The organism is Streptomyces sp. NPDC054883, assembly GCF_053610645.1.
The window spans coordinates 112,117-167,109 of the sequence record NZ_JBSGYT010000008.1 but is presented as its reverse complement, the minus strand read 5'-3'; the positions used below and the strand labels follow the sequence as shown (position 1 = coordinate 167,109).

At 74.2% G+C, this 54,993-nt stretch carries 53 protein-coding genes, 1 tRNA gene and 2 pseudogenes (2 of these 56 cut by a window edge); 22 read left to right on the top strand and 34 right to left on the bottom strand.

What is annotated here, in order from left to right:
- A protein-coding gene (locus ACWGH1_RS09275) for a TetR family transcriptional regulator (RefSeq protein ID WP_453354843.1) crosses the window boundary here: on the bottom strand, positions 1–70 show its 5' portion. It extends 611 nt beyond the left edge of the window; 70 of the gene's 681 nt are visible here — the first part of the coding sequence; the start codon lies at positions 68–70; its stop codon lies beyond the left edge, outside the window.
- A gap of 116 nt (positions 71–186) precedes the next feature.
- Here ACWGH1_RS09275 and ACWGH1_RS09270 point away from each other — a divergent pair, with 116 nt between their 5' ends.
- On the top strand, positions 187–1,125 hold the full coding sequence (locus ACWGH1_RS09270) for an SDR family oxidoreductase (protein ID WP_453408569.1): 939 nt from the start codon (positions 187–189) through the stop codon (positions 1,123–1,125).
- Here the strand turns inward: ACWGH1_RS09270 and ACWGH1_RS09265 are convergent.
- From ACWGH1_RS09265 to ACWGH1_RS09225, 9 genes are all read right to left on the bottom strand, one after another.
- Positions 1,085–2,395: an MFS transporter gene (locus tag ACWGH1_RS09265; protein WP_453354841.1), complete on the bottom strand. Its 1,311-nt coding sequence runs from the start codon at positions 2,393–2,395 to the stop codon at positions 1,085–1,087. The two genes, ACWGH1_RS09270 and ACWGH1_RS09265, sit on opposite strands and share 41 nt — an antisense overlap.
- Positions 2,392–2,805 (bottom strand): PaaI family thioesterase, encoded by a 414-nt coding sequence (locus ACWGH1_RS09260; protein WP_453408568.1) that lies wholly within the window; start codon positions 2,803–2,805, stop codon positions 2,392–2,394. The genes ACWGH1_RS09265 and ACWGH1_RS09260 overlap by 4 nt, the downstream gene beginning before the upstream one ends.
- 77 nt (positions 2,806–2,882) lie before the next feature.
- On the bottom strand, positions 2,883–4,904 hold the full coding sequence (locus ACWGH1_RS09255) for an oxidoreductase (protein ID WP_453357369.1): 2,022 nt from the start codon (positions 4,902–4,904) through the stop codon (positions 2,883–2,885).
- Positions 4,905–5,088: 184 nt separating this feature from the next.
- Complete coding sequence (locus ACWGH1_RS09250; RefSeq protein ID WP_453408567.1) at positions 5,089–8,112, bottom strand: alpha-mannosidase; 3,024 nt, start codon at positions 8,110–8,112, stop codon at positions 5,089–5,091.
- Between the two features lie 43 nt (positions 8,113–8,155).
- Positions 8,156–9,025, bottom strand: a complete 870-nt coding sequence (locus ACWGH1_RS09245) for a carbohydrate ABC transporter permease (protein WP_453355986.1) — start codon at positions 9,023–9,025, stop codon at positions 8,156–8,158.
- Positions 9,022–9,945, bottom strand: coding sequence for a carbohydrate ABC transporter permease (locus tag ACWGH1_RS09240; RefSeq protein WP_453355985.1), 924 nt, complete (start codon positions 9,943–9,945; stop codon positions 9,022–9,024). Before ACWGH1_RS09240 ends, ACWGH1_RS09245 begins: the two co-directional genes overlap by 4 nt.
- A complete protein-coding gene (locus ACWGH1_RS09235) occupies positions 9,942–11,261 on the bottom strand; it encodes an ABC transporter substrate-binding protein (protein ID WP_453408566.1) in 1,320 nt (439 codons plus the stop codon). Before ACWGH1_RS09235 ends, ACWGH1_RS09240 begins: the two co-directional genes overlap by 4 nt.
- A gap of 319 nt (positions 11,262–11,580) precedes the next feature.
- Complete coding sequence (locus ACWGH1_RS09230) at positions 11,581–12,516, bottom strand: serine/threonine dehydratase (protein ID WP_453354924.1); 936 nt, start codon at positions 12,514–12,516, stop codon at positions 11,581–11,583.
- Positions 12,517–12,531: 15 nt separating this feature from the next.
- Positions 12,532–13,197, bottom strand: coding sequence for a TetR/AcrR family transcriptional regulator C-terminal domain-containing protein (locus tag ACWGH1_RS09225; RefSeq protein ID WP_453354923.1), 666 nt, complete (start codon positions 13,195–13,197; stop codon positions 12,532–12,534).
- 191 nt (positions 13,198–13,388) lie between these two features.
- Here ACWGH1_RS09225 and ACWGH1_RS09220 point away from each other — a divergent pair, with 191 nt between their 5' ends.
- The 8 genes and pseudogenes from ACWGH1_RS09220 to ACWGH1_RS09185 all read left to right on the top strand — a co-directional run bounded on the left by ACWGH1_RS09220 (position 13,389) and on the right by ACWGH1_RS09185 (position 22,288).
- Positions 13,389–15,068 (top strand): ricin-type beta-trefoil lectin domain protein, encoded by a 1,680-nt coding sequence (locus ACWGH1_RS09220; protein ID WP_453354922.1) that lies wholly within the window; start codon positions 13,389–13,391, stop codon positions 15,066–15,068.
- 64 nt (positions 15,069–15,132) lie between these two features.
- Positions 15,133–17,430, top strand: a complete 2,298-nt coding sequence (locus tag ACWGH1_RS09215; RefSeq protein WP_453354921.1) for an alpha-N-acetylglucosaminidase — start codon at positions 15,133–15,135, stop codon at positions 17,428–17,430.
- A gap of 205 nt (positions 17,431–17,635) precedes the next feature.
- Positions 17,636–17,917: a hypothetical protein gene (locus tag ACWGH1_RS09210; protein WP_453357336.1), complete on the top strand. Its 282-nt coding sequence runs from the start codon at positions 17,636–17,638 to the stop codon at positions 17,915–17,917.
- A complete protein-coding gene (locus tag ACWGH1_RS09205) occupies positions 17,910–18,122 on the top strand; it encodes a hypothetical protein (protein WP_453357337.1) in 213 nt (70 codons plus the stop codon). The genes ACWGH1_RS09210 and ACWGH1_RS09205 overlap by 8 nt, the downstream gene beginning before the upstream one ends.
- 15 nt (positions 18,123–18,137) lie before the next feature.
- Positions 18,138–18,695, top strand: a complete 558-nt coding sequence (locus ACWGH1_RS09200) for a polyprenyl synthetase family protein (RefSeq protein WP_453357338.1) — start codon at positions 18,138–18,140, stop codon at positions 18,693–18,695.
- Positions 18,695–19,473: pseudogene (locus ACWGH1_RS09195) on the top strand (oxygenase MpaB family protein); the annotation flags it as partial. The gene ACWGH1_RS09200 and the pseudogene ACWGH1_RS09195, both read left to right, overlap by 1 nt.
- 101 nt (positions 19,474–19,574) lie before the next feature.
- Complete coding sequence (locus ACWGH1_RS09190; RefSeq protein ID WP_453408565.1) at positions 19,575–21,227, top strand: molybdopterin-dependent oxidoreductase; 1,653 nt, start codon at positions 19,575–19,577, stop codon at positions 21,225–21,227.
- Complete coding sequence (locus ACWGH1_RS09185) at positions 21,218–22,288, top strand: alpha/beta hydrolase (RefSeq protein ID WP_453352884.1); 1,071 nt, start codon at positions 21,218–21,220, stop codon at positions 22,286–22,288. Before ACWGH1_RS09190 ends, ACWGH1_RS09185 begins: the two co-directional genes overlap by 10 nt.
- Before the next feature lie 33 nt (positions 22,289–22,321).
- Here ACWGH1_RS09185 and ACWGH1_RS09180 read toward each other — a convergent pair whose 3' ends face one another.
- Positions 22,322–23,569: a cytochrome P450 family protein gene (locus tag ACWGH1_RS09180; protein ID WP_453352883.1), complete on the bottom strand. Its 1,248-nt coding sequence runs from the start codon at positions 23,567–23,569 to the stop codon at positions 22,322–22,324.
- A 61-nt stretch (positions 23,570–23,630) separates the two neighbouring features.
- Entirely contained in the window at positions 23,631–24,707 is a 1,077-nt protein-coding gene (locus ACWGH1_RS09175; RefSeq protein WP_453352882.1) for an enoyl-CoA hydratase/isomerase family protein, read from the bottom strand.
- Positions 24,708–24,807: 100 nt separating this feature from the next.
- Here ACWGH1_RS09175 and ACWGH1_RS09170 point away from each other — a divergent pair, with 100 nt between their 5' ends.
- Together ACWGH1_RS09170 and ACWGH1_RS09165 are read left to right on the top strand one after the other, a co-directional pair.
- Entirely contained in the window at positions 24,808–25,251 is a 444-nt protein-coding gene (locus ACWGH1_RS09170) for a MarR family winged helix-turn-helix transcriptional regulator (RefSeq protein WP_453352881.1), read from the top strand.
- A gap of 23 nt (positions 25,252–25,274) precedes the next feature.
- On the top strand, positions 25,275–25,883 hold the full coding sequence (locus tag ACWGH1_RS09165) for a hydrolase (RefSeq protein WP_453352880.1): 609 nt from the start codon (positions 25,275–25,277) through the stop codon (positions 25,881–25,883).
- Here ACWGH1_RS09165 and ACWGH1_RS09160 read toward each other — a convergent pair.
- From ACWGH1_RS09160 to ACWGH1_RS09150, 3 genes are all read right to left on the bottom strand, one after another.
- Complete coding sequence (locus ACWGH1_RS09160; protein ID WP_453352879.1) at positions 25,837–26,268, bottom strand: ATP-binding protein; 432 nt, start codon at positions 26,266–26,268, stop codon at positions 25,837–25,839. The two genes, ACWGH1_RS09165 and ACWGH1_RS09160, sit on opposite strands and share 47 nt — an antisense overlap.
- Positions 26,269–26,329: 61 nt before the next feature.
- Entirely contained in the window at positions 26,330–26,692 is a 363-nt protein-coding gene (locus ACWGH1_RS09155) for an STAS domain-containing protein (RefSeq protein WP_453352878.1), read from the bottom strand.
- Between the two features lie 294 nt (positions 26,693–26,986).
- Positions 26,987–27,060 (bottom strand) — tRNA-Pro (locus ACWGH1_RS09150).
- 135 nt (positions 27,061–27,195) lie between these two features.
- Here ACWGH1_RS09150 and ACWGH1_RS09145 point away from each other — a divergent pair.
- Positions 27,196–27,696, top strand: coding sequence for a DUF309 domain-containing protein (locus ACWGH1_RS09145; RefSeq protein ID WP_453352877.1), 501 nt, complete (start codon positions 27,196–27,198; stop codon positions 27,694–27,696).
- Here the strand turns inward: ACWGH1_RS09145 and ACWGH1_RS09140 are convergent.
- Genes ACWGH1_RS09140 through ACWGH1_RS09125 form a run of 4 tightly spaced genes read right to left on the bottom strand, consistent with a single transcriptional unit; the run spans position 27,667 to position 30,990 of the window.
- Positions 27,667–28,068, bottom strand: coding sequence for a VOC family protein (locus ACWGH1_RS09140; RefSeq protein ID WP_453352876.1), 402 nt, complete (start codon positions 28,066–28,068; stop codon positions 27,667–27,669). The genes ACWGH1_RS09145 and ACWGH1_RS09140 overlap by 30 nt on opposite strands.
- 5 nt (positions 28,069–28,073) lie before the next feature.
- Positions 28,074–28,712, bottom strand: a complete 639-nt coding sequence (locus ACWGH1_RS09135; RefSeq protein WP_453352875.1) for a LutC/YkgG family protein — start codon at positions 28,710–28,712, stop codon at positions 28,074–28,076.
- Positions 28,709–30,193, bottom strand: a complete 1,485-nt coding sequence (locus tag ACWGH1_RS09130; protein ID WP_453352874.1) for a lactate utilization protein B — start codon at positions 30,191–30,193, stop codon at positions 28,709–28,711. The genes ACWGH1_RS09135 and ACWGH1_RS09130 overlap by 4 nt, the downstream gene beginning before the upstream one ends.
- A complete protein-coding gene (locus tag ACWGH1_RS09125) occupies positions 30,190–30,990 on the bottom strand; it encodes a (Fe-S)-binding protein (protein WP_453352873.1) in 801 nt (266 codons plus the stop codon). Before ACWGH1_RS09125 ends, ACWGH1_RS09130 begins: the two co-directional genes overlap by 4 nt.
- A gap of 18 nt (positions 30,991–31,008) precedes the next feature.
- Between ACWGH1_RS09125 and cobF the strand changes: the two genes are divergently transcribed.
- Positions 31,009–31,761 carry a precorrin-6A synthase (deacetylating) gene (gene cobF, locus ACWGH1_RS09120; RefSeq protein ID WP_453352872.1) on the top strand — a complete coding sequence of 251 codons (753 nt, stop codon included), beginning with the start codon at positions 31,009–31,011 and terminating at the stop codon, positions 31,759–31,761.
- Between the two features lie 4 nt (positions 31,762–31,765).
- On the opposite strand, the gene ACWGH1_RS09115 is transcribed toward cobF, so the two are convergent.
- The 5 genes from ACWGH1_RS09115 to ACWGH1_RS09095 all read right to left on the bottom strand — a co-directional run bounded on the left by ACWGH1_RS09115 (position 31,766) and on the right by ACWGH1_RS09095 (position 38,145).
- Positions 31,766–32,947, bottom strand: coding sequence for an aminotransferase class V-fold PLP-dependent enzyme (locus ACWGH1_RS09115; protein ID WP_453352871.1), 1,182 nt, complete (start codon positions 32,945–32,947; stop codon positions 31,766–31,768).
- 100 nt (positions 32,948–33,047) lie between these two features.
- The gene (locus ACWGH1_RS09110; RefSeq protein WP_453408564.1) at positions 33,048–34,643 is read right to left on the bottom strand and encodes an endo-1,3-alpha-glucanase family glycosylhydrolase; all 1,596 of its coding nucleotides are present in this window, start codon (positions 34,641–34,643) and stop codon (positions 33,048–33,050) included.
- Positions 34,644–34,872: 229 nt separating this feature from the next.
- Entirely contained in the window at positions 34,873–35,091 is a 219-nt protein-coding gene (locus ACWGH1_RS09105) for a hypothetical protein (protein ID WP_453408563.1), read from the bottom strand.
- A 277-nt stretch (positions 35,092–35,368) separates the two neighbouring features.
- Complete coding sequence (locus tag ACWGH1_RS09100) at positions 35,369–37,591, bottom strand: NADP-dependent isocitrate dehydrogenase (RefSeq protein ID WP_453356138.1); 2,223 nt, start codon at positions 37,589–37,591, stop codon at positions 35,369–35,371.
- Between the two features lie 197 nt (positions 37,592–37,788).
- Complete coding sequence (locus tag ACWGH1_RS09095; RefSeq protein ID WP_453356137.1) at positions 37,789–38,145, bottom strand: DUF805 domain-containing protein; 357 nt, start codon at positions 38,143–38,145, stop codon at positions 37,789–37,791.
- Positions 38,146–38,398: 253 nt separating this feature from the next.
- On the opposite strand from ACWGH1_RS09095, the gene ACWGH1_RS09090 reads away from it, so the two are divergent.
- The gene (locus ACWGH1_RS09090) at positions 38,399–39,457 is read left to right on the top strand and encodes an NAD-dependent epimerase/dehydratase family protein (RefSeq protein WP_453356136.1); all 1,059 of its coding nucleotides are present in this window, start codon (positions 38,399–38,401) and stop codon (positions 39,455–39,457) included.
- 818 nt (positions 39,458–40,275) lie between these two features.
- On the opposite strand, the gene ACWGH1_RS09085 is transcribed toward ACWGH1_RS09090, so the two are convergent.
- Complete coding sequence (locus ACWGH1_RS09085; protein WP_453356560.1) at positions 40,276–41,385, bottom strand: sensor histidine kinase; 1,110 nt, start codon at positions 41,383–41,385, stop codon at positions 40,276–40,278.
- Positions 41,382–42,125, bottom strand: a complete 744-nt coding sequence (locus ACWGH1_RS09080; RefSeq protein WP_453356559.1) for a response regulator transcription factor — start codon at positions 42,123–42,125, stop codon at positions 41,382–41,384. The genes ACWGH1_RS09085 and ACWGH1_RS09080 overlap by 4 nt, the downstream gene beginning before the upstream one ends.
- Positions 42,126–42,254: 129 nt before the next feature.
- Between ACWGH1_RS09080 and ACWGH1_RS09075 the strand changes: the two genes are divergently transcribed.
- Genes ACWGH1_RS09075 through ACWGH1_RS09065 form a run of 3 tightly spaced genes read left to right on the top strand, consistent with a single transcriptional unit; the run spans position 42,255 to position 44,238 of the window.
- Positions 42,255–42,947: a glycosyltransferase family 2 protein gene (locus ACWGH1_RS09075; protein WP_453356561.1), complete on the top strand. Its 693-nt coding sequence runs from the start codon at positions 42,255–42,257 to the stop codon at positions 42,945–42,947.
- Positions 42,944–43,561 (top strand): TIGR04282 family arsenosugar biosynthesis glycosyltransferase, encoded by a 618-nt coding sequence (locus ACWGH1_RS09070; RefSeq protein ID WP_453356558.1) that lies wholly within the window; start codon positions 42,944–42,946, stop codon positions 43,559–43,561. Before ACWGH1_RS09075 ends, ACWGH1_RS09070 begins: the two co-directional genes overlap by 4 nt.
- Entirely contained in the window at positions 43,558–44,238 is a 681-nt protein-coding gene (locus tag ACWGH1_RS09065) for a class I SAM-dependent methyltransferase (protein ID WP_453408562.1), read from the top strand. Before ACWGH1_RS09070 ends, ACWGH1_RS09065 begins: the two co-directional genes overlap by 4 nt.
- Positions 44,239–44,480: 242 nt before the next feature.
- Here ACWGH1_RS09065 and ACWGH1_RS09060 read toward each other — a convergent pair whose 3' ends face one another.
- The 3 genes from ACWGH1_RS09060 to ACWGH1_RS09050 are packed head-to-tail and all read right to left on the bottom strand — an operon-like array spanning position 44,481 to position 46,623.
- The gene (locus tag ACWGH1_RS09060) at positions 44,481–44,972 is read right to left on the bottom strand and encodes a GNAT family N-acetyltransferase (protein WP_453355335.1); all 492 of its coding nucleotides are present in this window, start codon (positions 44,970–44,972) and stop codon (positions 44,481–44,483) included.
- A 47-nt stretch (positions 44,973–45,019) separates the two neighbouring features.
- Positions 45,020–45,415: a hypothetical protein gene (locus ACWGH1_RS09055; RefSeq protein ID WP_453355336.1), complete on the bottom strand. Its 396-nt coding sequence runs from the start codon at positions 45,413–45,415 to the stop codon at positions 45,020–45,022.
- The gene (locus ACWGH1_RS09050; protein ID WP_453355337.1) at positions 45,412–46,623 is read right to left on the bottom strand and encodes a molybdopterin-dependent oxidoreductase; all 1,212 of its coding nucleotides are present in this window, start codon (positions 46,621–46,623) and stop codon (positions 45,412–45,414) included. The genes ACWGH1_RS09055 and ACWGH1_RS09050 overlap by 4 nt, the downstream gene beginning before the upstream one ends.
- A 112-nt stretch (positions 46,624–46,735) precedes the next feature.
- On the opposite strand from ACWGH1_RS09050, the gene ACWGH1_RS09045 reads away from it, so the two are divergent.
- Positions 46,736–48,145, top strand: a complete 1,410-nt coding sequence (locus ACWGH1_RS09045) for a glycosyltransferase 87 family protein (protein WP_453355338.1) — start codon at positions 46,736–46,738, stop codon at positions 48,143–48,145.
- On the opposite strand, the gene ACWGH1_RS09040 is transcribed toward ACWGH1_RS09045, so the two are convergent.
- Positions 48,118–48,966 carry a chitosanase gene (locus ACWGH1_RS09040; RefSeq protein ID WP_453355339.1) on the bottom strand — a complete coding sequence of 283 codons (849 nt, stop codon included), beginning with the start codon at positions 48,964–48,966 and terminating at the stop codon, positions 48,118–48,120. The genes ACWGH1_RS09045 and ACWGH1_RS09040 overlap by 28 nt on opposite strands.
- Before the next feature lie 223 nt (positions 48,967–49,189).
- Here ACWGH1_RS09040 and ACWGH1_RS09035 point away from each other — a divergent pair, with 223 nt between their 5' ends.
- Both ACWGH1_RS09035 and ACWGH1_RS09030 read left to right on the top strand, forming a co-directional pair.
- Positions 49,190–49,780 carry a sigma-70 family RNA polymerase sigma factor gene (locus ACWGH1_RS09035; RefSeq protein ID WP_453355340.1) on the top strand — a complete coding sequence of 197 codons (591 nt, stop codon included), beginning with the start codon at positions 49,190–49,192 and terminating at the stop codon, positions 49,778–49,780.
- Positions 49,777–50,508, top strand: a complete 732-nt coding sequence (locus ACWGH1_RS09030; RefSeq protein WP_453408561.1) for an anti-sigma factor — start codon at positions 49,777–49,779, stop codon at positions 50,506–50,508. The genes ACWGH1_RS09035 and ACWGH1_RS09030 overlap by 4 nt, the downstream gene beginning before the upstream one ends.
- A gap of 205 nt (positions 50,509–50,713) precedes the next feature.
- Here the strand turns inward: ACWGH1_RS09030 and ACWGH1_RS09025 are convergent.
- The 4 genes and pseudogenes from ACWGH1_RS09025 to ACWGH1_RS09010 all read right to left on the bottom strand — a co-directional run.
- Positions 50,714–50,872, bottom strand: a pseudogene (locus ACWGH1_RS09025) (GNAT family N-acetyltransferase); the annotation flags it as partial.
- 45 nt (positions 50,873–50,917) lie between these two features.
- Positions 50,918–52,000, bottom strand: coding sequence for a magnesium/cobalt transporter CorA (gene corA, locus ACWGH1_RS09020; protein WP_453356554.1), 1,083 nt, complete (start codon positions 51,998–52,000; stop codon positions 50,918–50,920).
- Positions 52,001–52,114: 114 nt separating this feature from the next.
- Positions 52,115–52,507 (bottom strand): TOBE domain-containing protein, encoded by a 393-nt coding sequence (locus ACWGH1_RS09015; RefSeq protein WP_453356553.1) that lies wholly within the window; start codon positions 52,505–52,507, stop codon positions 52,115–52,117.
- Positions 52,508–52,517: 10 nt separating this feature from the next.
- A complete protein-coding gene (locus ACWGH1_RS09010; protein WP_453356556.1) occupies positions 52,518–53,450 on the bottom strand; it encodes a LysR family transcriptional regulator ArgP in 933 nt (310 codons plus the stop codon).
- 69 nt (positions 53,451–53,519) lie between these two features.
- Here ACWGH1_RS09010 and ACWGH1_RS09005 point away from each other — a divergent pair, with 69 nt between their 5' ends.
- The gene (locus ACWGH1_RS09005; protein WP_453356552.1) at positions 53,520–54,143 is read left to right on the top strand and encodes a LysE/ArgO family amino acid transporter; all 624 of its coding nucleotides are present in this window, start codon (positions 53,520–53,522) and stop codon (positions 54,141–54,143) included.
- A gap of 64 nt (positions 54,144–54,207) precedes the next feature.
- On the top strand, positions 54,208–54,993 hold the 5' portion of the coding sequence (locus tag ACWGH1_RS09000; RefSeq protein ID WP_453408560.1) for an NUDIX hydrolase. The gene runs 192 nt beyond the window's last position; only the first 786 of its 978 coding nucleotides appear in the window; its start codon is at positions 54,208–54,210; the stop codon falls past the right edge of the window.

Here is a 54,993-nt window from a genome sequence, read left to right as displayed (position 1 = left end):
TGTCGAGGATCGCCTGGCGGCGGGCGGCGCGCTGCTCCTCGCTGCGGGCGCGCTGGAACTTCGTAGGCAGGGTCACCCGACCAGCGTACAGACCTGCGGTCTGTTGTTATCAGACCAGCGGTCTGCTAGCTTCGGAACGAGCATCAGACCGTCGGTCTGTTATCGCACTTCCCCGAGGAGTACGTCATGTACGCCGTTCCCGACCAGTCCGGAAAGCTCGCCGTCGTCACCGGCTCCAACAGCGGCACGGGCAAGGAGGCCGCGCGCCGGCTCGCCGAGGCGGGCGCGCACGTCGTGCTCGCGGTGCGTACGCCCGCCAAGGGGGAGCAGGCCCGCGCCGAGATCCTGGCCCGGCATCCGCACGCCCGGGTGGAGGTGCGCCGGATCGACCTGGCCGACCTCGCCTCGGTCACCGCCTTCGCCGACGCGTTCCTCGCCGACGGCGTCCCGCTCGACCTGCTGGTCAACAACGCCGGAGTGATGGCTCCCCCGACCCGGATGACCACCGCCGACGGCTTCGAGCTCCAGTTCGGCAGCAACTTCCTCGGCCCGCTGGCGCTGACGGTACGGCTGCTCCCCGCCCTGCTCACGGCGGCCGCCCCGCGCGTCACCACGATGAGCAGCAGCACCGCCAACTTCGGCAGGCTCGACTTCGACGACCTCCAGTGGGAGCGCCGGCGTTACGTCCCGATGCTCACCTACGCCCAGTCCAAGCTGGCCGACCTGATGATGGCCCGCCACCTGGCCGTCCTCGCCGCCGGACAGAAGTGGCCGCTGCGCAGCACCGCCGCCCACCCCGGCTACACGAAGACGAACCTCCAGACCGCCGGCGCCAGCCTCGGCCGGGGCGGGCCCTCCCGGCTGCACGGCCTCGTGAGCAAGCTGGACTTCCTCCCGAAGCAGGAGGTCGGTCCGGGTACGGAACCGCTGCTGTACGCCGCCACGAGCCCGGACGCGACCGCCGGCGGCTACTACGGCCCGAGCGGGCTGTTCGGCCTGGTCGGCCCGACGGCCGAGTCCCGCATCACCCGGCGCGCCCTGGACCCCGCCGCCAACGCCCGGCTCTGGGCGGTGGCGGAGCGCCTCACGGGCGTCGGCCCCGCTGTGGCCGCCGCAGCCGGCTGAGCCGTACGGGCCCGGTCGCGGGCCAGACCCCTGCGGGCGCGGTCGCGGATCCGGCGCGGGGCCCGCTCGCGCGCAGCGGGGTGAGCAGCCCCGCACCCACGATCAGCAGGCAGAACGCCCCGCCGCCCAGGGTGACGGCGGGGACCCCGTGCCGGGCGGCCAGCGCGGTGAGCACGGCCGCCCCCGCCGGGCCCGAGGCGTTGTGCACCGTCCAGAAGGCGGAGGTGACCCGGCCCAGCAGGTGTGCCGGGGTCACCTCCTGGCGCAGGGTCATGGAACAGACGCCGCCGAGGGTCAGCCCGAACATGAACAGGGCGGCCGGCCACGCGATGACCGGCGCACTCCGGCTGACGCCGATTCCGGCGAAGGCCACCGCGATCGCGCCGACCGAGCCCAGCCAGCACACCCCGAACCCGAGCCGCCGGCGCAGCGGTCCGGCGGCGAAGGCGCCCGCGAGCGTGCCCACTCCGCTCGCCGCCATCACGTAGCCGAGGGTGGCGGAGCCCTCGTGCAGGTCGTGCTCGACCCGGTAGATCAGCAGGTCGGTCGCGCCGAGGGTGACGAAGGTCAGCAGGGTGAGCAGGACGGTCAGCGGGCGCAGCAGCGGGTGCGCCCACAGGAACCGGAACCCGGCCGCGAACATCTCGCGCAGCATCGCGGCTCCGCCCGGCCCCGGCCGCTCCCCCGCGTCGCCCGGCCGTGGGCTGAACCGGACCCGGAGCAGGCTGACGGCGGAGACCAGGAACGTCGCGCCGTCCAGCCCCAGGGCCCAGGCCGGGCCCACGCCGGCCGTGACGGCCCCCGCGATCACGGGCCCGAGCAGGGTGCCCTGGGCGAAGGCGCTCATCAGCCGCCCGTTGGCCCGGCCGAGGTCCTCGGGCGGCACCAGGGCCGGTACCGCCGTCACGTAGGCCACGTCGAAGAGGCCCTTCAGCACGCCGGCCGGCGCGGTCAGCAGGTACAGCAGCCAGACGCCGTGGGTGGCCGGCCACAGCAGGGGCACCGCCCCGAGCAGCAGGGCCCGCGCCAGATCACAGACGATCATCAGCCGACGGCGGTCCGCCCGGTCGACCACGTAGCCGGCGAAGGCGCCGGTCACCACCGCGGTGGCCGCGGAGACCACCGTGACGAGCCCCATCTGGAAGACCGACCCGGTGGCGGCCAGCACCAGCAGCGGCAGCGCGACCGCGGAGACGGACCCGCCGAGGACGGACAGCGCCTGCCCGAGCCAGAAGACGTTGAAGTCCCGGTTGCGGGAGAGGGTCCTCACCCGAGCAGTGCGTAGACCGTCGAGGCCTTCGCGGCCGGTTCTGCCGAGCCCTCGGCGGTCATGGTGATGTCGGCGAAGGCCATCCGTTTGCCGAGCTTGGTGATCCGTACGTCGATCAGCACGTCGGCGCCGAGGACGGGCCGCTGGAAGCTCGTGGACTGCTGGACGGTGGTCATCGGCCCGTACCCGCCCCGGGCGGCGCAGACGGCGATGACGCCGGCGGTGTCGGCGGCGGCCATCAGGGCCTGGCCCGACAGCCCGCCGCCGTCCCGGGCCAGCTCCTCGGACCACGGCAGCCGCAGTACGGCGTGCCGCTCCCCGGTCTCCCGGACGGTGAGGCCGAGGGCGAGCACCCAAGGGGCGAAGCTCTCGGCGAGGATCCGGTCGGCGTCTGCCGGTGTGAGGGTCATCAGGGGATTGTGGCGGCCCGCCCGGGGCCGCCACAACACGATTGGTGCGTAAGGGGGTTGGCGCCGGTTTTACCGGGTCACAGGCTCGCGGCGAGCTCCGTGCCCTGACGGATGGCCCGCTTGGCGTCCAGTTCGGCGGCCACGTCGGCGCCGCCGATCAGGTGGGCGGCGACACCGGACGCGCGCAGCGCCTCGTACAGGTCGCGGCGCGGCTCCTGCCCGGTGCAGAGCACGACGGTGTCGGCGGCCACCAGGCGCTGCTCGCCGTCGACGGTGATGTGCAGGCCCTCGTCGTCGATCCGGTCGTACGTCGCCCCGGCCACCGAGACGACGCCGCGGTGCTTGAGTTCGGCGCGGTGGATCCAGCCGGTGGTGGTGCCGAGGCCGGCGCCGACCTTGGTGGTCTTGCGCTGGAGCAGGTGGACCCGGCGCGGCGGCGCGGGCCGCTCGGGGGCGGCGAGGCCGCCCGGGCCGGTGTACGCCGTGTCGACGCCCCAGTGGCGGAAGTAGACGGCCGGGTCCTGTGAGGCGCCCTCGCCGCTGTCGGTGAGGAACTCGGCCACGTCGAAGCCGATGCCTCCGGCGCCGACGACGGCGACGCGCTCGCCGACCGGGGCGCCGTCGCGCAGGACGTCGAGGTAGCTCACCACGTTGGGATGGTCGACGCCCTCGATCTCGGGGGTGCGCGGGGTGACGCCGGTGGCGACGACGACCTCGTCGTAGCCCTGGAGGGTCTCGACGTCGGCGCGGGTGTTCAGGCGCAGGTCGATGCCGTGGGCGGTGAGCCGGTTGCCGTAGTAGCGGATGGTCTCCGCGAACTCCTCCTTGCCGGGGATGCGGCGGGCGATGTCCAGCTGGCCGCCGATGTGCCCGGAGGCCTCGAAGAGAGTGACGGCGTGGCCGCGCTCGGCGGCCGAGACGGCACAGGCCAGTCCGGCCGGGCCGGCCCCGACGACGGCGACGCGCTTCTTCAGCTTGGTCGGGGAGAGGACCAGTTCGGTCTCGTGGCAGGCGCGCGGGTTGACCAGGCAACTGGTGATCTTGCCGCTGAAGGTGTGGTCGAGGCAGGCCTGGTTGCAGCCGATGCAGGTGTTGATGGTCTCGGCGGCACCGGCACGCGCCTTGCTGACGAACTCGGCGTCGGCGAGGAAGGGGCGGGCCAGCGACACCAGGTCGGCGCGCCCGTCGGCCAGCAGTTCCTCGGCGGTCTCCGGCGTGTTGATGCGGTTGCTGGTGACGAGGGGAACGGACACCGCGCCCATGAGGCGCTTGGTGACCCAGCTGTAGGCCCCGCGCGGGACGGAGGTGGCGATCGTGGGGATGCGGGCTTCGTGCCAGCCGATGCCGGTGTTGATGATGGTGGCGCCGGCCGCCTCGATCTCCTTGGCGAGGCGGACGACCTCTTCCAGGGTGGAACCGCCCGGGATCAGGTCGAGCATCGAGAGGCGGTAGATGAGGATGAACTCCTCCCCCACGGCCTCGCGGGTGCGCCGCACGATCTCCAGCGGGAAGCGGACGCGGTTCTCGTACGCCCCGCCCCAGCGGTCGGTGCGCCGGTTGGTGGCGGCGGCGATGAACTCGTTGATCAGGTAGCCCTCGGAGCCCATGATCTCGACGCCGTCGTAGCCGGCCAGCTTGGCTAGGCGGGCGGCGCGGACGAAGTCCTCGACGGTCCGCTCGACCTGTATGTCGGTGAGCTCGTTCGGGACGAACGGGCTGATCGGGGCCTGGAGGGGAGAGGGGGCGACCAGGTCCTTGTGGTAGGCGTAGCGGCCGAAGTGGAGGATCTGCATCGCGATCTTCCCGCCTTCGGCGTGCACCGCCTCGGTGATCACCCGGTGCTCGGCGGCCTCCTCCTCGGTGGTGAGGCGGGAGCCGCCCTCGAAGGGGCGGCCGGCGTCGTTGGGGGCGATGCCGCCGGTGACGATGAGGCCGGCGCCGCCGCGGGCGCGTTCGGCGTAGAAGGCGGCGAGGCGCTCGAAGCCGCCCTCGTGCTCTTCGAGGCCGGTGTGCATGGAGCCCATGATCACGCGGTTCGGCAGGGTGGTGAAGCCGAGGTCCAGGGGGCTCAGCAGGTGCGGGTACCGGCTCTGGGACATGGGGGGCGCCTCCTCGCGCGGGGGTGATGGACCTGTTCTAGCGAGGGACACCAGGTTTTGCAACTAGGTGCATAAGAGGCTGGGGGCCGCCCTCCCGGGAATTCCCGGGAAGGACGGCCCCCCTTGTGGCGCAGTTCACGCCCCCGCGGGCGCCCGTTCGACCGCGGTTCGGCGCACGGACCGGTCAGCCGCGGCGGAGGCGGACCGTGACGATCTGGAACGGGCGCAGGGTCAGCGGGAGGGCCCCGGCGGGGGTGGGCGCGCCGAGGGCGGCGGGCGGCAGCGGCCGCTCCAGCAGGTCGCACTCGGTGGCCACCACGGGGCCGAAGTCCGCCGTCAGGGTGGCCGTGGCCCGGCCGCCCAGGGACTCGTACAGCCGGACGACGACGTCCCCGCTGCGGTCCTCGGCCAGCTTGACCGCCGCCACCACCACCGCGTCGTTGTCCACCGCCACCAGCGGCGCCACCGGGCCCGCCCCGGACACCACCCGCTCCGGCAGGTTCAGGGCGTGCCCCTCGCGCACGGCGTCGCCGATCGTCGCGCCGGGCGCCAGCGAGAAGCCCACCGTGTGGGTGCCCTGGTCGGTCTCCGGGTCGGGGTAGCGCGGGGCGCGCAGGAGCGAGAGCCGGACGGTGGTGGTCTGGCCGCCGTCGGGGCGTACGTCCCGGGTCACGTCGTGGCCGTACGTGGAGTCGTTGAGGACGGCGGCGCCCCAGCCGGGTTCCCCGGCGTGGATCCACCGGTGGGCACAGATCTCGAACTTGGCGGCCTCCCAGGAGGTGTTGGTGTGGGTGGCCCGGTACACGTGTCCGAACTGGATCTCGGCGGCGGAGCGGTCGGCCTTCACGTCGAGCGGGAACGCGGCCTTGAGGATCTTCTCCGTCTCGTACCAGTCCACTTCGGTACGGATGTCGACCGTCTTGGCACCCGCCCGCAGCGCGACCGTCTGCACCGCCCTGGACGAGCCGAAGGAGCGGACGGCCCGGACCTCCGCCGATTCCGGCCCGGCCGCGGTCGTTTCCAGTGCGTCCAGATCCACCAGGTCGGTGACCCTGTGACGGTAGGAGGCGTCGAGGTCCCAGGCGTCCCACATGTTCGGGAAGTCGGGGTGGATCTGCAGGAGGTTCGCGGCGCCCCCCGGCGCGACGGACTCCCGGCCGGCCTCCAGGTCGTAGGCCGACACGATCAGCCCGCGGCCGTCGACCTCCACCCGCAGCCGGCCGTTGGCGAGGATGTACCCGCCGGCCGGCCGCTCGCCGAGGGTGACCGGCCCGGCGGCCGGCTCCGGCACCCCGGCTCCCCCGGCCGGGACACCGCGCCGGTGGTGCGGGGCGCAGTTGAAGACCAGTTCCCGGGTTCCCTTCCCGGCCAGTGCGAGCTGCGCGGCCAGGGTGATCCCGCCCAGCTCCTCCCGTACCCGGCGGTACGTCTCGCGCGCCTCGCGGTGCACCCAGGCGATGGAGGAGCCGGGCAGGATGTCGTGGAACTGGTGGAGCAGCACCGTCTTCCAGATCCGCTCCAGGTCCTCGTACGGATACGCGTACCCCGCGACCCGGACCGCGGCGGTCGCCGCCCACAACTCCGCCTCGCGCAGCAGTGACTCGGCGCGCCGGTTGCCCTGCTTGGTCTTGGCCTGCGAGGTGTAGGTGCCCCGGTGCAGCTCCAGGTACAGCTCTCCGGCCCAGACGGGGGCGTCCCGGTACTCGGCGTGCGCCTTCTCGAAGAAGGCGTCGGGCCGCTCGATCTCCACGCGCGGCGAGCCTTCCAGGTCGCGCAGGCGCCTGGCCCTCGCCAGGTGCTCGCGGGTGGGGCCGCCGCCCCCGTCCCCCCAGCCGAAGGGCACCAGGGAGCGCGAACCGCGGCCCTTCTCCCGGTAGTTGCGGGCGGCGTGGGCCAGTTGCGCGCCGCCCAGGTCGCTGTTGTAGGTGTCGACGGGCGGGAAGTGCGTGAAGACGCGGGTGCCGTCGATGCCCTCCCACCAGAAGGTGTGGTGGGGGAACGCGTTGACCTGGGACCAGGAGATCTTCTGGGTCAGGAACCAGGTGGAGCCGGTGAGTTTGACGATCTGCGGCAGGGCTGCGGTGTAGCCGAAGGAGTCGGGCAGCCAGACGTTGCGGGTCTCGATCCCGAACTCGTCCCGGAAGAACTTCTTGCCGTAGAGGAACTGGCGGACCATGGCCTCGCCGCCCACCATGTTGGTGTCGGACTCCACCCACATGCCACCGACCGGCACGAACTGCCCGTCGGCGACCTTCTTCTTGATCCGCTCGAAGAGCTCGGGCCGGTGCGTCTTGATCCAGTCGAGCTGCTGCGCCTGGGACATGGCGAAGACGAATTCGGGGTGCTCGTCCATCAGGTTCACCACGTTCGACGCCGTCCGCGCCACCTTGCGGACCGTCTCGCGCAGCGGCCACAGCCACGCGGAGTCGATGTGGGCGTGGCCGACCGCGCTGATCCGGTGCGCGGAGGCGTTGGCGGGGGTGGCGAGCACCCCGGCGAGCCGGGCCCGGGCGGCGGCCGCCGTGCCGGGGACGTCATCGAGGTCCAGGGCGTCCAGCGAGGCGTCGACGGCGCGCAGGACCGCGTACCGCCGGGCGTCGTCCCCGTCGAGCTGCGTCATGAGGCCGTGCAGGACGTCGAGGTCCTGTACGAGTTCCCACACCTCGGTCTCGAAGACGGTGAGGTCCATCCGGGCGAGCCGGTAGAGGGGCTGGTCCCCGCTCGTCTGCCGGTCCCCCTCGCAGGTGGGCCGGTGCTCGACGAGCACGGGGTTGGCGGCGGCTTCGACGTACCACTCGATCCGCTCGCCGCCCTCGGCGCGGTCGGCGACGCGCACCCAGTCGTTGTACGGGTTGAGGGCCTTGATCTCGGAGCCGTCCGCGCCGTGGACCAGGCCCTCGCACTGGAAGCCCGGCATCATCCGGTCGAACCCGAGGTCGAGGACGGCTTCGACGCTGCGGCCCGCCCAGTCGTCCGGGACGGTGCCGGTGACCTTGAACCAGGTGGTGCCCCAGGCGGGGCCCCACGGGTCTCCGGTCGCGCAGGGCCGGTAGCGGGCCGCCAGTCCCTCTCCCACCGGGACGGGCTCGCCCGGAGCGTCCCAGCGCTCGACGGTCAGCGGCAGGGAGCGGGAGTGGACGGCGGGTGTGATGCGCTCCTTGAGGACCCGGCGGAGGCGGAGTTCGGCAACGCTGCGGTCGTCGTGCATGACGGCTGCTCCAGGAGGGGAAGGGCGGGTGGCGGGGCGGGGCTCAGAGTTTGACGGCTCCCTCGCCCACGCCCTTGAAGAAGTAACGCTGGAGGGCGAAGAAGAGGAGCATCATCGGGATCAGCGCGGCCATCGCGCCGGCGGCGATGATCCGCTGGTCGTTGACGGTGGTGGCGCCGGCCAGGGTCTTCAGGCCGAGTTGCAGGGTGTAGTGCTCGCTGTCGGTCAGGACCAGCAGGGGCCACAGGAAGTCGTCCCAGGCGCCGATGAAACTGGTGAGGCAGACGACGGCCAGGGCGCCCTTGGCGGACGGCAGGAACACCCGGGAGAAACGGGTCCACTCGCCGGCGCCGTCCAGCAGTGCGGCCTCCTCGATCTCCCGGGGGACGGCGAGGAAGGCCGCCCGCATGACCATGATGTTGAGGACGGAGACGGCGCCGGGCAGCCAGACCCCGATGAGCGTGTCCACCAGCCCCATTCCGCGCACGGTGAGGAACATCGAGATCATGACGGACTCGAAGGGGAACATCAGGGTCGCCACCAGCACGGTGAAGACGCTCTTGCGGCCCTTCCAGCCGGTGCGGGAGAGCGCGTAGCCGCCCATCGAGGCGAAGACCGCGTTCGAGGTGACGGCGAGGGCCGCCACCACCAGCGTATTGCCGGTGTACTGGAGGAGCGGGAACGATTCGGCGACCCGGACGTAGTTGTCGAGGGTGGGCCGGGACGGCAGGACGCCGTCGTACACGTTCTCCGTACGGCCGCGCAACGACGTCAGGAACTGCCAGACGATCGGTCCGAGCACGACGACGAGCAGCAGGCCCAAGGTGGCGTAGCGGCCGGCCAGTCCGGTCAGCCGGCGGCCGCGCCCCGCGCGCCGGCTCCGTTCGCCGCGGGCCGCGGCCCGCGCGCTCAACTCTCGTCCCCCTTCGAGAGTCGGCGGCCCAGCAGGCTGAACACCAGCGTCAGGAGGAACAGCAGGAGGGAGACGGCGCAGGCGTAGCCGGTCTCGCCGGAGAAGCCGAGGCCGACCTGGCGGATCAGGAAGGGCAGGGTACGGGCTCCTCCGCCGGGGCCGCCGCTCTCGCCGCCCAGGATGTAGATCTCGGTGAACACGCGCAGCGCGGAGATCGCCGAGAGGGTGCCCACGAGGAGCATCATCGGTTTCACCTGGGGGACGGTGACGCTGAAGAAGCGTCGGACGGCGCCCGCTCCGTCGAGGGCGGCCGCCTCGTAGAGGGAGACGGAGACGTTCCCGAGGGCCGCCAGGTAGAAGACCATGTAGTAGCCCAGGCCCTTCCACACGGTCACGGTCATCGCGGAGACCAGCAGCATGGTGCTGTCGGTCAGGAACGGGACGGGCTCGGAGACGAGGTGGAGGCCGCGGAGGACCATGTTGACCAGGCCGTCGCTGCGCAGTACCCACTGCCACATCAGGCCGACGACCACCGCGGAGGCGATCACCGGGGTGTAGAAGGCCGACCGGAAGAAACCGATGCCGGGGATCTTCGTGCGCACGAGGACCGCGAGGGCCAGCGGGAGCAGGACCAGGCAGGGCACGACGACCAGCAGGTAGAGCACGCTGTTGCCGGTCGCGAGCCAGAAGTCGGGGTCGAGGAAGGCGCGCCGGTAGTTGGCGAAACCGGTGAAACGGCCACCGCGCAGGATCCGGGCATCGGTGAAGGAGAGGATCACCGTGTTCAGGAACGGCCAGATGCTGAAGAGGAGCACCAGCAGCAGTCCGGGGGCGAGGAAGAGGTACGGGGCCCACCGCGCCTGCCGGCGAGCCGCCCCGGCAGCCGCGGACCCGGCCGCGCCGGGCGCCGCCGCCCTCATTTCGCCGCCGCGTCGGCGAGCAGCCTGTTCGCCTCCTCCTGCGCCTTCCGCACCGCCGTCGCGGCGTCCTGCTCGCCCTTGACGGCCTTCTGCACCTCGCGGACGACCGCGTCACCGACCTGGTTGGTCCACTGCACGGGGGTGTTGGCGTCGAGTTCGGCGGTCTTCAGCTCCTCGGCGCCCACCGCCCGGGCCAGCGTCTCGGCGTCCTTGCCGTCGCCCCGGTCGGAGAAGTAGGGGTCCGTCAGGCCCTTGGCGTTGGACGGGTAGATGGTCGCCTTCTTGGCGAACGCGACCTGGTTGGGGCCGTTGGTGACCCATTTGGCGAATTCCGCCGCGGCGTCCGGATGCGCGGTGTCCTTGCGGATGCCGAGCGACTGGGCGTAGACGCCGATGTGGCCGAACCGTCCGGTGACGGCGCCCGCGACCCGGGTGGTGGCGTAGACCTGGGGGGCGTTCTGCTTGATGTCCTTGACGAAGCCGGGCGAGCCGGGGCCGAAGACGAGTCTGCCCGCGCCGTAGAGCTGGTTGATGTCGTCGGACTTGAGGAGGGATTCCCTGGGCATGGCGCCCTTGGCGTAGAGGGACTTCATCCGCTCGACCCACTCGACGGCCTTGGGGGTGTCGAAGGCGAACCCGTCCTTCGCGCCGTTCAGGATCGGGACGCCCATCTTCTGCCAGTCCCCGGGGAGCCGTCCCTTGGGGTCGGCCATGAAGGCGGCGTACTGGCCGCCGGACCTGTCGGCGATCCGCTCGGCGTAGTCGAAGAACTGCTCCACGCCCACCGGCGGTCTGTCCGGGTCCAGTCCGGCCTTGCGGAAGAGGTCCGTGTTGTACGTGAGGATCTCCGGGGTCACGTACCAGGGGTAGGCGAAGACGCTGTCGCCCTTGCCGGGCAGTTTGAACTGCTCCCAGGCTCCGGGGACGTACTCCCCGGCCACTTCCGGGTCGAGCCGTGCGACGTCCGCCAGCATGCCGCGGTCGCCGAGGAGCTGGAAGGAGTCGGTGGAGAGGTTGACGACGTCGGGCAGGGCGCCGGCCTGGGCGTCGGCGACGAGCTTTTCGTTGTAGCCCTCGCCCGGCACGTCCTCCCACTTCACCTTCACGTCGGGGTATTTCCGCTGGAAGGCGTCGATGACCCCTTGGACGTACGTGGTGAACACCGGTTTCAGCTGGAGGGTGCGGAAGGTGATCTCGCCGGCCACCTTGCCGGTCCTCGCCGCTTCCCGCGCTTCTCCCGGGCCGCCGCCGAGCCCGCACGCGGCGGCCGGCAACAAGGTGCCCGCGGCGAGGGCGGCGAGGACCGTGCGCGTCATGGGGGAACGGGGCATCGTCGCGGCCTCCAGGGGGGATTTCCGGCAGCGCTGCCGGAGAGCGGTGACCACGCTCGCCCGGATCCGGGGGCCCGTCAACGTGGCCGGAGACCCACTGGCCGGACCGTTGCGGGCGCCCCGTCCGCACGGGAACCCCGGGCAGGCGCACATCCTTTCGTCAACACCGTGACCACCTGGACTAATGCGCATTAGCCGACCATCGCCCGCCCGTCATATCAATTCCGTAACGGGCGCCTTTCCGGCAGAGGTTGGCTTCTTGTGTACGTTTCCCGAACGGGGCCCGGAGGCGGGCTAATGCGCTTTACCCGATGCCCGGGGAAAGGTCGCCGGGGTCCGTGTTGGCGCCGCAGAGGATGACGGCGACCCGCTCGCCCGCCGCCCGTGGAATCCGGCCGAGTGCCGCCAGGGCGGTGGCGGCGCCCGCCTCGACCACGAGCCGGTGGTCCTCCCAGAGTCCGCGCCGGGCGGCCGTGATCGCCGCGTCCGGCACCAGCACCGAGTCGACGCCCTCGTGCCGGGCGGCGGCCAGCGCGTCGGCGGAGACCCGGGTCGCCCCGAGCGAGTCGGCGGCGACCGAGTCCACCGGCACGTCCACCGGCCGGCCCGCCTCCAGGGCCGCGTTGAGCGCCCGGCAGTGCTCCGGTTCGGCGGCGACGACCCGTACGCCGTGTTCGCGGGCGGCGGTGGCGACGCCCGCGAAGAGCCCGCCCCCGCCGACCGCCACGACGACCGTGTCCAGGCCGGGCAGCGCGGCCCGGATCTCGTCGAGCAGGGTTCCCGCGCCCGCCGCGATCAGCGGATGGTCGTAGGCGTGGCTGCTGAGGGCGCCGCCGGCGGCCGCGAACTCCCGGCAGGCGGCCAGGGCTTCGGCGTACCGGTCGCCGACGAGGCGTACGTCGGCCCCGTAGCCGCGCAGCCGTTCCACCTTCACCCGGGGCGCGCTGACGGGCAGGAACACGGTGGCGGGCACGGACTGGGCGCGCGCCGCCCAGGCGCAGGCCAGACCGGCGTTGCCGCCGGAGGCGATGGTGACGCCGGCGGGCGGGAGGGGGCCGGCGGCGCGGTGGGCGGCGAGGAAGTTGTGGGCGCCGCGGGCCTTGAAGGAGCCGGTGTGCTGGAGGTGTTCCAGGGCGTACCAGACGCCGTCGGCGGCGGGCACCACGGCGGCGGGCCGGATCACCCCGGCTATCCGGCCGGCGGCGGCGCGTACGGCGGCGTAGTCGAGCTGCTGTTCCATGGACGTCGGTCCCTTTCAGCGGGCGGCGGGGCGGGATCGGGAAGCGACCGGACGGGAGGCCGCGATGAGCTGGCGCAGGGCCCCGTAGTACACCTCGTGGTCGGTCAGGGCGGGCAGCACCTCGCTGATCCCGGCGGAGAGCACCGGGAACTCGGCGGGGTCCAGGGCGGCCAGGGCGGCACGCGAGGCCGCGGTGGCCCCCGCCGGGTCACGGTGGTCGACGAAGGCGGCGCTGCCCAGGGTGAGCAGGTACATCCGGCGGTAGACGGTCATCGCCTCGGCGGCGCTCATCCCGGCGGCGACGCTGTCGGCGATGGCGGGTTCGACGAGCCGCGCGAGCAGTTGGCGGCCCAGCCAGGGCCGCCCCCCGCGCAGCACCAGCAGCCCGGGGTGGGCGACGAGCAGCCGGTAGAGGGCCGAGAAGCGCAGCTCGGCGGCCTCGGCCCAGTCGGCCGTGGCGGGGATGTCGGGCAGCCGGGCGGCCAGGTGCTCGGTGCAGAGGTCCAGCAGCCCGGCGAGGTCGACGCAGCGCCGCTGGACGGTGGCGTGGGAGACGCCGAGCCGGTCGGCGAGGGCGCGGAAGCTCAGGGCGCCGGGCCCTTCCTCGTCCAGGATCGCCAGGGCGGCTTCGGCGATCGCCGCCGGGGTGGCGCGGTCGAGGGCGGCTGATCTGCGGGGCATGGATACACCGTAACAGACGACGTCACATACGACGTCTCAATGCGGCGGCCGCCTCGATCGTGTGACACGGACTGCGCCCATATTGCTGGTCATCGGGATGAAAGCCCCGAAGGCTGTTGACAGTGGGTGATCGCACCGCTGCACTGAGCGCTCGACAGCCCGTCGGTACCTCCCCCACTCAAGGAGATCCCGTGCCGCCTCGCCCGCGTGCGTCGCTCCCCTGTCTGACCGCGGCCGCCCTGCTGGCCCTCGCCCTCGGCGCCGCCCCGGCGGCGGCCGAGCCCACCGCCACCTCCGACGCCCCGCTCGCGCTGACCCCGCCGATGGGCTGGAACAACTGGGCGCACTACATGTGCGACATCGACGAGGCGAAGGTGGTCGCGAACGCCGACGCCCTCGTGGCCACCGGGCTCGCCGCCAAGGGCTACGACACGGTGACGGTCGACGACTGCTGGATGGCGAAGTCCCGGGACGCGGACGGCGATCTGGTCACCGACACCCGGAAGTTCCCGCACGGCATGGCGTGGCTCGGGAACCACCTGCACGCCAAGGGGCTGAAGTTCGGCATCTACCAGGACGCCGGTTCCCTGACCTGCGAGCGCTACCCCGGCAGCGGCGCGCCCGCGGGCGGCGGCCCGGACCACTACGCCCGCGACGCCCGGCTGTTCGCGTCCTGGAACGTGGACTACGTCAAGATGGACGGCTGCAACCTGTACGTGCCGCCCGGCACCACCAAGGAACGGGCCTACCGCGACGCCTACCACGCCGTCGCCCGGGCCCTGCGCGACAGCGGACGCGACATGGTGCTGTCCGCCTCCGCGCCGGCCTACTTCCAGCAGGGCGAATGGGGCGGACCCGAGTGGCACAAGGTGCTCCACTGGGTCGGCGAGACCGGCCAGCTGTGGCGCGAGGGCAAGGACATCAAGGTCTACGACCCGAAGGCGCCGAACACCTCCCGCTGGGGGTCGGTCCTCGGCAATTACGGCTACAACCGCTGGCTCGGCCGGTACGCCGGCCCGGGCAACTGGAACGACCCGGACTTCCTGATCGCGGGCGCGCCCGGGCTGAGCGGGGCGGAGAGCCGCAGCCAGGTCGGCCTGTGGGCCATGATGGCGGCCCCCTTCATCCTCTCCTCGCAGGTGTCCGAGCTGACCCCGGCCGGGCTCGCCGCCCTCGGCAACACCGATCTGATCGCGCTCGACCAGGACCCGATGGGCCGTCAGGGCGCCGTCGTCTCCTCCAACGCCACCTTCGACGTCCTGGCCCGGCCCCTCGCGAACGGCGACCGCGCGGTGGCCGTCCTCAACCGCTCGGGGCGGGCCCGCGACATCGCCGTGCCGCTCGGCGAAGTCGGCCTGCCCGGCTGCACCGCCGACGCCAAGGACCTGTGGAGCGGCAAGAGCGAGCGCACCGGCGCCACGCTGACCGGGAGGGTGGCCGCTCACGACACCGGCGTCTGGCGGCTCACCCCGCGCGGCTGCGCGGGGGCGGTGCCGACCGGGCAGATCGCCGGAGCGGGCGCCCGGTGCGCCGACGGAGCCAACACCACGGGGCCCGGCGCCGTGGTGATGGCCGCCTGCACCGGCGCCCCCGACCAGCGGTGGAGCCTCGGGGACGGCGCGACGCTGAAGCTGGCCGGCGGCTGCCTGTCGGCGGGGGACGTGGGCGTGGTGGAGCTGGCCCGGTGCGCGCCCGGGCAGCCGGGACAGAGCTGGGAGCACGACCGCAGCGGCACCCTGACGGAGACCGTGAGCGGGCTGTGCCTGACCGCCCCCGCCGCGACGGCCGCCCCGGACGCCCCCGCCGGCCGGCTCCGGCTCGCCGCCTGTGGTGACCACCGGGTCGACCAGACCTGGGCCCTGCCGGTCTGACGGCGCGCCCTACCGCCCTTCCCGACCCGTCACAGGACCCGACACAGAGGACGACGCACACCCGATGCCACGCGTTCCGCGCCCCCGCACGCGCCGATCCGTCGCGCTCGCGACGCTTCCCACCGCGCTGCTGACCCTGATCCTCGGTACCGTCCCCGGGGCGGCGGCCCCCGCTGCCGCCTCGCCCACCCGAGCCGATGCCCGGGCCGGTGCCCCGGCCGGTGTACGTGCGCAGCCGCGCCCCGCGCCCCGGCCCCGCACCTTCGACACCGGCCCGGCGCGGGACGCCCTGCGGCGGCTGCTGCCGCGCCACGCCGGGCAGTTCGACCTGGTGCCCGACGCCTCCGCCGGGGACGACACCTTCACCGTCTCCGGCAGCCCGGGCGCGATCACGGTGCGCGGCTCCACCGGGGCGACGCTGCTCACCGGCGTCGGCTGGTACCTCCAGCACATCGCCGGCGCCGACATCGGCTGGCCCGGCGACAGCATCGGCATGCTGCCCGCCACCCTGCCGGGCGTGCCGAGCCCCGTCACCCGTACCGCCCGCGTGCCCCACCGGTACGCGCTGAACGACACCGACGACGGCTACTCGGGCCCGTACCGGTCCTTCGAGGAACACCAGCGGCAGATCGACCTGCTCGCGCTGCACGGCGTCAACGAGGTGTTCGTGCAGACCGGCGCCGAGTACCCGTACTACCGGGCGCTCCAGCGGTTCGGCTACTCGGCTGCGGAGCTGCGGAAGTGGATCCCGGCCCCCGGCCACCAGAGCTGGTGGCTGCTGCAGAACCTCAGCGGCTTCGGCGGCCCGGTCACGGAGCGGCTGATGCGCGAGCGCGCCGACGTGGGCGCCCGGATCGCGGACCAGCTGCGCGGCCTCGGCATGACACCGGTCCTGCCCGGCTACTTCGGCACCGTCCCGCCGGGCTTCGCCGCGCGCCACCAGGGCGCGTCCACCGTGGCGCAGGGCGACTGGGCCGGCTTCGACCGGCCTGACTGGCTCGACCCGGCCTCCCCGGCGTTCGCGGAGCTGGCCGCCGCGTACTACGGCGAACAGCGGGAGGTCTTCGGGGACAGCACGATGTACCGGATGAGCCCCCTGCACGAGGGCGGCCGGACGGGCTCGGTGGACGTCCGCGCCGCCGCGGGCGCCATCCAGCGCGCGCTGTGGGCGGCGCACCCGGGCGCGCTGTGGGCGGTGCTCGGCTGGCAGGACGACCCGACGAAGGAACTGCTGGCCGGGGTGGACACCTCGAAGCTGCTGATCCTGGACGGCCTGTCCGACCGGTACAACCGGCTGGACCGGGAGGCCCGTTGGGGCGGCGCCCCGTACGCGATGGGCACCATCTACAACTTCGGCGGGCACACCACGATCGGCGCCAACACCTCGGTGTGGACCGACCGGTTCGGCACCTGGCGCGACAAGCCGGACAGCGCCCTGCGGGGCACCGCGTACCTGCCGGAGGCCACCGGCACCAACCCGGCGGCCTTCGACCTCTTCACCGACCTGGCCTGGGAGCCGGGGCCGGTCGACCAGCGCAAGTGGTTCGCCGACTTCGCGGCCCGCCGCTACGGGCGTCCCGACAGCCATGCCGCGGCGGCCTGGGAGGAGCTGCGCAAGGGCCCGTACAGCACCTCCTCCGGCTTGTGGTCGGAGTCGCAGGACAGCCTCTTCACCGCCCGGCCGAGCCTGACGGCCACCGGCGCCGCGCACTGGAGCCCCAAGTCCATGCGCTACCCGGCTGATTCGGTACGCCGGGCGCTGGACCACCTGCTGGCGGTGCCCCCGGCGCTCAGGTCCTCCAGCGCCTACCGCTTCGACCTGGTGGACACCGCCCGCCAGGCGCTGGCCAACCACTCGCGGGTGCTGCTGCCGAAGATCCGGGCCGCCTACGAGGCCAAGGACCTGACCCGGCTGCGGCAGCTGACCGCCCAATGGCGCGACGAGGAGCGCAAGCTCGACGCGGTCACCGGCTCCGACCCCCACTTCCTGCTGGGCCGCTGGCTGGCCGCCGCCCGCGCCCGGGGCGCCGACCGGGCCGAGCAGGACCGCTACGAGTACGACGCGCGCTCCATCCTCAGCGTGTGGGGGCAGCGGAGCACCAGCGAGGGCGGCTTCCTGCACGACTACGCGAACCGCGAGTGGAGCGGCCTGGTCTCCGAGTTGTACGCCGCCCGCTGGGACCGCTACTTCGCCTCGCTGGAGGAGGCGCTGGTCAAACGCGCCGCCCCGAAGGAGATCGACTGGCACGCCTTCGAGGAGGCGTGGGCCCGGCGCACGACCCGCCACCCGTCGGCCCCGAACGGCGACCCGCACGCGCTGGCCGCCGCGGTGGCGGCGGCGCTGCCTAAGGCCGGTACCTGAACCGCGGCGGAGCCGGCGGCCGCCGGGACCGGGGGGGTGAACGTCACCCTCCCGTGGGAAATTCGGCACTCGTGCGAGGGAGAGCGCGCGCAGCGCAGCGACGCGCGGTCCGGGTCGTCGGTTCACTGACCCGGACCCGACAGGGGCGGCCGTCGGGGTACTCCCGGCGGCCGCCCCTTCCTACGCCGTCAGGAGTGCATGGGGCATGTCCGAGACCGAACGGGAGCGGCCCTCCGCGACGCTGGAGCTGCTGGCGCTGCTCGCCGCCGGGGCCGCCGACCTGGCCATCGACCGGTTACGCCAGACCGGCGACCGGGCGCAGGAGGCGCTCCAGCGTTCCGATCTGCGCGAGTTGATCACCGAGGGGGTGGTGGAGCTGCGCAAGCGGGGGGAACTGGCCACGCGCCGGACCGCCGCCGGCTCCGAGAACTACCTGGAGACCATGGCCCGGCGGGCCGCCGAGAGGGCCGGCCACCCTCGTGCATGACCACGGCGCCTTCAAGGAGCGCGTGGACGGGGTACTGGTCCGGCTCGCCGACGAGGAGGAGCGGGCGCTCCTCGGCCTGCACGAGGAACTCGCGCCGCCGCTGACCGCGCAGTTGCGGCAGTCGCTGGCGCAGGGCAAGCGGATACGCGCGGCGTTCCTCTACTGGGGGGGCGGGCGGCGGGCCAGCCCGACTGCGACGGGGTGATGGGCCGCGGCGGCGATGGAGCTCGTCCACGCCGCGGCCTGTACGCACGACGACATCGACCGCCCACGCCGCGTTCGCCGAGGCCGGGCACCGGGCGACGCCCTCGCGATCGTGCTGGGCGACCTGCTGATGGGGTACGCCGCGCACGTCTTCACCTCCTGCGGACTGCCGGGCGGCTACCTCGCGCGGACGGTGCCGCTGTGGTCGACGCTGCTGCGCGAGACGATGGCCGGCGAGTTCCTGGAGGTGCTGCGCACCCGGGCGGTGGACGCGTACGAGCCCCAGGTGGCGCAGTCCCTGCTGGTCTGCCGCTACAAGACCGCCAAGTACACGGTGGAACGGCCGCTGCACCTGGGCGTCACGCTCGGCGGCGGCCCGGGGCACCTGCCGGAGGCCTTCTCCGCGTACGGCCTGCCGCTCGGCGAGGCCTTCCAGCTCAGGGACGACGTCCTCGGTACCTTCGGTGACCCGGCCGGCACCGGCAAGTCGAACCTGGACGACCCGCGAGCTGGCCCGCGCCGCGACGGAGCGCTCGCCCTAGCCGGGGGATCCCGGACCGCAACCGACACGTGATGGCCAACACCGGCCAGTTCGTGACGTACCTGATGCGCACCGACTCCTTCGCGGAGGGCAGCCGGTTCCTCCCGCCGCGCAGAAGGTACGGCTGCTGCACGCGGCGGTCCGCCACCACCTGCGCGAAGGCGGCCACTGGGACGTCGAACGCGACGGACCGCCGATCTGCCAGGAGGACATGATCGGCGGCTTCTGCCTGTTCTCGCTGCTGGTACTGGACGCCATGCACCGGCTGGGCGTGCACATGAGCGAGGAGGGCGCGGAGGCCTACTTCTACGCATGGCGGGTCGTGGCCGCCCTGCTCGGCTGCGCCATGCCGGCCGTGCCGCGGACCCTGGGCGAGGCCCGCGCCTATCCGGACCTGTACCTGCTGCGCGGGCTGGGGCCCTCCCCCGAGGGGGTGGTCCTGAACGCCCAGCTGATGCGGCTCTACGAGGACGTGGTCCCCGGCACCCTCTTCGACCCGATGGTCCCGGCCACCATCCGCTACCTCGTCGGCGACACCATCGCCGGATGGCTGGAGGTGCCGAAGAGCCCCTGGGACACGGCGGCGCGGGCGGTTCCCGTCGTGATCGGGCTGCTGGAGACCATCGAGGACAGCAGCCCGTTCGCGGAATGGGCCCTGGACAAGGCCGGATCGCTGCTGTCCGGCTTCGAACTGTCGGCGCTGACCCGGGGCCGGGTGATGCACCACGCCGTCCCGACGGAGCTGCGGAGCGACTTCGGGATCAGGACGCCCCGCACCGGGCGGTGGGTGCCCCCGGCGCCGGTCCACTGACGGGCCCGTCCACCGATGGACCCGCAGGCGGATACCGCCGTGGCGGGGGGCTCGTACAGTCGGAGGGGGGACGGTGCGAGCCCGGGCGGACGGTGACCCTGATGGACGGTGGGAAGGCGGCACCCGGACGTCCGCGGCCCGGGCCGGCACTCGGCGCGCTCTGCGGGGTGCTCGCCGCCTGCGCGGGGCTCGCGGCGGCGCAGCTGGCGGCCGCCGCCGTACGGCCCGAGTCCTCCCCGGTGACCGCGGTCGGCGGGGCGGTGGTGGACCGCACGCCACCGGCCGTCAAGGAGTGGGCGGTGCGGAGCCTGGGCACCGCCGACAAGCCGGTCCTGACCCTGGGCATCGTCGTGGTGCTGGGCCTGGTCGCCGTGGGGGCCGGGATGCTGGCCGTCCGCCGGCCGCACGCCGGGACGGCGGTCGCCGCCGGTTTCGGCCTGGTCGGCGCCGTGGCCGCGCTCAGCCGTCCCGAGGCGACCTGGAAGGACGCCCTGCCCTCGCTACTGGGCGGCCTGGTCGCGGCCGGGGCGCTGTACCTGCTGGTCAGGGCCTTGTACCGGCCGCGCCCGGCCGGCGCGCCGGCCGGCGGGCCGGGTTCGCTGGACCGGCGCGGCTTCGGGCGGCTGGTCCTGGCCACCGCGGCCGTTTCGGCGGGCGCCTGGTACGCCGGGCGGCGCCTGGGCGCGTACGGCTCGGCGGGCGCGACGCTCTCCCGGACCGACCTGGTCCTGCCGCCTCCCGCGGTGCCGGCCCGGCCGGTGCCGGCCGGCGCCCAGCTGCCCGTGTCCGGCGTGTCGCCCTTCCTCACTCCCGCCCGGGACTTCTACCGGGTGGACACCGCCCTCGTGGTGCCGCGCGTGGACGCGGGCGACTGGCGGCTGCGGATCCACGGGGACGGGGTCACCAGGCCGCTGACCCTCGACCTGCGGGAGCTGCTCGCGCGGCCCCTCGTCGAGCACGACATCACGCTCACCTGTGTGTCGAACGAGGTGGGCGGCCCCTACGCGGGCAACGCCCGCTGGCTCGGCGTCCGGCTCGCCGACCTGCTGCGGGAGGCGGGCGTACGGCCGCCGTCGCGGGGCGGCCGGGCCGACCAGCTGGTGGCGCGGTCGGTCGACGGGATGACGATCGGCACCCCGGTCGAGGCCGTGATGGACGGCCGCGAGGCGCTGCTGGCGGTCGGGATGAACGGCGAGCCGCTGCCCTTCGCGCACGGTTTCCCGGTTCGGATGGTGGTGCCGGGCCTGTACGGGTACGTGTCGGCCTGCAAATGGCTGCGCGAGCTGCGGCTGACCACCTTCGACGCGTACGACGCGTACTGGGTGCGCCGGTCCTGGGCCCAGCAGGCGCCGGTCAAGACGCAGTCGCGGATCGACACGCCGCGTCCGCTCGCGGAACCGGCGGCGGGCCGGGTGGTGGTGGCCGGCGTGGCGTGGGCCCAGCACCGGGGCATCGCCCGGGTCGAGGTGCGGGTCGACGGCGGCCCCTGGCAGGAGGCCCGGCTGGCGGACGCCGACGGCGACGACACCTGGCGCCAGTGGCTGTGGCCGTGGCAGGCCGCGCCCGGACGGCACACCCTGGAGGTCCGGGCCACGGACCGGACCGGCGTCGCACAGACGGGCGAGCGCAGCGGGACGGTCCCGGACGGGGCGACGGGATGGCACGCGGTGACGGTACGGGTGCGGGCCGGCGACACGGTGCGGTCCGGCGCCGACACGGGCGGGGCGCGCCGTACATTGAGGCGGTGGAGCTGACCAGTACGTCGTTCCTGGTGACCCTCGTCGTGGTCACCGCGCTCGCCATGCTCGCGGCGCTGCTGCTGTGGAACCGGCTCCCCGGCCCCGGCTGGCTGCGCTGGACCGCTCGGGTGCTGATGATCGGCCTGTGCCAGCTGACCGCCATCTGTGTCGTGGCGGCGTGGATCAACGGGAGCTTCGGGCTCTACGCCTCCTGGGACGACCTGCTGGGCACCCCGAGCGGGAACGGCTCCACGATGACGGGGCCTCCGGTGGGGCGGGCCGTGTTCACCTTGGGGGCGGACGGCACCCGCAGCACGTATTTCCGGGGCTCGCACTCCAAACTGGCCGGGCAGGTGATCGTCTGGACTCCCCCGGAGTACGACGCCCCGGGCGCGGCGAAGACCCGCTTCCCGGTGCTGACGCTGCTGCACGGGTATCCGGGCTCGCCGCGTTCGTGGACCGAGCTGGGCGACATGCCGGGGGCGCTGGAGGACCTGGTCCGGCTGGGCGCGTCGCACCCCTTCGTCCTGGTGATCCCGGAGGTCTATCCCGGCGGGGTGAACACCGACTGCAGTGACGTGCCGGGGCACAAAGTGGCCACCTGGCTGGCGGACGACGTGCCGGCGCTGGTCGCGCGGCACTTCCGTACGCTGCCCCAGCCCAAGGGGTGGGCGGTGATGGGCATTTCGACCGGGGCGTTCTGCGCGGCGAAACTGCCCCTCCAGTACCCGAAGGTGTTCGGCGCCGGGGCGGCGCTGGACCCGGACGCGCTGACCGGGGACGCGGGGGTGCTGGCCGACCGCGGCCTGCGTGAGCGCAACAGCCCGATGTGGCTGGTCGCGCACACGAAGAAGGCCGACGTCGGGCTGTTCCTCGCCACGTCGGCGCAGGACAAGGACAGCCCGCCACGGCAGCTGGAGGCCTTCGCCAGGGCCGCCGCGGGGACCGGCGTCCGGGTCAAGACACTGGTCCGCCCGGCCGGCGGCCACAACTTCCAGACCTGGACCGGGATGTATCCCGACGCGCTGGGCTGGCTGAGCTCACAGGTCCCGGCCCCGGCCCCGCCGGCGAGATGAAGCGGCGCGGCCGGCCGGATTCGAGGGGCCGTCCTACCGGGCCCGGCCGGGCCGTACGGGAAGCGCGTCCACGCTGTTGCCGATGAAGCTCCGCTGGTGCGCGAGCTCCGCCTCCGGCACGGCGAGATCGAGGTCCGGGAAGCGCGCGAAGAGGCGTTCCAGGGCGATGGCCGACTCCAGGCGGGCCAGCGGCGCCCCCACGCAGTAGTGCGCGCCGTGTCCGAAGGAGAGGTGGCGTCCGGCGCCGGGGCGGGTGAGGTCGAAGCGGTCGGCATCCGGCCCGTGGACGGCCGGGTCGCGGCCCGCTGCCGTGTAGCCGGCGAGGACGGGGGTGCCCCGCGGGATCACCGCCCCGCCGACGGTCACGTCGCGGGTGGGGTAGCGGAACGGGAACCAGCTGACCGGGCCGTCCCAGCGCAGGGTCTCGTCCACGACGTCCGACCAGCTCGCCTTGGACTCCAGGACCAGGGCGAGCTGGTCGCGGTGGGTGCACAGGGCGCGGACGGCGTTGCTGATCAGGTTGAGGGTGGTCTCGTGGCCCGCCACCAGCATCAGCCGCATGGTGCCGATGAGTTCGGCCTCGCCGAGCCGGCCGCCGTCACCGTCCCGGGCGGCGATCAGGGCGCTGGTCAGGTCCTCGCCGGGGTCGGCCCGGCGGGCGGCGGCGATGGTGGCGATCAGTTCGACGAGTTCCCGTACGGCGGCCATGACCTCGGCCGGGGTGGTGTCCGTCGCGATGATCACGGTGTGGGAGAGCCGGTGGAGCCGGTCCCGGTGCTCGGGGTCCACGCCGAGCAGTTCGCAGATGACGCCCATGGGCAGGGGCAGCGCGAAGTGGGTGCGCAGGTCGGCGACCCCGTCGGGGGCGGCGGCCGCGACCCGGCCGAGGTCGTCCAGCAGCCCGTCGGCCAGCGCCTCGACCCGGGGCCGGAGCCGTTCCACCTGCCGGGCGGTGAAGGCGTTGCCGACGAGGGAGCGCAGCCGCCGGTGGTCGGCGCCGTCGGCGGTGTGCATGCCCCGGGCGTCGGCGAAGACGCGCAGCGGCCAGTCCGGCGGGACCGTGCCGTCGTGCAGGGCCGGGAAGTGCCGGGCGTCCTTGGCGACGTCGGGGTGGCCCAGGAACTCCCTGAGGGCTTCGTGCCCCAGGACGACGGCCCCGGGCACCCCGCCGGGCAGCACGACGTCCGCCACGGCTCCTCGGGCCCGGAGGCGGGCGTTGAGAGCGTGCGGGCAGCCGCCCGCGGGGTCTATGACGTGCGCGTGCGCGTTCTGGGCTGACAAGCCGGCTCTCCTGACCGAGGTACTGTGTCCGGCCAACAGTGCGGGTACGGGGGCGGGTTGTTCAAGCCCGCGCGCCACTGGTGGGGAAGGTCAGCTCCCGGCCCTCGCCGAGCGGGGCGAAGCAGCGCTCCACGTCCGCCCGGTCCACCTCGGGCAGGGTCGCGGGCCGCCAACGCGGCGTCCGGTCCTTGTCGATGACCTGGGCCCGGATCCCCTCGATCAGGTCGGCTGTGCGCAGCACGTGCGAGGAGACGCGGAACTCCTGCGCCAGCACCTGCTCCAGCGTGCCCAGACCGGGTGCCCGGCGGACCGCTTCCAGGGTGACCTTGAGCGCGGTCGGGGACTTGGCCAGCATCGTCTCGGCGGCCTCCTTGGCCGCCGGCTCGCCCGCCGCCAGCAGCCGCTCCACGATCTCCTCCACCGTGTCGGCTGCGTAGCAGTGGTCGATCCAGCCGCGGTGGACGGCGAGTTCACCGGGCGGCAGCGGGTGCCCGGCGTAGCGCGGCAGTACCTCCGCCACGGGCGCGCCCGCGAGGTCGGCGGTCAGCCGCGGCAGCAGAGCGGCCGGGACGAAGTGGTCGGCCAGCCGGCACAGCAGCGCGTCGGCGGCCCCGACGGCCGCGCCGGTCAGGGCGAGATGGGTGCCCAGCCGGCCGGGGGCCTGCGCGAGGAGGTGCGTACCGCCCACGTCGGGGACGAAACCGATGCCGGTCTCCGGCATGGCGACGCGGGAGCGCTCGGTGACGATGCGGACCCCGCCGTGCGCCGAGACGCCCACACCGCCGCCCATCACGATGCCGTCCATCAGGGCCACGTACGGCTTGGGGTAGGCGGCGATCCGCGCGTTCAGCCGGTACTCGTCGCGCCAGAAGCCGGTCGAGGCGCTGCCGCCGGCCTTCGCGTCGTCGTGGATGGCCCGGATGTCCCCGCCCGCGCACAGCCCGCGCTCCCCCGCGCCGCGGATGAGGACCTGGGTGACGGCGGGCTCCTGCTCCCAGGCCGCCAGCGCCTCGGCGATCCGCAGCACCATGGGGTGGGTGAGGGCGTTGAGGGCCCGGGGGCGGTTGAGGGTGATCACCCCGGTGCGGCCTTCGATGGCGAACAGGGCCGTGTCGTCTGTGGCGTCGTCGGTCTTCACACCGGCCAGTATGGAGTGCGTGCGGCCGTACGGAAGATCATCCTGAGCGGATCCATAAGGCAACCTTGCAAGTTTGCCTGTAGATCTCTAACGTGGGGGCATGACCGATCCGCGGCCCGCCGACGCCCGGCCCCGAGACACCGCCGAGGAGCTGCAACTGGCCCTCGGCATGCTGGTCCGGCAGCTGCGCGCCGCGGCCGGCGGCGGGGTGAGCCTGTCGCAGATGTCCGTGCTCAAGCGGCTGGACCGGCTCGGCCCGTGCACGGCGTCCGAGCTGGCGCGGGCCGAGCGGATCCGGCCGCAGTCGGTCATCGCCACCGTGAACTCCCTCCAGGCCGAGGGCCACGTCGCCCGCAGCCCGCACCCCACCGACGGGCGCCGGCAGCTGATCGCGCTGACGGAAGAGGGCCGCGCCTTCGTACGACGGCGCCGCGAGGCGGGGCACGGCCGGATCGCCGAGCTGATCGCCGAGCGGCTCAGCCCGGCGGAACAGCGGCTGCTGGCCGAGGCCGTTCCACTGCTGCGGCGCCTGGCCGAGAACTGAACCCACCGACCCGAGGAGCCCTCATGACCGCCCCCGCGCCCGCCCTCTCCCTGGACCGCGGCACCGCGCTGGTCCTGATCGACCTCCAGCAGGGCATCCTCGCCCTCCCCACCGCCCGGCCCGCCGCGCGGATCCTGGAGAACGGCATCGCCCTCGCCGAGGCCTTCCGGGCCCGTCGGCTGCCGGTGGTCCTGGTCAAGGTGGCCTGGTCCCCGGACGGCGGCGACCTGCCCACCGCCAATGTCGACCGGCCGGGCCCCGCCTCGGCTCCGCCCGCCGCCTTCTCCGGGCTTCCGGCGGAACTCTCGGCGCTCGGGGACGTGGTGGTCACCAAACGCCACTGGGGCGCCTTCACCGGTACGGAGCTCGACCTCCAGCTGCGCCGTCGCGGTATCCACCGGATCGTGCTGGGCGGCATCTCGACGAGCATCGGCGTGGAGTCCACCGCGCGCACGGCCTGGGAACACAGCTACGAGCTGGTCTTCGCCGAGGACGCCACCACGGACCTGGACGCCGACTCGCACGCCCACAGCTTCGGCAAGATCTTCCCGCGCATCGGAAGAGTGAGCTCGACGGACGAGATCGTCACGGCCCTGAAAGCCCTGGACGACCTGCCGGCCACCCGGGACTGACCTCCAGCCAGACGCACTTCCCGCCGTTGCCGGGGCGCGAGCCCCAGCTGCGGGACAACCGGTCCACTATGAGCAGCCCGTGGCCGCCCGGCCGTCCCGGTTCGGCGGCCCGGGCGCGCACCGGAGGCGCCGGGTTGCCGTCCGTCACCTCTATCCGCAGCCGCTCCGGCGTCCAGTGCAGCAGCAGCGTGCCGGGGCCCCCGCCGTGCAGGCAGGCATTGGACACCACCTCGGACACCAGCAGCAGGACGTCCTCGGCGGCGTCGGGGAGCCATTTCCAGGAGGCCAGTGCCCGGCGCGCGAAATCGCGGCTGCGGGTCACCGGGTCGGTCGCACCCTCCAGCAGCAGGAGCCGCGCCCGGCCGGGGGACCCTCGCTGCTGCATGGTTCATCTCCTCGTGTCGCTTCGCCCCTACGGGCCTGCGCTGCCCCGGCCGCCCCAGCGGCTAGCGGGGCTGCCGTTCCAGCGCTTCCGCCACGTCCGCGTACACCGGGAACACCCCGTCCGCCCCGGTGATGCGGAACATCCGTGCGACCGGTCCGCTCAGACCGGCCAGTCCCAGCGTGCCGCCGGCTTCCTGGACCGCGATCCTGCTGTGCAGGAGCACGTTGAGGCCGGTGGAGTCGCAGAACCCCAGCCCGGACACGTCGACCAGCAACCGGCCACCCGGGGTGACCGCCGCGTCCAAGGCCTCCCGCAGGGGCTGGGCCGTGTCGTGGTCCAGCTCCCCGGCGAGGGCGAGGACGACGGTTCCGTCCACGGCCCGCACATCGACCGTGAACCGCTCATTGCCCGCTCCCGGCACCATCCGGCATCACCTTCCGTCCAGCTGTGGGTGCACCTGCCCGTATCCCGCCGGGATACGCGTACGCGGCCCCGGCCGGACCTCAGCAGACCGGCCAGGACGGCTGCACGCCACGCCCGTGCGTGCGGCTGCGCCCTGATCACCGGACCCTACGCGCCGATTCCCCCGGCTGTCTCGGGCCCCGGCCGTGTCGGTGGCCGTACCCGACCCGGACCGCGACGCCACACCGTCCCCCAAAACGGCCAGGGGCCGTTTCAGATTTCTCTGAAACGGCCCCTGATCTGCGACTTCGAAAAGTCGGGACGACAGGATTTGAACCTGCGACCCCTTGACCCCCAGTCAAGTGCGCTACCAAGCTGCGCCACGTCCCGTCGTGCCTCGGCGGTGTGCCTCGCCACTGTGCCCCCCACCAGGGGTTTCCCCTTCGCGGCGGGCACATGCAGAACATTACCGCACGCCGGGGGGTGTACGTGCACGAGTGATCGACGGGGGGGCACGATGGGCGGGTGAACGCACGGGATCGCGATGGTGAGGGGCGGGCGCGCAGCGCGCGGCCGCGGGACGGGCTGGGGCGGCCGTTGCCCTACGGGGCGCCGGGGGTCGAGCGGCAGCCCGAAGGGGTGGTGCGGACGCCGGCCGAGACGGTGGCGGAGGCACAGCGGCTGCTGGACGGGGGGATGCCCTTCCACGCACACGAGGTGTTCGAGGACGCCTGGAAGACCGGGCCGGCGGCGCGGGCCCCGCTCTGGCGGGGGCTCGCGCAGCTGGCGGTCGGGCTGACGCACGCCGCGCGCGGTAACGCGGTCGGCGGGGCGCGGCTGCTGCGCCGCGGCGCCGACGGCCTGGCCGGGACGGACGCGGGCGAGGGGGCCGGTGCGGCCGGGATCGACGTGCCCGGGCTGGTCCGGTGGGCCCGGGAGCTGGCCGCCCGGGTGGAGGCCGGCGACGCGGTGGACGCCGCCCGCGAGGCCCCGGTACTAGGCGGTGGCGGGCGCGGGCTGGAGTAGGTCCCAGCGGTTGCCGTAGAGGTCCTCGAAGACGGCGACGCTGCCGTACGTCTCGTGGCGCGGCTCCTCCAGGAAGCCGACGCCCTCGGCGGTCATCCGGGCGTGGTCGCCGGCGAAGTCGTCGGTGTACAGGAAGAAGCCGACCCGGCCGCCCGTCTGGTCGCCGACCCGGGAGCGCTGGGCGTCGTCCTTGGCCCGGGCCAGCAGCAGTGCGGATTCGGTCGCGCCGGGCGGCCGGACCACGACCCAGCGCGAGCCGTCGGGCCGGGCGGTGTCCTCGGCGAGGGTGAAGCCAAGGGCGCGGGTGTAGAAGTCGATGGCCTCGTCGTAGTCGTGGACCAGGAGGGCGGTGAGGGCGAGGTGTGCGGACATGCCCCTCATTGTGCGGGGACGTCGAGCAGGACCACCTCCAGGGTCCGGGGGCCGTGTACGCCCTCCACCCGGTCCAGCTCGATGTCGCTGGTGGCGGAGGGTCCGGAGATCCAGGTGAGCGGGCGGGAGGGGTCGAGGCGTTCGAGTGCCTGCGGGACGGAGTCCACCACCTGTGCGGGGACGCGGATCACGCAGATGTGGTGGTCCGGGATCAGGGTGATCCGGCGCCGGCCCTGCCCGGGGCCGCCGTCCAGGACGATCGTGCCGGTTTCGGCGACGGCCAGGGCGCAGCCCGTGACCACGCTGTCCACGGCGTCCAGTTCGTACGGGGTGGACCCGGCCCGGTCCTCGACCCGGGTCGCCCGCGCGGCGGCGAGCCAGGACGGGGGCAGGCCGGGCGGTACGAGAACGGTCCGCGCGCCCCGGGCGGCCAGCAGCCGGGCCAGGAGCGGTACGAGGCCGTCCTCGTCGGTGCGGTGGACCTTGGCGCGGTACTCGGCGAGGTGGGCGGCGAGCAGGTCCGCGGATTCGGCGGGGGTGCGGGCGCCGTGGACGCGGAGGTAGTCGCGGGGGACCGGGACCTCCGGGCCCGGCTCCGCCAGCGCCCGCCGGATCCGGCCCAGCACCCGGTCCCTGCCGCTCATGCGCGGCCTCCCCGTTCACGGGCCCACCAGTCGCGGAAGGGTTCCTCCGGCGGCCGGGGCAGCTCGCGGCTGTCGGTCCAGGCGCGGCCGGGTCCGGGCAGCCGGCGCGGCCGCAGCCGCCGGGCCCGGGACAGCAGCCGCTCCCCCGCGCGCAGCGCGCCGGGGCGTTCCAGCAGCAGCCGGGCGGCGCGCATCGCGGCCCGTTCGGCGGTGTGGCCGCGCGCGGGGCGGATCCGTACCCGGACGCCCTCGCGGGTCGCCGGGCCGCCCTGGGCCACGCGCTCGCGCAGGTGGAGCAGGACTTCGGGGATGTCGATGGCGACGGGGCACACCTCGTAGCAGGCCCCGCACAGGGTGGAGGCGAAGGGCAGCGAGGCGTCGATGTCGCTTCCGGTGCCGCGCAGTTGGGGGCTGAGGATCGCGCCGATCGGGCCGGGGTAGACGGAGCCGTAGGCGTGGCCGCCGGCCCGTTCGTAGACGGGGCAGACGTTCAGGCAGGCGGAGCAGCGGATGCAGCGCAGCGCCTGGCGGCCCACCTCGTCGGCGAGCGTGTCGGTGCGGCCGTTGTCCAGGAGGACGAGGTGGAAGGCACGGGGCCCGTCGTCGTCGGCCCCTTTCGACGGACCCAGCCCGGTCCACATCGTGGTGTACGGGTTCATCCGCTCGGCGGTGGAGGAGCGCGGCAGCGTCTGGAGGAAGATCTCCAGGTCCCGGAAGGACGGCACCACTTTTTCGATGCCCACCACCGAGATGAGGGTCTCGGGCAGGGTCAGGCACATCCGGCCGTTTCCCTCGGACTCGAAGACGACCATCGTGCCCGTCTCGGCGACCATGAAGTTGGCCCCCGAGACGGCGACCTTGGCGCGCAGGAACTTCTCGCGCAGGTGCAGGCGGGCCGCTTCGGCCAGTTCGCGCGGGTCGTCGCCCAGCCCGTCCGGGGCCGGCCGCCCCCAGCGGCCCATTTCGGCGCGGAAGACGTCGCGGATCTCGGCCCGGTTGCGGTGGATGGCGGGGACGAGGATGTGCGAGGGCCGGTCGCGGCCCAGCTGCACGATGAGTTCGGCCAGGTCCGTCTCGTAGGCGGCGATCCCGGCCGCCTCCAGTGCCTCGTTGAGGCCGATCTCCTGGGTGGCCATCGACTTGACCTTGACGACTTCCCGCTCGCCGGTCGCCAGCACCAGGTCGGTGACGATCCGGTTGGCCTCGGCCGCGTCCGCCGCCCAGTGCACGGAGCCGCCCGCGGCGGTCACGGCCTCCTCCAGCCGCAGCAGGTAGTGGTCGAGGTGGCGCAGGGTGTGGTCCTTGACGGCCTTGCCCGCCGCGCGCAGCCGGTCCCAGTCGGCCAGTTCGGTCACCGCGCGGGCCCGTTTGTCGCGGATGGTGTGCGTGGCGCGGCGGAGGTTGGCGCGCAGTACGTCGTCCCGTACGGCCGGCCGCGCGGCCGCGGGGAAGGCCGGCATGCCCAGGTAGGTGCCCGTCATCGCCGGGGCGCCTCCTGCGTCGCGGTCCCGTCCCTCATGGTCTCCTCCGTCATGGTGTCCTCCGTCGCGGCGAGGATCTCGGCGAGGTGCAGGGTCCGCAGCGGGGAGCCGGCCCGGCGGAGCGTTCCGTCGAGGTGGGCGAGGCAGGAGTTGTCGGCGCCGCAGAGCACCTCGGCGCCCGTGGCCCGGGCGGCGCGGATCTTGTCGGCGCCCATCGCGGCCGACACGTCGGGGTTCTTGACGGCGAAGGTGCCGCCGAATCCGCAGCACTCCTCGGCGCCGGGCAGCTCGACCAGGTCCAGGCCCCGGACGGCGGCCAGGAGCCTTCGCGGGCGGTCGCCGAGTCCGAGGGCGCGCAGGCCGTGGCAAGAGGGGTGGTAGGTGACGGTGTGGGGGAAGTGGGCACCGACGTCGGTCACGCCGAGCACGTCGATGAGGAACTCGGTCAGCTCGTACACGCGCGGTACGAGGTCGGCCGCGAGGTCCGCCAGCCCGGTGCCGCGCCCCTCGGCCGCCGCCTTGGCGCCGATGCGCGGGTAGTGCTCGCGGATCATGGCGACGCAGGAGCCGGAGGGGGCGACCACGTACGGGTGTCCGGCGAAGGCCGCCGCGGTACGGCGCAGCAGTGGTTCGCTCTCGTACCGGTAGCCGGTGTTGTACTGGGGCTGGCCGCAGCAGCCCTGCGCCACCGGGAAGTCCACGGCCACGCCGAGCCGCTCCAGCAGGCGTACGACGGCGACGCCGGTGCGCGGGTACAGCGCGTCGTTGACGCAGGTGACGAACAGGGCGGCACGCATGACGGGCAGAATAGCCGGGTGAAGAAGTTCTCAGTGATCGGCATAGGCGCGGGCGACCCGGACCACCTGACCCTCCAGGCGGTCAAGGCGATCGGTGCCACGGACGCATTCCTCATCCTGGAGAAGGGCGAGGAGAAGGCGGACCTCACCGGGCTGCGGCGGGCGATGCTCGAAGCGCACGCCCGCCCCGGCCACCGGCTGGTGGAGGGCCGCGACCCGGACCGCGACCGGACCCCGGCCGACTACGCCCCGACGGTGGACGGCTGGCGCAGCGCGCGGGCCGAGCTCTTCGAGCGGTTCGTCGCCGAGGACCTCGCGGACGGCGAGACGGGCGCGTTCCTGGTGTGGGGCGACCCTTCGCTCTACGACTCCACCCTCGCGATCCTGGACGAGGTGCTGGAGCGGGGGCGGGTCTCCTTCGAGCACGAGGTGGTGCCGGGCATCAGCAGCATCTCCGCCCTGCTGGCCCGGCACCGCACCAACCTGAACCGGGTGGGGCGGCCGGTCCAGATCACCACCGGCCGGCGGCTGGCCGAGGGCTGGCCGCAGGACGTGGACGACGTGGTGGTGATGCTGGACGCGCGGCACGCCTTCACCGCCCACCTGGACCAGGACCTCTTCATCTATTGGGGCGCCTACGTGGGCACGCCGGACGAGATCCTGGTCTCGGGGAAGCTGGCCGAGGTCGCGGGCCGGATCGAGGAACTGCGGACCGAGGCCCGGGCCCGCAAGGGCTGGATCATGGACACCTACCTGCTGCGGCGCGGCTGAACCGCTACCCCGCCAAGTATGCGGGGAGGCCGGCGGCGAGGCGTTCGTACTCCTCGGGACGGGTGTAGACCTGCCCGCAGACGCGGATGCCGCCGCCGCCCGGCCAGGGCCAGATCAGCACCCGGATCCGCAGCTCCCGGGCGATCCGCTCGCGCAGCTCGCGGGCGCCGTCCGGGGTCTCGGCGGTGCCGGGCGGCAGCCGCAGGGCGCGCATGCCCAGTCCCGGGGTGTACGGGAGCGCGGTGAGCCCGGGGAGTTCGGCGAGCAGGGCCGCGCCGTAGCCGGCGAGGGCGCTGTTGTGGGCCCGTACCTTGGCGGCGTCGAGCCGCTCCAGGAGGTCCAGTCCCTCGGGGGCGGCGAGCCAGCCGGTGTAGTCGGCGGTGGCCCGGTTCTCGACCGAGCGGGGGAAGCCCTCCCCGTCCTCCCAGGACGGCACCAGCGCCCGGACGCGGCCGCGGTGGCGGGGGGCGACGGCGAGGAGGGCACTGCCGGAGGGGGCGTACCCCCACTTGTGCAGGTTCCCGAACCAGAAGTCGGCGCCCCCCGCGAGCGGGTCGGCGAGCATGCCGGGGGCGTGGGCGCCGTCGACGACGGTGGTGACGCCCCGCGCCGCCAGGTCGGCGAGGAGCGCCGGGGTGGCGATCAGCCGGGCGGTGGGCGAGCTGATCTGGTCGAGCAGCGCCACCTTGGTGCGGGGCGTCAGGCCGGCCAGCACGGCTTCCCGTACGGCGTCCTCGTCCGGCAGGCCCGGGTCCAGGGAGACGGTGGTGACGCGGGCCCGGCGGGCGGCGGCCGCGACCACCGTGCCGTAGCCGTGGTCGGTCACCAGGATCTCGTCCCCGTCGGCCAGTTCGAGGGCGTTCAGCGCGAGGTTGGCGCCCTCGGTGGCGTTGGAGATGAACGCGATCCCGTCCGGCTCCGCCCCCAGGTGCGCGGCGACCCGGCCGCGGGCGGCGGCGATCCGGTCGGCCACGCTGCCGAAGAACGTGTCGGGGTCCGCGTGCACCTCCTCCCGCAGCGCCGCCTGCACCTCCTGGACGGGGAGCGGAACGGCGCCGAAGGAGCCGTGGTTGAGGTGGGCGATCGCCGGGTCGAGGCGGAAGAGCTGCGGCCCGTCCGGAAACGCCGGGGGGCCGCCCGGTGCGGCGGTCGGCGCGCTCTTCGGCCCGCTGGTCGGCTCGGTCACGATGCTCCTCCGGGTGGCGGTGGGACGGTCCTCCGGAGCATGCGGCGCCCCCGCACGGACCGGTAGGGCCAATTGCGCCAGGGTGGTCGGGGCCTCGAAGCTACTGCCGCCCGCTGGTCGCGCCGTAGTACTGGAGGTCCTGTACCTCCACCGTGCGGTCCACCGGGTACGGCAGTTCCACCTCCGCCGCGGCGCGTCCGCCCCGGACCGCCCGGGCCGAGCTCGTGCCGGGTTTCAGCGGCAGCAGCTCGGAGTGCGGGCCCGCGGGCGCCTCGTACGCGTCCTGGGCGGATCCTACGGTCGTACGGACCGTCGCGGGCTGCGTGAGGAAGCTGAGCACCTCCACCGTGTCGCGCGGGGCCGCGCTGCCCTGGCGCGGCGACATGACCAGCGACTGTCCGCCGGTCGGGCCGGCGGCGGCGAACTGGGTGCGGGCCGTCAGGTACAGGGTGTCCCGCACGATCGGGGGGAGGCGGCCCGTCTTGAACCGGGTCAGGTAATAGGACGTCAGGTCGAGGTAGGTGTACCCGTTGTGCAGGGACGGGGCGAACTGGGTGCCCTCCGAGTAGTCGTTCCAGGTGGTCAACTGCACCCAGTCGGCGCCGTCGTCGATGGCGTGCGCCCACGTCGAGCGGAGGGTGGCGGTGTTGCCCGCCTCGTCGTAGACGCCCTGGTTGGGGCGGCTGTCCTGGACCGATACGGGCTGCATCCAGAGCTTGCCCGCGTCGTGCGCCCGCCGCACATCGGCCGTGGCGCCCTCCTGGCCGACGTAGCTGCGGGTGCCCCACTCGGAGAAGCCGTGGCTGATCGGGGCGAACGCCGCGTGGTTCGCGCCGAAGTCGAGGAAGAGCGGGACGAGGGCCGTACGGATGCCGTGCCGGGTCTTCAGCAGGTCCATGACCCGCGACCACCAGCCGGCGCTCTTGGCCTCCGCCTTGAACGGCGATACGACGAGCCGCCCGTCACCGAGCCGGTGCGCGGCGGGGTGGGCCCCGAGCACGGCGAGGGCGTCGGCGAGCACCGCAGGGTCGTCGGACGTCAGGGCGGTCATGTCGGGCATCAGCATGACCTTGAAGCCGGGATCCACGGAGTGGGCGGCGGTCATCAGCCGCTCGGCCCGGTCCCAGTTGCTCCCGGACAGCGACAGCAGGTCGAGGGTGAACCCGTCGATGCCCGCGTCGCGCGCGGTGCGCACCTCCTGTTGGAGGTTGGCGTACTCCCAGTCGCCGGACTTGGGCGGCACCGGCAGCGGGCGGTCGCGCAGCAGGCCGCCGTAGCGCCGGTGCTTGCCGCTCTCACCCGCGGGGTCGAGGTAGTTGCGGGTGTAGTAGTCGACGTCGGCGCCCGCGTCGTCCAGGGAGAGCGGGTACGGGGTGAAGTAGTGCGCGAACACCAGCTTCCTGCCCGCGGCGCCGGAGCGCAGCACGGCCGGCCCGGGCAGGTCGAAGGGCAGTGCCCCGGCGGGGCGCGCCGCGCCGGTGTCCGCCGCGCCGCGGGGCATCGCCTTGTCCGGCGTCCGGGGGCTCGGGCCGGGGCTCCGAGCGGGCGTCGGGGCGGCGGCGGTGGGGCCGGCGGACCAGGGGCCGCCCTGGGCGGGCGCGGAACGTTCCTGGCGCGCCCCGGCGGTGAAGGGGTCCCAGGCGATTCCGGTGGCGGCGCAGACGCCGACGAGCAGGAAGGCCGAGATCAGGAGCACCAGGAGCGGTCTGCGCCCCCGGAATCGGGGCCGGCGCCGGTGCGAGGAGGGACGTGCCGCCCGCTCTGCCCGCCGGTCCGCCCTCATCTGAAGTCCCTCCCGGAATATGCCCCGTGCGCGGGGCTGCACAGCAGTAGAGCCGATTGCGGGCGTACGGACAACCGTTCGCGTGCGGCCGGGCCGCCGCGCGTACGTCACGGGGACCAGCGCGCCTACGCCGACCGCAGGGCTACCCGTGCGGCAACGGCCGCCACTCCTCGACGGGGAGCCCGAGGATCACCTCGTCCAGCCATGCCCCCGACACCGAGGCGGCGCGCCTGAGGGCGCCCCTCCGGGGTGAAGCCCGCGCGTCCGCGGCGCCGATCACGGCGGCGTTGTCGGCCGGGGTGTCCACCTGGAGCCGGTGCAGCCCGCGCCCGGTGAACCCGTAGTGGCACAGCAGCTGCACGCGGCTAGGGGGTGCCCGGCGGACCATGGCCGGGCCCTGACCACCGGCCCCCCTCGGCGCCGAGACCGTCGGGTGGCCACGTCCTCGTACAGCTCGGCGTGGAGTACGGGTACGTCTTCGGGGAGCCGGGCGCGCAGCCGGATCGGCCTTCCTTCGATCATCCGCTCTTCCCGGCCGGTGGTCCGCCCCGGCCGCAACCGGTTCCGGACCCGGACACGGGACCGCCCCGGCCGGGCACTGGGCCGGCCGGGGCGGAACGCGCGGAACGCGGAAGGGTTTAACCCAGCGTCGCGATCGCCTTGTTGAAGGAGGCGGACGGGCGCATCACCGCGGCGCACTTGGCCGGGTCGGGCTGGTAGTAGCCGCCGATGTCGGCCGGGGAGCCCTGCACCGCGATGAGCTCGCCGACGATGGTCTGCTCCTGCTCGGCCAGCGTCTTGGCGAGCGGCTCGAAGGCGGCCGCCAGCTTCGGGTCGTCGATCTGGCGGGACAGCTCCTGCGCCCAGTACAGGGCGAGGTAGAAGTGGCTGCCGCGGTTGTCGATGCCGCCCAGCTTGCGGCTCGGCGACTTGTCCTCGTTGAGGAAGGTGCCGGTCGCACGGTCCAGGGTGTCGGCCAGCACCTGGGCGCGGGCGTTGCCGGTGGTGGTCGCGAGGTGCTCGAAGGAGACGGCCAGCGCGAGGAACTCGCCCAGCGAGTCCCAGCGCAGGTAGTTCTCCTTGACGAGCTGCTGCACGTGCTTCGGGGCGGAGCCGCCGGCGCCGGTCTCGAAGAGGCCGCCGCCGTTCATCAGCGGGACGACCGACAGCATCTTGGCGCTGGTGCCCAGCTCCAGGATCGGGAACAGGTCGGTCAGGTAGTCGCGCAGCACGTTGCCGGTCACCGAGATGGTGTCCTCGCCGCGGCGGATGCGCTCCAGGGAGAAGGCGGTGGCCTCGACCGGGGAGAGGATCTTGATGGTGAGGCCGTCGGTGTCGTGGTCGGCGAGGTACGTCTTGACCTTCGCGATCAGCTGCGCGTCGTGCGCGCGGCCCTCGTCCAGCCAGAAGACGGCCGGGACGCCGGTGGCGCGGGCGCGGGTGACGGCGAGCTTGACCCAGTCCTGGACCGGCGCGTCCTTGGTCTGGCAGGCGCGGAAGACGTCACCGGCGGCGACGTCCTGCTCCAGGACCACGTTGCCCTCGGCGTCGACGACGCGGACGGTGCCCGCGGCGGCGATCTCGAAGGTCTTGTCGTGGCTGCCGTACTCCTCGGCCTTCTGCGCCATGAGGCCGACGTTGGGCACCGAGCCCATGGTGGCGGGGTCGAAGGCGCCGTGGGCGCGGCAGTCCTCGATGACGGCCTGGTAGACACCGGCGTAGCTGCTGTCCGGCAGGACGGCCAGGGTGTCGGCCTCGTTGCCGTCCGGGCCCCACATGTGGCCGGAGGTGCGGATCATGGCCGGCATGGAGGCGTCGACGATGACGTCGGACGGGACGTGCAGGTTGGTGATGCCCTTGTCCGAGTCGACCATGGCGAGCGCCGGACCGTGGGCCAGCTCGGCCTCGAAGGAGGCCTTGATCTCGTCGCCGAGGTGCGGGACGCCGTCCAGGCCCTTGAGGATCGCGCCGAGGCCGTCGTTCGGGGACAGGCCGGCGGCGATCAGCGCGTCGCCGTAGCGGGCGAAGGTCTTCGGGAAGAAGGCGCGGACCACGTGGCCGAAGATGATCGGGTCGGAGACCTTCATCATGGTGGCCTTGAGGTGCACGGAGAACAGGACGTCCTCGGCCTTGGCGCGCTCGATCTGGTCGTTGAGGAAGGTGCGCAGCGCGTCGACGTGCATCACGGACGCGTCCACGACCTCACCGGCGAGGACCGGTACGGACTCGCGCAGCACGGTGGTCGTGCCGTCGGCGGCGACGTGCTCGATGCGCAGCGTGCCGGCCTCGGCCATGACGGCGGACTTCTCGGTGGAGCGGAAGTCGTGCTCGCCCATGGTGGCGACGTTCGTCTTCGACTCGGGGCTCCAGGCGCCCATGCGGTGCGGGTGGGCCTTGGCGTAGTTCTTGACCGAGGCGGGGGCGCGGCGGTCGGAGTTGCCCTCGCGCAGGACCGGGTTGACGGCGCTGCCCTTGACCTTGTCGTAGCGGGCGCGGATCTCGCGCTCCTCGTCGGTCTTCGGGTCGTCCGGGTAGTCCGGGAGCGCGTAGCCCTGGCCCTGGAGCTCGGCGACCGCGGCCTTGAGCTGCGGGATCGAGGCCGAGATGTTGGGCAGCTTGATGATGTTCGCTTCCGGCGTCTTCGCCAGCTCGCCGAGCTCGGCGAGGGCGTCGGCGATGCGCTGCCCCTCTTCCAGGTGCTCGGGGAAGCTGGCGATGATCCGACCGGCCAGGGAGATGTCACGGGTCTCGACGTTCACACCGGCCGTCGACGCGTATGCCTGGACCACAGGCAGGAACGAATACGTCGCGAGGGCCGGGGCCTCGTCAGTGTGCGTGTAGATGATGGTCGAGTCAGTCACCGGATGCTCCGCTCCACAGTCTGCGTCTCTCGTCTGCAACATTGCTCGACATCAAGATATCTCGTGATCGGGCCGCTCCGGACAGCCCCCCGGCCGCGAGGTCACGAGAGACATGTCACCCTCGCGCGAAAGCGCCGCCTCCGGCTGTTTCCAGCCGGCGGCGGCGCTCGGAACGCGCGGTGCGGTGGGGGCGCGGGTCAGGCGGCGACGACCTGCTTGGGGTCCGGCCCGTACTGGTTCGAGCCGGGGTTCCCCTCGGTGGCCATGAGGACGAGCAGCCAGATCCCGCCGATGAAGGGGATCAGGCTGATCAGGTACCACCAGCCGGACTTGCCGGTGTCGTGCAGCCGGCGCACGGAGACGCCCAGGCTGGGCAGCAGGACGGCGAGGCTGTAGATCCAGGTGATGACGGGGTAGCTGTCGAGCGCGAAGTCGATGACCATGAGGACGACGACGACCGGGATGTTCCACAGGACGAACATCCAGTACTCCTGCCGGCGGGCCCGGCCTTGGAAGTCCGCGTAGCGCTTGAGAATGTCCGTGTAGTAGTGCACGGGTCCCCCCAGGGAGCGGATTCGGCCACTCCTCCCGCAGGAGCGACCCCAGGCCGGACTTATGCCCTTCTTACAGCGCCCTCAAGCCACTCGGGGGGTGCGAAGATGCGCCGGATCCCTTGGGGGCAAAGGGAGTTGAGGCTTCCGTGATCCCGGCCGCCGGCCGCCGCGGAGGCTGCGGAGAAGTGACGGAACCCTTACGGCGCCGCGCCGGAGCCGCCGGCGGGGCGGCGGGATCCGTAGCGTCCGGTGCATGCGCGTACTCGTCACCGGAGGAGCCGGGTTCATCGGCTCGCACATCGTCACGGCCCTGCGCCGGCGCGGGCACCGCCCCGTGGTCCTCGACGCCCTGCTGCCGGCCGCCCATCCCGTCCCGGAACAACCGCCGGGGCCCGATTTCGTACGGGCCGACGTGCGGGATCCCGATGCCGTACGGGCGGCCCTGCGCGGGGTGGACGCCGTATGCCACCAGGCCGCGATGGTCGGGCTCGGCAAGGACTTCGCCGACGCGCCCGCCTATGTCGGGGCCAATGACCTGGGGACGGCGGTCCTGCTCGCGGCGATGGCCGAAAGCGGAGTCCGCGGACTCGTCCTCGCCGGTTCGATGGTGGTCTACGGGGAGGGCCGCTACGAGTGCCCCCGCCACGGCGTCGTGCGGCCCGGGCCGCGCCGGGCCGCGGACCTGTCCGGGGGCCGCTTCGAGCCGCGCTGCCCCGCCTGCGGAGCGGAGCTCGCGCCGGGCCTGGTGGACGAGGACGCGCCGGCCGACCCGCGCAACGTGTACGCGACCACGAAGCTGGCCCAGGAGCACCTGGCGGCCGCGTGGGCGCGGTGCGTGGACGGCCGGGCGGTGTCGCTGCGCTACCACAACGTGTACGGGCCGGGAATGCCCCGCGACACCCCGTACGCCGGGGTGGCCTCCTTCTTCCGGTCGGCACTGGCCAGGGGCGAGGCGCCGCGGGTCTTCGAGGACGGGGCCCAGCGGCGCGACTTCGTCCACGTCGGGGACGTCGCGGCGGCCAACGTGGTGGCCCTGGAGGCGCTGGGCTCCGCGGGTGGGCCCCCGGCGGGGGCCTGCACCCCGTACAACACGGGCAGCGGCGAGCCGCACACGGTCGGCGAGATGGCCTCGGCCCTGGCGGCCGCGCACGGCGGCCCGGAGCCGGTCGTGACGGGCGAGTTCCGCCTGGGCGACGTCCGGCACATCACGGCCGACTCGCGCCGCCTCCGCGCGGACCTGGGCTGGCACCCGGAGGTCCCCTTCGAGAAGGGCATGACGGAATTCGCCCACGCCCCCCAGCGCCCTACCTGAGCCCTGGGCGGGCGACCTCCGGGAACCGGCCGGCGCCGCGCACCGCCAGACGTCGACCCACCCGGCCGGGCCGGCTCCCAGCCCGCCCGGCAGCCCCCAGGAGCGGGAGGCCCGCTCCGGCAGGGCTGAGCCCAGCTCTGCCCGGGGGCCCGCGCCACTTCGGCTACCGGCTACCCGGCTACCCGGCTACCCGGCTACCGGCAGAAGGTCTTCCCGGCCGGGGCACACTGCCCGCCGCGCCGGGCGCTCGGGCACACCGACGCCGCCGGGGGCTCCGGGGCGAGACGCACCGGGCCTTGCGGGCCTATGGGCACGATCCGAGGCCCGCGGCCACCGTACGAAGGCGGCCCAGGCCGGGCCGCACTGCCCCCGCGCCCGGCGCGCGCGGGCGCTCCGGCACCCGCTGGGCCACCGGGCGAGACGCGGTGCGAGGCCTCGCGAGCCTGGGGGCACGATCCGGGGCCCGCGCAGACACCGCCCGGGCACCCCGGGCCTTGCGGGCCCGGGACCGCCATCGAAGGGGCACGACGAGGCCCAGCCCTGCCCGCACGAACCGGGACCCGCCGCTACCGGCAGGAGGTGGCCCCGGCCGGGCCGCGCCGGAGCGCCCGGCGCGCTCGGGCGCTCCGGCACCCGCTGGGGCACCGGGGCGAGCGGCTGCCGCGGGTCTCGCGGGCACCGCCATCGGTAGCCGTGGGTGCCACGGGGCCCAGCCCTGCTCGGGCGTCATGTGGGGCCGGCGCCCACCGGCGGGAAACCCCCTCCGGGCCGGCCCGGGGCCCGCGGACACCGGGGTGCATTGCCCTCCGCGGGCGGGGTCACGCCGGGAGCGGGAGGGTCACCTCGAAGCGGCAGCCGCCCGGGACGTTGTGGACCGTGGTGCGGCCGGCGTGGGCCTCGACGATGCCGCGGACGATGGCGAGGCCCAGGCCCGCTCCGGCCGGGGGCGTGCGGGCGGTCGTGCCGCGCCAGCCCGTGTCGAAGACCCGGGGCAGGTCCTCGGCCGCGATGCCGCCGCAGCCGTCCGTGACGGACAGGACGACCGCCCCGGCCTGCCGTTCGGCGGCGATCGCGACGGTCCCGTCGGCCGGGGTGTGCCGGATCGCGTTGACCAGCAGGTTCGCCAGGACCCGGGTCATCTCCTTGCCGTCCACCTCCACCGGCACCCGCTCCACGGTGTCCCCCACCAGCCGGACCCCGTGCTCGCGCGCCAGCGGGTCCACCCCCGACAGCGCGTCCCCGACCAGGTCGTACACCGACATTCGGCTCGGGGTCAGGCCGAGTGCGCCCGCGTGGATCCGGGACAGCTCGAACAGGTCCCCGACCATCGAGTTCAGCCGCTCCACCTCGGTGCGGATCTGCCGGTGGTAGCGGGCCGGGTCGGCGGCCATGCCGTCCTCCAGCGCCTCCGACATGGCCCGCAGTCCGGCCAGCGGGGTCCGCAGGTCGTGCGAGATCCAGGCCACCAGCTCCCGCCGCGAGGCCTCCAGCGCGCGCTCCCGCTCCCGGGAGGCGGCCAGCTTCGCGCTGGTCGCCGCCAGCTCGCGGGCCAGCGCGTCCAGTTCGGCGGTGGTCTGCCCGGACGGCGCCGCGAAGCTGCCGCCGTCACCGAAGTCGCGTGCCGCGAGCGACAGTTCCCGGCTGCGGGCGACCACCCACCGCCCCAGCACGAGCGCGGTCGCCAGGGAGACCACCGCCGCCATCGCCGCGACCAGCGTCACCACGCCGAGGTCGTGCGGGGACAGGAACATGGCCTGGGCGACGGCGAGGGTTCCGGCCAGCATCGCGGTGACCGTGACGGCGGCGATGACCGTGAGCGAGACGGCGGCCGAGCGGTGCCGCACCAGCCGCAGGACGCCCGCACCGAGCACCCCGGCACAGGCGGCCCCGCCGAGTGCGAACAGCGCGATCAGCAGGATGTCGTTCATGCCGGCTCCCCCGTTCCCGTGGGAGCCGGCTCCGCGGCCCCGTCGGGATCGAATCGGTAGCCGACCCCCCACACCGTCTGGATCAGCCGTGGCCGCCCCGGGTCGGTCTCGATCTTCGCGCGCAGCCGCCGTACGTGCACGGTCACCGTCGACAGGTCGCCGAAGTCCCAGCCCCACACCCCGCGCATCAGCTCCTCCCTGCCGTGCGCCCGCCCGGGGTGCCGCAGGAAGTGCGCGAGCAGGTCGAACTCCCGCAGGGTCAGGGTGAGTTCCCGTCCGTCCTTGGTGGCGCGGTGGGTCGCGGGGTCGAGCGCGAGCCCGGCGCCCGCGAGGACCTCCGGCACTCCGGCCGGCCCGGCGGCGCGGCTGCGCCGCAGGACGGACGTCACGCGCAGCACCAGCTCGCGCGGGCTGAACGGTTTGGTGACGTAGTCGTCCGCGCCCACCTCCAGGCCCGCGATCCGGTCGTCCTCGTCGCCCCGGGCGGTCAGCATGATCACCGGTACCGGACCGGCCAGGCGCAGCCTCCGGCACACCTCCAGCCCGTCCAGCCCCGGCAGCATCAGGTCCAGGACCACCAGATCGGGGCGGGCGCGCCCGGCGAGGTCCAGGGCGGACGGTCCGTCACCGGCCTCCTCCACGGCGAACCCGGCGCGCCGCAGGTACTGGGCGACGACCTCGGAGACGGTCGGGTCGTCGTCCACGACGAGGATCCGGGCGGGGGGCGCTTCCATACTCATGGCGTTCAGCCTCCCATCCGGGGCCCGGCTACGGGGGCGCCGGCCCTGCGGGTGAGGGTGACGTCCGCGTTTCGTAAGGACTCCCGGGCCCCAACGTGGCCTTCCGCTTTCTACGGTGATCGCGTGACCATGACCGCGACCGTAGACGTCGTACTCCCCTGTCTCAACGAGGCCGAAGCCCTGCCCTGGGTGCTGGACCGCATTCCCGCCGGCTGGCGGGCGCTGGTCGTGGACAACGGTTCCACCGACGGCTCGGCCGGGATCGCCCGGGCGCTCGGCGCCACCGTGGTGCGCGAGGAGCGGCGCGGGTTCGGCGCCGCCTGCCATGCCGGGCTGCTCGCCGCCGAGGCGGACATCGTCTGCTTCTGCGACTGCGACGCCTCCCTGGACCCGGGGCTGCTGACCGGGTTCGCGGCTTCGGTGGCCGCCGGTGAGGCCGATCTGGTGCTGGGCCGGCGCCGTCCGCAGGGCCGCGGTGCCTGGCCCGTGCACGCCCGGGCCGGGAACCTGGCGCTGGCCCGGATGCTGCGCCGCCGGACCGGCCTGGAGCTGCGCGACCTGGGCCCGATGCGCGCCGCCCGGCGGACCGGCCTGCTGGGACTGGACCTGACCGACCGGCGCTCCGGGTACCCGCTCGAGATGGTGGTGCGGGCGGCGGACGCCGGGTGGCGGGTCCGGGAGGTGGACGTGCCCTACCTGCCCCGGTCCGGGAAGTCGAAGGTGACCGGCACCTGGCGAGGCACCTGGCAGGCCGTCCGGGACATGAGCCGGGTGCTGGCACAGCCCGCCGGCGGCCGCCCGGTGGCCGGGGGTGCCCGGTGAGTACGCTGCTGGTGATCGCCAAGGAACCCCTGCCGGGCCGGGTCAAGACCCGGCTGACCCCGCCCTTCACCCCCGCCGAGGCGGCCGCGCTGGCGGAGGCCGCGCTGGCGGACACCCTGGAGGCAGTGGCCCGGACCCCCGCAGAGCGGCGGGTGCTCGTACTGGAGGGGCGGCCCGGTCCGTGGCTGCCGCCCGGGTTCGAGGTGGTGCCGCAGGTGGCCGGAGGCCTCGACGAGCGGCTCGCGGCCGCCTTCGCGGGCTGCGCCGGACCCGCGCTGCTGATCGGCATGGACACCCCGCAGGTCACCCCCGAACTGCTGACGGTCGACTGGTCGGAGCGCGACGCGTGGTTCGGGCCGGCCGCCGACGGGGGTTTCTGGGCGCTGGGTCTGGCGACTGCGGATCCGGCGCTGCTGCGCGGCGTACCGATGTCCGTGTCCGAGACGGGCGCCGTCCAGTACGGGCGGCTGCGCGCGGCCGGGCTGCGGATCGGGCGGCTGCCGGTGCTGCGGGACGTGGACACCGCCGAGGACGCCCGGCTGGTGGCGGCCCGCGCCCCGGCGGGTGCCTTCGCGGCCCGGCTGGCGCAGCTCGCCCCGGCGGCCCGCCGATGAGCGCGCCGGGGGCGGTCGCGGCCTGGTCGGCGGACCCGTACACGGTCGCGCTGCGCAGCGGCCGGGGTCCGCTGTTCCTGCGGCGCGGGGACGGCTGGCTGTTGCCGCTGGACGTGGAGCGCTGGTGCGAGGAGCCCGACGGGGCGGACCGGACGGTGCTGGACCGCTGCCGGGGAACGGTGCTGGACATCGGCTGCGGTCCCGGCCGGCTGGTGTCGGCGCTGGCCGCCCGGGGGCACCGCTCCCTGGGGATCGACGTCAGCCCGGAGGCGGTGGCCCGTACGGCCCGGTCGGGCGGTACGGCACTGCACCGGTCGGTCTTCGACTCCCTTCCCGGGGAGGGCCGTTGGGACACCGCCCTGCTGATCGACGGGAACATCGGGATCGGCGGCGACCCGGCGGCGCTGCTGCGCCGGATGGCCGAGGTGCTGGCCCGGAGGGGCACGCTGGTGGTCGAGTGCGCGGAGGTGGAGGTGGACGAGCGCTGCGAGGTCCGGGTCGCGGACGGGCGCGGCGGCCTCGGCTCCCCGTTCCCGTGGGCGCGCGTCGGCGCCGGGGCGCTGGCCGCGCACGCGGCGGCCTCCGGCTGGGCGCCGTCGGAGCGCTGGTCGGCGCGGGGCCGGGTGTTCGTGGAACTGACCCGCACCTGCCCGCCGCGCCGGCCGTCCCGCCCGTAGCCCCGGTCCGGTCCGGCCCGCGGCGACGGGCGGATCGGGCGTTCACGGAGTCGACCGCCCCGCGGCCACCGCGCCGGCCCGCCCCCGGCCGTAGGCAGCCGGCCCGTTCCCGCCGCGCAGGGGCCCGGCCGGCCCCCGGCGGCCAGGTCACGCACCACCCGCTCCGCGGACCGTCCGAGCGCTCTGCGGTCGGCCAAAACGGAGGCCGGTCACCGCCCTACGCCCTTGGGCGGGCCGGACGTTCAGGGGCCGGCCGGGAGGCGGAGGGCGTGACGGACGGCCGGGCGGCCGTCGATGAGGGTCTCCCCGGCGACGGTGAAGCCGTTGCGGGCGAGCACGGCCATGGAGGCCGGGTTGTCGAGGGTGGTGACGGCGGTCAGTGCGCGCAGCCCGTACGGGCCCGCGGCCAGCCGGCGGATCTCGCCGACCGCCGCCGTGGCCAGGCCCCGGCCGGCCGACTTCTCGCCGATCCGGTAGCCGAGTTCGGCGCTCCCGTCCTGGACGTCCACGAGGTTGATCCGGCCGGCCGGCCGCCCGTCGTACTCGAACACGAGGTGGAAGTGGCAGGTGCCCGCGTCCTGTTCGGCGAGGAGGGCACGGTGCCGGGCCGGGAAGCCGGCGAAGTACGCGTCGCCCCGGTCCGGCACGGTGCGCGCGAAGTAGGCCCGGTTCTCCCGCTCGAAGGCCAGCAGGGCGTCCGCGTGGTCCGCCCTCAGCCGCTCCAGTCTCATCACGGCCCCCGAGCATACGGACGTACGCCCGGGGTCCGTCACGTCGCCCGTCAGCGGCGGGCGCGGGAGCGGGCCGCCGAGACCGCCGCGAGGAGCGCCGTCACCACGGCCACCGCCCCCAGGACCAGCAGCAGGTTCCGCCCGTACGGGAGGGGCAGCGCCGACGGGTTGGCGGTGCCCCCCGGCCGCAGTAGCAGCGGAAGCGTGATCAGCACCACCGCACCGCCGGTGAGCAGCGCCCCGCGCAGCAGCCTCCGCGCGGGCAGCGCCGCCAGCAGCAGGCCGGCGCCCAGCACCAGCGGGGCGATCAGCGCGTCGTGCAGGACGAGGGCCCCGCCGAGCCAGACGAGTACGTCGAGGGGATCGGGCAGCGCGGCCACCAGCCGGGCCCCGACGGCGATCGACAGCAGCCCGAGGGCGCCGAGGGCGTACCGGTAGGTCTTCACAGCACCTCCAGGCGGGTGACCCACTTGGTCTGGAGCACGCCCGGCCGGTTGGGGGCGATGATCCGCGCGGGATAGCCGTGGTCCGGGGAGAGCACCTGTCCGCCGAGTTCCAGGGCGAGCAGGGTCAGCGGGTCCTCGGCGTAGTCGCGGCCCATCTCCATCACCCGGTAGGCGCCGTTGGCCTCCAGCGAGGTGACCCGCAGCCCGGCGCCGGGCGGTGCGCCGGCCCGGGCGAGCAGGTCCCTGATCCGCACCCCGCTCCAGTGGGCGTCCACGCTCCAGCCTTCGACGCAGGCCATGGGAAGCCGGGCGGAGGTCCGCGGCAGCGCGCGGAGCTGGTCCAGCGTCAGCCGGTAGGGAGCCGGGCCGATCACCTCCAGCCGCCAGTCCTCCAGTGCCTCGGCGGTGATCCCGGCGGCCGCGGCCGTCCGGTTCACCGGCACTCCCGTCTGCCCGGCGTCGGGGTGCCGGGGCGCGAGCAGGTCCAGCCTCTTGAGCGGGGTGAACGCCTGTCCGACGGTGGTGAGGGTGACGACGCCGACGGCGGCGCCGGCACCGAGGAGCAGCGCGCGCCGGTCGGGTCCGTCGGCGGCCGGGAGTTCCGGCGTCCCGGCCGAGCGGCGACTCCAATGGGCCTTGATGTCGGGGGCCTTGACCGCGATGTGGAGGAGGATCGAGCCGGTCGCGACCCAGGCCAGCGCGAAGTGCGTCTGGATGAACCCGAAGGGCCACGGGTACCACTCGCCGATGTTGAGCAGCCCGGTGAACACCTCCAGGACCGCGGCCGCCACCAGCACGGCGACCGAAAGCCGTTCCAGTGCGTGCCGTACGCCCTGCACCGGCGGCCGGACGAACAGCCTCGGGTAGACCGTCCACAGCTTGACCAACAGCATTACGATCGCCGCGAGTCCGGTCGCGATGTGCAGGCCCTGGCTGAGCCGGTAGCCCCAGACCGGCCGGGCGGGCAGTGCGTCCGCCGCCCAGGACGGCGGGTGCTGGAGGTAGTGGCTGATCAGGCCGGTGACGAAGCAGACGGCGAAGGCCGCGCCGAGCCACCGCCCGACGGCGGTGGCGGTCCGGGCGTCGTGCAGCCGGCCGGAGAAGGAGGGCGGCCGGACCGGGAAGGACGCCAGCCGGCCGGAGGGCCGGGGCGGCCGGACGGCAGGGGACGCGCGCCGCCAACGGCTGCGCGGGGCTTGGGGAGTCATGCCCCCATCACACCGCCGCCGGGCGCCCCGCGGGCGGTTCGACTCCTTACGAAACGCGGACGTCGGGCCAGGTCACGCGCCGGGCGCGGGCTCCCGCTGGGAGGCTGGCCCGATGAACGAGCCCCGCCGCCGCCCCGGCCCCTGGACCGCCCTCACCGTGGTGCTGCTCGCCGCACTGACCGCCGTCCTCGTGCCGGCCGTCCGCGACGAGGGCTACCGGACCGACCCCGCGGGGCTCACCCGGTGGTACGCCGCCGCCTGGCTGCTGTTCGGCGCGGCCGCGTGGTCGCTGCGCCGGGTCCCGCGGCGGCGGGTGGTTCCGCTGGTCCTGGCGGGCGCGCTGGCCGTGGCGGTGGTCGGGCTGGCCGGGCCCCCGCTGACCAGTACCGACTCCTTCCGGTACGCCTGGGACGGCCGGGTCCAGGCCGCCGGGATCTCCCCGTACGACCACGCCCCGGCGGATCCGGCCCTGAGCGGGCTGCGCGACGACTGGCTGTTCCCGCACGGCGGGCCGGCCTGCGCGGGACCGGACCGGGCCGCGCTCGGGCCCGGGGTGTGCACCCGCATCAACCGGCCCGCCGTGCACACGATCTACCCGCCGGTCGCCGAGGGGTACTTCGCCCTCGTGCACGTCCTGTCGCCGCCCGGGGTGCGCCACAAGGCGCTGCAGGCCGGTGGCGCGCTGACGGCGCTCGGCGTGACGGGGGCGCTGCTGCTGGTCCGGCGGCGCGCGGGCGCGGATTCCCGTACGGCCGCGTACTGGGCGTGGTGTCCGGCGGTCGCGGTGGAGGCCGTGAACAACGCGCACGTGGACACGCCGGCGGTGCTGCTGTCGGTGGCCGCGCTGGGGGTGGTGGTGCGCCACCGGGTGGCGGGCGGGGCGCTGTTCGGGCTGGCGGTCGCCGCGAAGCTGCTGCCGGCCGTGCTGCTGCCGGGAGCGCTGGCGGGCGTACGGCGGTGGCGGGACGCGGCGGCCGTGCTGCTGCCGACGGCCGCGGTGGTGGGGCTGGTGTACCTGCCGTACGTCCTCGTGTCCCGCTCGTCCGTCTTCGGGTACCTCGGCGGGTACGCCGAGGAGGAGGGGTACGAGGACCCGGGCGCGGGGGGCCGGTACGCGCTGCTGCGGCTGGTGCTCCCGGAGTCCTGGGCGGTCCCGGCCGTGGCGCTCGGCATGGCGGCGGTGGTGGCGTACGTCTGGTGGCGCGGCGATCCGCTCCGGCCGTGGAGCGCGGCCCTGACCGTGACCGGTACCGCGTTCTTGCTGATGACCCCGGGCTACTCCTGGTACGCGCTGCTGCTGGTCGCGCTGGTGGCGCTGGACGGCCGCGCGGAGTGGCTGGGGGTGGCCGTCGCGGGCGCCGCCGCGTACGTTTCCGCGCCCGCGCTGGGTGCTTCGACGGTGCAGGTGGCTTACGGGCTGGCGGCCGTGGCGGTGCTGGCGGGGTGGGCGGCCCGGGCCGGGAGGGGCATCCGGTCCGGGCCGCCGCGGGTGGCTCAGCCGATGTGGAAGGAGTCCCCGTAGACCTTCCAGTCGAGCGGGGTGTCGAGGTTCAGGTTGCCCTTCTTCAGGAAGACCCGCTGGGCGGTGTCGACTCGGCTGGTGTCGCTGTGCGCCTCCTCCTGCTTCATCGCCCAGACGCGGGCGTCGAGGAAGGCGTTCAGCCAGGTGGTCTCGCTGCCGCCCTGGGCCGGGGGCTTGGCCTTGGTCAGGGCGCGCTTGCGGATGTTGCGGAAGCTGGTGGAGTCGGTGCCGTCGCCGTGCATGACGATGGCGTCGTAGTACATGAACTGGCCGAGCGTGCCGACCCCGTCGGACTTGCCCTGCTTGACGGCGGGGTCGAAGTACACCCGGTCGCGCTCGTGGTCCTGGGCCTTCTTGAAGTCCGTGTCCTGGGCGGCCTTCGCCCAGTCCTTGGTGAAGTTCGGGTCCAGGCCCTTGTGCGAGTCGGTGCCGTCGACCTTGCGCAGCGCCGGGAGGTACTTGGCGAGCACGTTGCCGGGCTTGACCTGCGTGTAGTACTCGACGAGGTCGAGCATGTCGCCGGTGCCGGAGCAGAAGCCGATGATGCCGGCCGTGTAGCCGCGGCCGTCGCCTATGTCCTCGATGTACTTGTACTGCGCCTTCCAGTCCAGCGAGGAGTTCTCGGCGCTGGAGACGATCTGCATGGCGATGTCCTTCTTCGCCGGGTCGTCGAGTCCGCTCGCCTTGGCGGCCGTGGCGGGGAGGGCGGCGGCCGGGACCGGGGCCGCGGTGGCGTGCGCGGCGACGGGGACGGCGAGCAGGGCGGCGCCCAGGAGGGCGCCCACGGCGACGGTCTTGCTCTTGCGGTGGGGGGCGAACACAAGGCCTCCATACGGGGGTTGAGGCTTCCGATTCCGTTAGGAAACTTTCCTACCAGATAACGCGCGCGGCGAAAACCCCCGTTGTCATTTCCGGAGCAATCCAATCCGCGGCGGGCCTCCGCTCCGAATGCTGGTGGAGGACCCGAGCAACCGCCCACTCCGGAGGACGACCCGCCATGACCCGTTCGCGAAACGCCCGCTCCGGCCGGCGAAGGAGGCCCGCGTGCACCAGCAGCCGGTGACCTTCGGCGGGCCCCGGGAACGCTCCGGGCCCGACCTGCCCGCCCTGATGGAGCTGATCGCACGCGGCGACCAGGACGCCTTCGCCGCGTTGTACGAGGTGATCGCCGGCCCCGTCCACGGGATCGTCGTCAGGGTCCTGCGCGACCGCGCCCAGTCGGAGGAGGTGACGCAGGAGGTGCTGATCGAGGTCTGGCGCCAGGCGCCGCGCTACCGGCCCGACAAGGGCAGCGTGATGACCTGGGTGATGACGATCGCCCACCGCCGGGCGGTGGACCGGGTCCGCTCGGCGCAGGCCGCGACGGCCCGCGAGCAGGACAACGCGGCGCGCGAGCACACGCGCGCCTATGACGAGGTGAGCGAGCGGGTGGAGATCAGGCTGGAGAGCGAGCAGGTGCGCCGCTGCGTGCGCGGGCTCACCGAGCTCCAGCGGCAGGCCGTCCACCTCGCCTACTACGGCGGGCTCACCTACCGCGAGGTCGCCGAGACCCTGAGCACCCCGCTCCCCACGGTCAAGACACGGCTGCGCGACGGGCTGATCCGGCTGCGCGACTGCATGGGAGTCACCGCATGATCAGCGGCACCGACCAGTTGCACGCGCTGTCCGGCGCCTACGCCCTGGACGCGCTGGACCCCGAGGAACGGGAGGCGTTCGCGCGCCACCTGCCCTCCTGCCCGCTGTGCGCGCAGGAGGTGGGGGAGTTCGCCGCCACGGCGGCCCGGCTGGGTTCGGCGGTCGCCCTGGCGCCGCCCCCTGGGATGCGGGCCGAGGTGCTGGCCCGCATCGACTCGGTGCGCCAGCAGCCCCCGCCCCGGCGGGGCATCGTGGCCCTGCGCAGACGGGCGCTCCCGCTGGCCCTCGCGGCCTGCCTGGCCGGGGCACTGGCGTTGGGCGGCACGGCCCTGTGGCAGCGGGAGCAGGCCCGGGAGGCCGCCAGGGCGGTGCACGACCTGCGGGACCTGACCGACGTCATCGCCGCTCCCGACGCCCGCACGGTGACCGGCCGCACGGTGTCCGGCGCGCGGGCGACCGTGGTGGTCAGCGAGGCGCGCAACCAGGCGGCGTTCCTGAGCTCCGGGCTGCCGGCCGCCCCGGCGGGCAAGACGTACCAGCTGTGGTTCGCGGACGGCGGGGGGATGCGTCCGGCCGGTCTCGTCCCGGGCGACGGCGGCACCCTGATGAACGGCCCGGTGGGCCGGGCGACCGCGGTCGGGCTGACGCTGGAGCCGGCGGGCGGCTCGGCCCGGCCGACGTCGCAGCCGCTGGTGCTGATGAGCCTGGCCGCCGCCCGGGGCCGCTGAGCGGCGCCCGTCGGTTGGCGCCCGGCTGCGGCCGCTCAGCCCCGCGCGGCGCCGCCGCGCGGGCCGGTGCGGCGAGGCGGGCGGTCATGGCCCGCTTCGCCTCGGGCCATTCGGCGCGCGTCAACGCGTACAGCGCGGAGTCGCGGACCCAGCCGTCCCGCATCACCATGTGGCTGCGCAGGACGCCTTCGAGCCTGGCTCCGAGCCGGGATCCGGCCGCCCGCGAGGCGCTGTTGCGGACATCGGTGAGGAACTCGACCCGGTTCGTGCCCAGCGTCTCGAAGGCACGGCCCAGCATGAGCAGCTCGGCCTCGGCGTTCACGCCCGTGCGCCGGCAGGCAGCTCCCGGGAAGGTCCAGCCGATCTCCAGCCTCCGGTGCGCGAGGTTTGTTACCGGCCGGGGCGCGGATCAGAGCCAGCCGTTGCGCCGGAAGCCGCGGTAGATGACGTAGCAGGCGAGCGCCATGACGACGAGGACGATCGGATAGCCGTACATCCAGTGCGTTTCCGGCATGTGGTCGAAGTTCATCCCGTAGACCCCGCAGACCATGGTCGGGACGGCGACGATCGCCGCCCAGGCCGTGATCTTGCGCATGTCCTCGTTCTGGGCGACGGTCACTTGCGCGAGGTGGGCCTGGAGGATCGAATCGAGGAGGGAGTCGTAGGAGCCGATCTGCTCGGTGGCCCGGGAGAGGTGGTCGGCCACGTCGCGGAAGTAGGCGCGGACCTCGGGCGGGATCACCGGTATCGGCTGCGTGGCCAGCTGCTGGAGCGGCCGGGCCAAGGGGGCCACCGCCCGGCGCAGTTCGAGCAGTTCGCGCTTGAGCTGGTAGATCCGGCCGGCGTCGCCGCCGGCCCCGTTCTCGCTGAACACGGCGGTCTCGACGGCGTCCATGTCGCTCTGCACGGCGTCCGTGACGGCCACGTAGTCGTCCACCACGTGATCGGCCATCGCGTGCAGGACCGCGGCCGGCCCCTTGGCGAGCTGCTCGGGTGCGGCTTCGAGGGCCTCGCGGACGGGTCCGAGGGTGCCCTGTCCGCCGTGCCGGATGGTGATCACGAAGTCCTCGCCGGTGAAGGCCATCAGCTCGCCGGTCTCGACGACCTCGCTGGTCGCCGTCAGCTCTTCGTGCTCGACGTAGCGGACCGTCTTGAAGACCGCGAAGAGGGTGTCGTCGTAGCGTTCCACCTTGGGCCGCTGGTGCGCGTTCACGGCGTCCTCGACCGCGAGGGGGTGCAGCCCGAACAGCTCCGCGAGCCCCGCGAGTTCCTCCTGGGGCGGCTCGTGCAGACCGATCCAGACGAAGCCGTCGCCGTGCTTGCGGACCCGGCGCAGCGCCTCCTCCGCGTTGGCGCAGCCGTCCTGGCGGACGCCGTCGCGGTAGACCACGCAGTTGACGACCGCGCTGCCGAGCGGGGAGCGGGCCGGGTGGCTGAGGTCGACGGCCCGGCGGTAGCCGCGGCGCACGGCCCGGCGCAGGCTGCTGAACATGGACAACGGGTTACTTCCCTTCGGCGGATCAGCGGCCAGTCTGCCACCGCCGCCGCACGCCCTACCGCCGCCCCGCGCCCGCGCCCTCACCCGTGACGCGGAACCGGGGCGCGGTCAGGCCCGGTCGACGAAGACGCTGGTCGACTTGACGCGGGCGACGGCCCGGGCCCCGACCTCCAGGCCGAGCTCCTCCACCGCTTCCCGCGTCAGCAGGGACACCACGCGGTGCGGTCCGGCCTGGATCTCCACCTGCGCGTCGACGGTGCCGAGCTTCACCGCGGTGACGATGCCCGGAAAGGCGTTGCGCGCCGAGGTGTAAGGGGTCTCGTCGCCGTCCGCCCCCTCCCGCGCCAGTTCCACGCAGAAGGCCGCGAGGTCGGGGCCGTCGACCATCCGCCGGAGCCCGTCGCGCCGGGTCGGGAACCGCTCGGCGTCGGCCCAGCGGCGCGCCGTGTCGACGCTCACGCCGAGCAGCCGGGCCGCCTGGCCGATCGTGTAGGAGTCCATGGCGCCCACCCTAAGGCGTCGGGTCCGCGGGCAGCAGCGCCTCCGCCGCCGCCTCGGCGATCACCGCCGCGACGGCCGCCAGCGCGGGCGAGTCCAGTTTCCACTGCTGCCAGTACAGCGGCACGTCCATGGTTCTGCGCGGCGTGAGCAGGACCAGCTCCCCCCTCCGCAGCAGGGGCTCCGCCTGCGGCTGCGGCACCATCCCCCAGCCGAGCCCCGCCGCCACCGCGTCGCGGAAGCCCTCCGAGGTCGGCACGTGGTGCCGGGCGGGAGCGGCCTCGGCCTCCGGCGCGCCGGGACCGGCGAGCGACCGTACGAACCGGTCCTGCAATTCGTCCCGGCGGTCGAAGACGATCGCCGGCGCCCCGCCCAGCCGATCCGCCAGGGGGCGCGAGCCGGCCAGGTACCGGGCCACGAAGGCGGGGCTCGCCACCGGCAGGTACCGGGCGAGGCCCAGCGCCCGTACCGTGCAGCCCGCCACCGGATCGGGCGAGGAGGTCACCGCCGCCATCACCTGGCCCTCCCGCAGCAGCGCCGTCGTGTGCGACTCGTCCTCGCGGTGCAGCTCGAAGCAGACCGGCGGGTCCTGCGGGACCCGCGTCAGGGCCGGCAGGAACCAGGTGGCCAGCGAGTCCGCGTTGACCGCTATCGGGAGCCGCACCGGGCCCCGCCCCTCGGCGCTGCCCATGCCCAGCTCGGCGCGGGCGTCGCGCTCCAGCCGGGCCAGCTGGCGCGCGAAGCGGACCACCACCTGCCCGGATTCCGTGACCCGTACCGGTTTGGTCCGCATCAGCAGCACCCGGCCCGTGCGCTGCTCCAGGGCCTTGACGCGCTGGCTGACGGCGGAGGGCGTGACGTGCAGGGCGGCGGCGGCCGCATCGAAGGTGCCTTCGTCGACCACCGCCAGCAGCGTCCGTACCTGTTCGAGGGGAAGTTCGTCCATCACGAGCGCTAATGCTACGTAAAAATCTTTAGCTGTACTGCATGAGCATCGCCGCCTACGGTCGGACACATGACACCCGGCATCACCACAGCGGCCCTGGCGGGCTTCGGCACCGGCCTTTCCCTCATCGTCGCCATCGGCGCGCAGAACGCCTTCGTCCTGCGGCAGGGAGCGCGCCGGCACGCCGTCCTCCCGGTCGTGGCCATCTGTGCCGTCTCCGATCTGGTCCTCATCGTCCTCGGCGTCGCCGGCGTCGGCGCCTTCGTCACCGCCTGGCCCGCCGCGCTCACGGTCGTCGCCCTCGCCGGAGGCGGCTTCCTGATCTGCTACGGGGTCCTCGCGGCCCGCCGGGTACTGCGGCCCGTGCCGGGCGCCGCCCTGAGCACGGACGGCGGCTCCGCCGGCTCCGCCCGCCGGGCCGTACTGACCTGCCTGGCCATGACCTGGCTCAACCCGCACGTGTACCTGGACACCGTCCTGCTGCTGGGCTCCCTCGCCGCCGACCGCGGGGACCTGCGGTGGGCCTTCGGCATCGGCGCCGGGGTGGCCAGCCTGACGTGGTTCGCCACCCTGGGCTACGGCGCGCGCCTGCTGAGCGGCCTGCTGGCCCGCCCGGCGGCCTGGCGGGTCCTGGACGGGCTCGTCGCGGCCACGATGGTGACGATGGGCGGCATGCTGCTGGCCCGCGCCTGACCGCCCCGCGGCCGCGGGGCGCCCACAATGGTGCGGCCCCTGCCCTTCTCACCCGGGAGACCGAGTGCCCGACCGCCCCTCCCCCGGTGACCCGCGCGCGGACCGCGCCGCCCAGCGCGCCCCGCTCGTCACCGCGACCGGCATCGTCCTGGACGCCCGCGGGCGGGTCCTCGTACTGACCGCCGCGCACGGGAACGGCGCCGAACTGCCCGGCGGCGCGGTCACGGACACCGAGACCCCCGAGGAAGGGCTGGCCCGGCGGCTGCGGGAGGAGCTGGGCCTGGCGGCGCCGGCCGGCCGGCTGCTCGCCGTCGACTCCTGCCGGCCCGGCGCGCTCGGCCGGTCCCTCGTCGCGCACCTGCATCTCGTCGGACCGCTCACTCCCGGGCAGGCCGCCTCGGTCTCCGTGGCCGGCGGCGAGGCCGCCGGGGCGCACTGGCTGACGCCCGAGGAGGCATGCGAGCGGCTCCCCGCCCGCGCCGCCCACCGGCTGCGCGCCGCACTGGCCGCCCTGTACGCCGGTTCCTTCGCGCACTTGGCCGACGCGAGCCCCCAACCCGGCTCGCCCGCCGGGCTCGACCCCGCCCGCCGGGCCGAACTGGAACACGCGGGCGCCTTCGACGCCGCCGGACACCGCGCGGCGCGCCCGAAAGCCGTCACCGCGGCGAGCGTGCTGTTCACCGACCGGGACGGCCGCGTCCTGCTGGTGCGTCCCGCCTACGGCAGGCCGGGCCGCTGGATCCTGCCCGGCGGCGGCGTCGACAGTGACATCGGCGAGACCCCGCGGGCCGCCGCCGCCCGCGAGGTACGCGAGGAGACCGGCCTGGACCGGGCCCCCGGGCGGCTGCTC

What these genes read in the sequence shown, in the direction of transcription:
- ACWGH1_RS09135 (WP_453352875.1), bottom strand. Translation starts at nt 28,712, where the DNA reads ATGAGCGGCAGGGACCGGGTGCTGGGCCGGATCCGGCGGGCGCTGGCG.
- ACWGH1_RS09015 (WP_453356553.1), bottom strand. Translation starts at nt 52,507, where the DNA reads ATGGACTCCTACACGATCGGCCAGGCGGCCCGGCTGCTCGGCGTGAGC.
- ACWGH1_RS09080 (WP_453356559.1), bottom strand. Translation starts at nt 42,125, where the DNA reads ATGAGTATGGAAGCGCCCCCCGCCCGGATCCTCGTCGTGGACGACGAC.
- ACWGH1_RS09200 (WP_453357338.1), top strand. Translation starts at nt 18,138, where the DNA reads ATGGAGCTCGTCCACGCCGCGGCCTGTACGCACGACGACATCGACCGC.
- ACWGH1_RS09140 (WP_453352876.1), bottom strand. Translation starts at nt 28,068, where the DNA reads ATGTCCGCACACCTCGCCCTCACCGCCCTCCTGGTCCACGACTACGAC.
- ACWGH1_RS09155 (WP_453352878.1), bottom strand. Translation starts at nt 26,692, where the DNA reads ATGGTGCCGGGAGCGGGCAATGAGCGGTTCACGGTCGATGTGCGGGCC.
- ACWGH1_RS09235 (WP_453408566.1), bottom strand. Translation starts at nt 11,261, where the DNA reads ATGACGCGCACGGTCCTCGCCGCCCTCGCCGCGGGCACCTTGTTGCCG.
- ACWGH1_RS09260 (WP_453408568.1), bottom strand. Translation starts at nt 2,805, where the DNA reads ATGACCCTCACACCGGCAGACGCCGACCGGATCCTCGCCGAGAGCTTC.
- ACWGH1_RS09270 (WP_453408569.1), top strand. Translation starts at nt 187, where the DNA reads ATGTACGCCGTTCCCGACCAGTCCGGAAAGCTCGCCGTCGTCACCGGC.
- ACWGH1_RS09215 (WP_453354921.1), top strand. Translation starts at nt 15,133, where the DNA reads ATGCCACGCGTTCCGCGCCCCCGCACGCGCCGATCCGTCGCGCTCGCG.
- ACWGH1_RS09130 (WP_453352874.1), bottom strand. Translation starts at nt 30,193, where the DNA reads ATGACGGGCACCTACCTGGGCATGCCGGCCTTCCCCGCGGCCGCGCGG.
- ACWGH1_RS09005 (WP_453356552.1), top strand. Translation starts at nt 53,520, where the DNA reads ATGACACCCGGCATCACCACAGCGGCCCTGGCGGGCTTCGGCACCGGC.
- ACWGH1_RS09250 (WP_453408567.1), bottom strand. Translation starts at nt 8,112, where the DNA reads ATGCACGACGACCGCAGCGTTGCCGAACTCCGCCTCCGCCGGGTCCTC.
- ACWGH1_RS09050 (WP_453355337.1), bottom strand. Translation starts at nt 46,623, where the DNA reads ATGACTCCCCAAGCCCCGCGCAGCCGTTGGCGGCGCGCGTCCCCTGCC.
- ACWGH1_RS09075 (WP_453356561.1), top strand. Translation starts at nt 42,255, where the DNA reads ATGACCGCGACCGTAGACGTCGTACTCCCCTGTCTCAACGAGGCCGAA.
- ACWGH1_RS09160 (WP_453352879.1), bottom strand. Translation starts at nt 26,268, where the DNA reads ATGCAGCAGCGAGGGTCCCCCGGCCGGGCGCGGCTCCTGCTGCTGGAG.
- ACWGH1_RS09010 (WP_453356556.1), bottom strand. Translation starts at nt 53,450, where the DNA reads ATGGACGAACTTCCCCTCGAACAGGTACGGACGCTGCTGGCGGTGGTC.
- ACWGH1_RS09210 (WP_453357336.1), top strand. Translation starts at nt 17,636, where the DNA reads ATGTCCGAGACCGAACGGGAGCGGCCCTCCGCGACGCTGGAGCTGCTG.
- ACWGH1_RS09170 (WP_453352881.1), top strand. Translation starts at nt 24,808, where the DNA reads ATGACCGATCCGCGGCCCGCCGACGCCCGGCCCCGAGACACCGCCGAG.
- ACWGH1_RS09090 (WP_453356136.1), top strand. Translation starts at nt 38,399, where the DNA reads ATGCGCGTACTCGTCACCGGAGGAGCCGGGTTCATCGGCTCGCACATC.
- ACWGH1_RS09240 (WP_453355985.1), bottom strand. Translation starts at nt 9,945, where the DNA reads ATGAGGGCGGCGGCGCCCGGCGCGGCCGGGTCCGCGGCTGCCGGGGCG.
- ACWGH1_RS09125 (WP_453352873.1), bottom strand. Translation starts at nt 30,990, where the DNA reads ATGCGTGCCGCCCTGTTCGTCACCTGCGTCAACGACGCGCTGTACCCG.
- ACWGH1_RS09085 (WP_453356560.1), bottom strand. Translation starts at nt 41,385, where the DNA reads ATGAACGACATCCTGCTGATCGCGCTGTTCGCACTCGGCGGGGCCGCC.
- ACWGH1_RS09230 (WP_453354924.1), bottom strand. Translation starts at nt 12,516, where the DNA reads ATGGAACAGCAGCTCGACTACGCCGCCGTACGCGCCGCCGCCGGCCGG.
- ACWGH1_RS09045 (WP_453355338.1), top strand. Translation starts at nt 46,736, where the DNA reads ATGAACGAGCCCCGCCGCCGCCCCGGCCCCTGGACCGCCCTCACCGTG.
- ACWGH1_RS09225 (WP_453354923.1), bottom strand. Translation starts at nt 13,197, where the DNA reads ATGCCCCGCAGATCAGCCGCCCTCGACCGCGCCACCCCGGCGGCGATC.
- corA (WP_453356554.1), bottom strand. Translation starts at nt 52,000, where the DNA reads ATGTTCAGCAGCCTGCGCCGGGCCGTGCGCCGCGGCTACCGCCGGGCC.
- ACWGH1_RS09190 (WP_453408565.1), top strand. Translation starts at nt 19,575, where the DNA reads ATGGACGGTGGGAAGGCGGCACCCGGACGTCCGCGGCCCGGGCCGGCA.
- ACWGH1_RS09165 (WP_453352880.1), top strand. Translation starts at nt 25,275, where the DNA reads ATGACCGCCCCCGCGCCCGCCCTCTCCCTGGACCGCGGCACCGCGCTG.
- ACWGH1_RS09065 (WP_453408562.1), top strand. Translation starts at nt 43,558, where the DNA reads ATGAGCGCGCCGGGGGCGGTCGCGGCCTGGTCGGCGGACCCGTACACG.
- ACWGH1_RS09255 (WP_453357369.1), bottom strand. Translation starts at nt 4,904, where the DNA reads ATGTCCCAGAGCCGGTACCCGCACCTGCTGAGCCCCCTGGACCTCGGC.
- ACWGH1_RS09030 (WP_453408561.1), top strand. Translation starts at nt 49,777, where the DNA reads ATGATCAGCGGCACCGACCAGTTGCACGCGCTGTCCGGCGCCTACGCC.